The sequence below is a fragment of the Exiguobacterium qingdaonense genome (assembly GCF_018617855.1).
In the GTDB taxonomy this organism is placed as follows: Bacteria; Bacillota; Bacilli; order Exiguobacteriales; family Exiguobacteriaceae; genus Exiguobacterium; species Exiguobacterium qingdaonense.
This window is the reverse complement of sequence record NZ_JACSKY010000016.1, coordinates 1-41,042: the sequence shown is the minus strand read 5'-3', so window position 1 is coordinate 41,042 and position 41,042 is coordinate 1. Positions and strand designations below refer to the sequence as shown.

Below are 41,042 nucleotides of genomic sequence, written 5' to 3'. Positions count from 1 at the left end.
AGGGTCTCGATGCCGATGACGTCGTGGTTTTTGACGATCTCGGTCGACACCTTGTGCAGGAAGTCGGTGCGTCTGTTGGCGATCTTCTCATGGATGCGGGCGACCTTCCGCTTCTGCTTCTGGTAGTTCTTCGCCTCGGAGAGTCTCACCCTCTTGTTCAGGGCGATGCGCTGGCGACGGGACAACTTGCGTTGCTCCCGCGCCAGCTTCTTCTCGAGCATACGGAAATAACGGTCGTTTTGGTACACCGTGCCGTTCGACAGGGTGGCGAAGTGCTTCAGCCCGACGTCGACGCCGACGGATGAACCCGTCCTCGGCAGCTCACCGATCTCCTGCTCTACGAGAAGGGAGACGAAATATTTGCCCGAAGCCGTGCGTCGGATCGTGGCGCTCAGGATGCGACCCTCGACCTGTCTCGAGTGGGCGAACCGCACCCATTTCAGCTTGGGTAACTTGAGTCGATTCCCGACAATCGAGACCTCGGGGAGCTGGGACTTCCCCTGGATGTTCGCCGTATAGGATTGGACAGGGTTACGCTTCGACTTGAAACGGGGATGATTCCCCTTTTTCCTGAAGAACTTCTTGTACGCGTCGGCCAGGTGTTTGACACTGTTCTGGACGGCCGTGCTGTCCACTTCCGTCAACCAGCTGAACTCCTGCTTGAGCGTGGGAAGTGCTTTCGAGCATGCATCATACGACAGTCCCTTGCCGGTCGCTTCATGGGCCGCGCCCCATTTCGACAGGAAATGGTTGAACACGAACCGCGAACAGCCGATCGTCTTGGCGATCAGGACCTCCTGTTCCTTCGTCGGGTAGATCTGGAACTTGTAGCCCTTGTGCTTCACCATGTGACGGTCACCCCCTTTGAAGATATTTTACCCGAAAGAGCGGCTCGCGGTTCATCGCCCACTTTCACGCAAGCCCTGTCCTTAAAGTTTAGAAGTGGGCGTATTCTCGCTTAATTTTGATAAAGACAGGTCAACTGTTGACCTGTCATGAAGATTATTTGATATGTTCTTTTACCATGTCTTGCATTTGGTCAAACTCTCGTCGAATGACCTCATCTGGTGGAGGTGACATCAAACTCACGATATAGATGGCAAGCGCCGACAAGAAGAACGCGGGGATCATCTCATACAATGTCCCAACCGTTCCGAAGAGAGAAGTGGCATAGTTCTTCCAAAAAATAACGACAAACGCTCCAATCAACATTCCCGCAAGCGCGCCTTGACGTGTCGTCCGCTTCCAAAACAGGCTGAACAAGATGAGTGGCCCGAATGAAGAGCCAAACCCTGCCCAAGCATATCCGACAAGATTTAAAATGGTATCGTCTGCATCGAGCGCAAGAACAATCGATACGACAGAGACGAGGATGACCGTGATCCGACCGACCATGACGAGTTCACGGTCTCCTGCTCCTTTTCGGAAAAACTTCTGATAGAAATCCGTTGTCGCGGCACTCGACGAGACGAGTAACTGTGAGGAGATGGTCGACATGATGGCAGCGAGAAGAGCAGCCAACAATACACCCGTCACCAGGTCAGGGAATAGCAAATCGGACAAGTTGATAAAGACGTTTTCGGGATTATCAATCGTGAGTCCTTGTTGCGTGTAATAGGCAAGACCGAACAATCCGGTCGCCATCGCCCCGACGACGGTAAAGACCATCCATGAGATCCCGATTCGGCGTGCCGTCTTAATGTCCTCGAGCTTTCCGATTGCCATGAAACGAACGATGATATGCGGTTGGCCGAAATACCCGAGACCCCACGCAAATAATGAGATGATCCCGATGAGCGATTGGCCTGTCCACGGGTCAAGTAATGCTTCGTCGATGTTTCGTACCGTATCTAATGCGCTTGAGACACCATCGGTTGCCATGATGGCGATGGCAGGTACAAAAATAAGGGCGAACAGCATGATCAAACCTTGTACAAAGTCTGTCCAGCTTACGGCTAAAAACCCTCCAATGAATGTGTACAAAATGATAATGGAAGCGAGAATAATGACACCCGTCACAAACTCGATATCAAAGACGGCATTGAATAGGCGACCGCCGGCGACAAAACCGCTCGTCGCATATAAAGTGAAAAAGATGAGCGTGACGGCTGCTGAAAACGAGCGTAACACACCTTTTGAGTCTTTGAAACGCTTCTCAAAGAAATCTGGAATTGTGATTGCATCATCCGATATGTATGAATAAATACGCAATCTTGGTGCGACGAGTAGCCAGTTCAAGTATGCACCAATCGTCAACCCGATGACGATCCAGCCACTTGAGACACCTGTTGCATACATCGCACCAGGCAACCCCATCAAGAGCCACCCACTCATGTCCGAGGCACCGGCTGATAGGGCCGCGACGCCAGGACCTAATGCCCGTCCCCCCAACATGTAATCTCCGATACTGCTTGTTCTTCGATACGCGATAATCCCAAGTGAGACCATCAGTGCCATGTACACGACAATGGACACTAAAATTCCGTTCATGAACATTCCCCCCGAAAGATAATTTATGAAAACGCTTTCAGTGATAAATCATCACTTTGTCAAAATATTGTCACAAATTGAGAGGGGAGTAAAGAAAATAATTATAGCAGATCTCACATTATCGGAAAGAGCAAGAGGCGAGATGGTCATTGACGATACCGGTTGCTTGTAGGTGAGCATAAACCGTTGTCGGTCCTAAAAACTTAAACCCGCGGCGTTTCAAGTCTTTACTCAATCGTTCCGAAAGTGGTGTGGTGGCCGGCACATCTTCTACTCGAGACCATGCGTTTACAATCGGTTTATCATCGACGAATGACCAGATATAGGAATCAAAAGAACCAAATTCCTGTTGTATCTTGATGAACTGCTTTGCGTTATTGATGGACGCGTCGATTTTCCGGCGGTTCCGGACGATCCCGCTGTCGGACATAAGTCTTTCAACGTCTTCATCAGTAAATTGTGCAACTTCTGTGACGTGGAAGTTCCGATAGGCGACCCGATAATTCTCACGCTTTCTTAAGATGGTGATCCAACTGAGTCCTGCCTGAGCACTCTCTAGCGTCAAACACTCAAAATGTTTCCTGTCATCGTGGACGGGCTTTCCCCATTCCTCGTCATGATAGCGTACATACAGCGGATCGGACCCACACCATGGACAACGTGTTTCTTCAATCATTCCAAACACCTCCTTATTTGAAGTGTAGCACGAGTTGGTTTTGCACTGGAACGGAAGGGTATAGAGGGGAGATGGAGGTATCGATATGAACGATTGGATGATTTCGATAATCGAACAATACGGGTATATAGGGATCGCGTTTATGATCTTCATTGAGAACGTATTCCCGCCGATCCCGTCTGAAGTCGTTTTGCTCTTCGGTGGTTTCTTTGCTGTGAAGACGAACTTGTCTATCACGCTCGTCATCGTCGCCTCAACCGCAGGAGCTATACTTGGGGCAATCCTCTTGTATGGGGTCGGCCTGTTGTTTGACGTCGAGCAAATTGAGAAATGGACAAAAAAGTATGGAAAATGGCTCCGACTCGACATGAAAGACGTCAGAAAGGCGGATGCCTGGTTCGAGCGGTATGGTGTTTGGATGGTCTTCTTTGGACGATTGATGCCGGTCGTTCGAAGTCTCATTTCGATTCCTGCGGGGATGTCGAACATGCCGTTCTTAAAATTTTTACTGCTTAGTACCGCGGGGACGGCCATATGGAACACGATTCTCGTCTTAGTCGGGATGGCAGTCGGCGAAAATTGGCAAGATATATTGTCTTATTTGGACGCCTACTCGTATGGGATTTATGGAATGATCATCATCGGCGCGATCGGGTATTTCATTTGGCGAAAAAAACGTCAAAACAAGACGACGGAAGACGGAATGAAAAACAGGCGGACCGAATAAGGTTCGCCTGTTTTTCATTCATCTTTTTTCTTGTCAGGCAACACTTTTGTGAGTTTCTGCTCCGTCATTTCTGCCAAGTATTCCGAAAAGCGGAATAAGATGATTCCAATAATGGCTGAGACGAAAATGTAGAGACCGACGAACAAGTTGATTGCCCCGTTCGAGAGGGCGGTGAACAAAATCGAGAACTCACCGCGGGGAGCGAGCGAGAACCCGGCCTCGTTCGCCTGAATGGGCGTCAACCCATATATTCTTCCACCGACGCGACCGACAATCCACTTCGACAAGACACCCCACACGATGAGGACGAAAAAGAGCGCATTGACAATGACGCCTTGTTCGAGATTGATTGAAATACCGAATGAGATAAAGAAAATAGGTAAAAAGAGGTCACGAACCGGAACCGTCAATCGCTTGAGAGGGCTGACATCATGAATGTCAGCGAGCATGATTCCGGCAATGAACGCCCCTAAAATCTCAGAAAGACCGAAGACCATCCCGATTCCCGCGAAGAAGAGAATCAGCCCGATCACCCCGATACTCGCATCGTCCTGTCGTAGTAAGTGTTTTGAGAATTTCTGTTGCCGTAACACAAAATTTGAACCGGCGAATAAGAGGACACCGAACAAGAGAAACCCTGCAAACACCATCCCAACGTCCGATATGACGATCGGTTCCTTTTGAATGATGAATGGTGCGATCGTCAATAACAGCGGTGCGAAGATGTCTTCGAATATAAGTAAGGCGAGAACAAATTCTTTAATATCTTCGTGTTTTTCGGAATGGCGCTCAAGCAGCTTAGCCGATATCGAGGAGCTTGTCGCATATAGCACGGCTCCAATCAAAAAGGCACGCGAGAAGTCAAGACCAAACAGTAAGGCGACCCCTAACGAGACTCCGAACGAGAGAATGATATCAAGGACTCCTGCTTTCCATACTTTGCGCATTCGTTTCCAAAGCTCACGCAATGGAAACTTGAGACCGAGTAAGAAAAACAAAAGGATGATTCCAATTTCGCCTGCGACCTTGAACACGTCGTTTCCGTCCCAGAAAAATCCAACGCCGACCCCGATGGCGATAAAAGCTAAAATACTCGGGAAGTATAGACGTTCGATAAAGAGACTGAAAACAGAGATGAGCGTGAGCGACAATCCGAGCAACACGATGATGTTTAACCCATCCATAAGTCATCTCCTTTGCCGATAGGATTTAGCTGTCTGTTTGATTCCACTGATATTCCATTCCGACTGATTCTGGTCGAGAATAATCGAATCCATATTGTCTGTACAAGCCGTCGGCCGGGATGTCGGCAATCAGACTGATGATGGCCGTCTCATCCGCTTCACTCAAAATCCAATCCATTAAATGGTCCATGATCAACTTTCCGAGTCCGAGTCCTTGACAATCAGGATCTACCACGATGTCGACCAGATGGAATACCATCCCACCGTCCCCGACGACTCTCCCCATCCCAACGATCTCTTGATCTAAGTATAAACAGACACCAAATAACGTATTTTTCAAACCTTTGACTGTACTTTCGTCAGACCGTCGAGGCATCCCTGCTTTCACACGAAGCGATTGATGTTCTTCGACAGTAGGTGTCTCAATTTTGACAGTGACTTCATTGACCATTCTAGAAATCCCCCTCTACACAAGATAATTTTACTTTCCCGATATATTGAATGGATAAACCTTGATTTCTGAATTTGCTCCTCTGCATAATAAGGTCAAAGATAGGGGGAATTGGGGATGTTTCACGGTCAATCAATCTTGCCAGCGATTCGGGATATGCGCGATTTGGAACGATTTTTAGTAAGTGATCTTGAACTAGGTGTTTTACTTGAAATACATATGAGTCGATTGGAGTCCATCTTTTCATTGTTAGGAAAGCATCAGAAAAAAGTGTTCGTTCATATGGATTTGATACAAGGTATGAAAGCAGATGAGTTTGCGACCGAATATGTATGTCAGACGTTCAAACCGTTCGGGGTCATCTCAACGAAAGGAAGTGTGATTGTAAAAGCGAAACAAAATGGCGTGGTGACGGTTCAACGACTCTTCTTAATTGATTCGATATCGCTTGAGAAGAGCCTAAAACATATCGAGCGTTCGAAACCAGACTATATCGAAGTGTTGCCCGGGATCGTACCGAAGTATATTCAAAAAATTAAAGAGCGTACTGGTATTCCAGTGTTCGCGGGAGGGCTCATTGAAACAATGGAGGAAGTCGATTCGGCTCTAAAAGCGGGTGCAGAAGTCGTGACGACATCAAAGCGGTTATGGTCAGAGTGAGAGCTGATCGGGTATACATACAATTTGGGAGGGATGAATCATGAAAGACGTTATGATCGTAACAGGAGTCAGTCAAGGAATCGGGAACGCAATTGCTCAAGCTTTCGCGGATCAATATGAAGTGATCGGGTTAGATGTTGGAGATGACCCGAATGTGAAAGGATTGCATTTCTATCAGGTTGACCTTGGTGATGCGACAGAGGTCAAGCGTGTCTTTGAAGACATTCAAAATCGATTCGGTCACGCCCACGTATTGATTAACAACGGAGGGATTGCCTCACTAGTAAAGCCGATTGATGAGCTCGAAATCGATACGTTTAAACGGGTGATTGATGTCAACTTGGTCGGGACGTTTAGTTGCTCAAAATATTTTCTTGAGTTAAATCAAAACCAGTCATACGGTCGTATTGTCAACATGGCTTCAACGCGGGCACATCAAAACGATCCTCATTGGGATGCATATGGTGCCTCAAAAGGTGGGATCATCGGATTGACACAATCGCTAGCCATATCCTTGAGCGACCGGCCGGTAACCGTCAATGCGATCAGTCCGGGTTGGATTCATACATCAGATGAGGAGTTGCGTAAGATTGATCACGCGCAACATCCATCCGGACGTGTCGGTGCGCCTCGGGACATCGTTCACGCCGTGCGCTACTTAATCGATACGCGAAATGATTTCCTGAACGGTCACAATCTCGTGATCGATGGTGGAATGACCAAAAAAATGATATATGAAGAATGATGCAACTATATACCTAATTTTGGATAGATTTCAGGTTATTTATGCCTAATTTGGGGTAAGAACTAATAGAGTTTTCATCCAAAAGAAGGGGGAGGGCGATATGAACCCGCTCATCGAAGAGGCGTTACGTTTTTCAGCTACACGTCACAAAGGTCATACGAGAAATGGCTCTCCAATGCCGTGTCTGTCACACTCATTCGCTGTCGCCATGCTATTAGAAAGTGATCATCAACCACCATCGGTCGTTGCTGCAGGTCTGCTTCATGATTTGATTGATGATTCAAAAGCAGAGCCGCAAGAAATCTTGACGAAATTCGGTCCCCACGTTTTCCGTCTCGTGCTTGCCGCATCAGAGTTCAATCGTAGCGAGACATGGGAAGAGCAAAAACGGAACTCACTTCGACGGATTTCCACGTTACAATTCGATGAAGTCGCACTCCTTGTGGCAGACAAGCTACACGAACTACGGTCCATGCGTTATGACCTTGAGGTGGATGGAATGGCGATGTGGCAACGCTTCAATCGACCGATGCGTGACCAGTCTTGGTATTATCATCAATTGTTGGTTGCATTCGAACCTTTCAGCAGCTCGACCGACCTGATCGGATTGTATGAACAAGAACTGCATTTATTGTTTTATGGTGATAAACATGTGAAAGACGAAAAAGTGACGAGATTACTAGATTCCATACTTACCCGTTTTGTAGAAGATGAATGGTTGCAAGAAGCGGCACCGCTTTGTCAAACCGCATATGAGCTGAGGGAAATGGTAGCAAACAATATGATTGACGAGGAAATCATACACGATCGACACCTACTAGACTTAGCAGGTTCGACCGATTCACTCTCACCCTCGGTAATTGCCGCCATCCAGGAACTAGGTTATCGAACAGCGCTTGACGCAGAGGATTTGATCAAACTCCTACACCGCTCGATTGTCAACTGAGTACATTCATGCTATAGTCAAGTGGGAAATGAAAAGGGGAGTAGCGACCACGATTGTGGTCGATGGGTCGTCATTACAGTGCGCAAGCACTCGGTCCATCGAGCTTTTACAAGTACGCAAGACCTTTTTATGGGCGTTTTTGTCGTCCATAAAAAGGTCTTTTTGTTTATCTTAAGGAGGAGAAAAGATGGTATTTGTTTATTTCTTATTGGCTGCGGCCCTCACAGTCTACGCGGCAATCAAGTTGTCGACGTACGCTGATGTGATGAGTGAAAAGTCTAAAATGGGAGGCATGCTCGTCGGTACGATTCTTCTAGCAGGAGCCACTTCGTTGCCAGAAGTGACGACAAGTATCTCGGCAGTCATGATTGACAACCCGGATATCGCCATCGGCAATATGCTCGGTTCGAACTTGTTCAATATCTTTATCTTGGCGATGTTTGATCTTTATTTCAGACAAAAGCAACTGTTCAATTATGCGAGTCGTGACCATTTATACACGGCCGGACTCGGGTTGTTACTGACCGTCACGACATTGATTGCCTTAATCGTCCGCGTTGACATGACATTCATCGGAATCGGTGTCGATGCGTTGTTGATTGCGATATTGTATGGGGTTGGGATTTACTATATCGGGAAACAACCGAAAGACCCGGTCGCAGAACAGGAAGCGGAAGAGGAGGTCGTCGTCAGCAAATATGAAGATATCACACTGAGACGAGCCGGTCTAGGTTTCCTCATCGCGGCTGTCGTCATCATGGGTGCAGGTACGGCCCTCTCTGTCACGGGGGACCAGATCGCCGTCGTCACCGGACTCGGTTCGAGTTTCGTCGGAAGTTTTCTCATCGCAGCCTCGACGTCATTACCGGAAGCGGTCGCCGTGTTCATGGCGCTCAAACTTCGGAACGTCAACTTGGCGTTCGGTTCGATTCTCGGTTCGAACATCTTCAACATGTTGATTATTGCTCTATCGGATGTCTTCTATCGAGGCGGCTCGATCTTGGCGGACGTATCGACGTCACACCTCGTGTCCGCGGTCGGTATCACCATCTTGTCGATTCTCGTCATGTATAGTGTGCTCAGACAACAGGTAACATCGAAAGTACGTTATGTGATCCCGTCACTTCTCGTATTAGTCGTTTACTTTGTTTCTTCTTACTTGATCTTTATCGGATGATTTCAAGCATCAGCCTTAGCGCTGATGCTTTTTTTACTGGGAATGTGAATCCGTTGCTTAGGGTATAAAGGAAATGAAGGAGGGGTGGCGATGCAAATGCAAGAAGTGGAGACACGCCAAGCGTATACGATTTTGATTCCGGCCTATAACCCTGACGATGCGCTCAACACACTCGTGGAGAAGTTGAGGGCGAGCGGGTTTTCGACTATTATCGTTGTCAATGATGGAAGTAGTCCGTCATCCGAAACCATTTTTGATACAGTTGGGCCTTTAGTCGATCAAGTATTGGTCCATGAGCAGAACAAAGGAAAAGGAGCTGCACTCAAGACGGGATTACAGTACGTGATTGATACGTATCCAAACAGATTAGGCGTGATCACCGTCGATGCCGACGGGCAACATTTACCGGAAGATGTTGTCAATGTGTATGAGGAAGGTGTGAACAAGCCACATCATCTCATCATGGGCTGCCGAGATTTTAGCGGGGATGAGATTCCATTTCGAAGTCGGTTCGGGAATCAGGCGACGCGGCTCGTCATGCTTGTCGGGAGCGGATTAAAACTGAAAGATACACAGACCGGGTTACGTGCCATCCCGATGCGGTATGCGAGACAACTGCTCGATGTCCCCGGAAATCGATACGAGTTTGAAATGAACATGCTCACGTTCACGAAGCGTCTACAGGTCCCGATTCAACAGACGACCATCCAAACCATATATGAAAATGAAAACGATTCATCTCATTTTAGACCAGTGCTCGACTCGATCATGATTTATCGAATGTTCCTGTTGTATTCGTTATCGTCTGTCGCCTCATTTCTTGTCGACGTCGGAATGTATGCAATTTTCATATATATGTTATCTCCATATTTCGATACGACCCATGTCATCACCGCGACCGTACTTGCCCGAATCATCTCATCTTTGTTCAATTACATGGTGAATCGAAAAGTGGTCTTCCATTCGGACGCTCGTCGGTCACTTCCTAAATACTTTGGGCTCGTCGTTCTTCAAATGGCCGTCTCGGCTTTTTTCGTGTATCTCTTGTTCCTTCTTTTCAGACAAGGGGAGGTCGTTATAAAAGTCATCGTCGATAGCGTTCTATTTTTTGTCAGTTATTATATTCAAAAGCGTTGGGTGTTCAAAAAATAACCGGCCACAATTTAGCGGCCGGTTTAGTATGCGAGCGTGCCCGTTTTGACGGACGTATAACGGTGTAACTCTTTTGCGTCTGTAATGCCCGTCTTCTGCATCATATCACGCATGAGTAACGCACATACGCGTGCGTCCTCGGCAGCATCATGGTGGATAAACGGCACGTTCAAGTACTCCGCCATCGTGTTTAACTTATGGTTCGGCAGCCCGGGATATAGTTTTCGTGACAGTTTGACCGTACACCCGTATTCGATTGTCGGAAAATCGAATAGGTCGTACTTGACGATCGCTTTCTTCAAGGCACCCATGTCGAATGAGGCGTTATGTGCGATGACGAGGTCGACTTCCCGTAACATCGGGTAAAGAGAGTCAAGTACTTCCGGTAATGCCGGTGCATCCCATACATCACTCGGACGAATGCCATGAACGCGAACGTTGCCCATATCAAAATCTTCCTCCGGATTGACGAGGCGCTGGTCGGTCTCGACCACATTCCCGTCTTGGAGGATGCTCCATCCGACAGAACAGATGCTTCTACTGTCACGGTTTGCCGTCTCCACGTCGAGTGCGAAAATAGTATGATTCATCATTAACCTTCTTTCGTTTGCCGTTTGCAATAAAAAAAGTCTAACAGAAAGTTAGACAAATGTCGTGCTTAAGCGGCGACGAGCGTACGACATGCTTCTGCACAACGCTCACAAGCTTTCGCGCAAGCTTGGCAATGGTCGTGCAAATGACGTCCACATTCGACGGCACATGTATCGCATATTTGGGCACATAGCGAGAGGATTGGTTTAGAAAAAGCGGAGTCTGACTCTAAGGCGTTTAAAGCTAGCGTGCAGATGTCTGAGCATTCCCGAGTCAGTCGGATGCATTCGGTGAACATGTGCAAATCTTCTTCTTGTAAACTTTTAGAGAAACAGTGATTGCAAGCGCGCAAGCATTCGACCACGCTCGTCAATGTCTCCTCGACAGATGTGCGTTCCATCATAATTCCCCCTTGTATGAAAAAGTCTATCTTTCATTACCCGTTCACCAAGGGGTTGAATCGCACCAGGTCAATAAAAAAGTCACACCTCATCCGAGATGTGACAAATTAATGGAGCATAGGGGGCTCGAACCCCTGACCTCTACGCTGCCAGCGTAGCGCTCTCCCAGCTGAGCTAATGCCCCGTTCGAAATCATTATATCATCGTAGTATTCAATATGGCAATTCCCTTTTTCAATTTAGGTTTATAAAATGAAAAGCTTGGGAAATTCAAGTTAGACGTTATATTAAGAAAGCAGGTGTGCTTCATGGAAATGATTTTGTTGGCACTCTTACCGGCACTCATGTGGGGGAGTATCCCGCTCATCGTGTCGAAAGTAGGCGGGAAACCGATTCAGCAGTTGATCGGAACGACGATCGGGGCGATGGTTATGGCGACGGTGATCGCCCTCGTCTTCCGACCGGAGTTCACGACACTCGCCATCGTGACCGGGTTTATCTCAGGGGCGTTCTGGGCGCTCGGACAATATTTGCAGTTCCAGTCGTTCCAAATCTTAAGTGTCTCGAAGGCGATGCCGATCAGTACAGGGATGCAGCTCGTCGGGACGTCTCTATTTGGCGTCATCGTTCTCGGGGACTGGCAGACGACGACCGAGCTATGGTTAGGGTTCTCGGCGCTCGTCTTGATCATCATCGGGGCGACCATGACCTCATACCAACAGAAGAAAGATCAAGACAGTGCCGGTGCCTTGAAGAAGGGACTACTCGTCCTATTCGTCTCGAGTATCGGTTACGTCACGTATGCCGTCTTGACGAATTACTTTGAAGTAGAAGGGATCACCGCGATTCTCCCACAATCCGTCGGGATGTTCATCGCAGCACTCCTCTTCAGTCTTCGGGAGAAGGACGTGAAGAAAATTGACCCGCGTACGTTCAAGAACATCTTGGCCGGGATTGCGTGGGGAATCGGGAACTTTGGACTTTTCGTCTCAAGCGGAGAAGTCGGGATCGCGACCTCGTTCGCCTTATCCCAGTTGAATGTCGTCGTGGCGACACTCGGTGGAATCTATCTATTGAAAGAAGAGAAGACGACGAAAGAACGTGTCTATGTCTTTATGGGAATCGGTTTGATTGTCTCCGCCGGATTTATGCTTGGGATTGCCAAGAGTTAATTTTCAATTATGAACTGAAAAGAACCTTGAATGCGCACTCGTGAGAGAGTGCCATTCAGGGTTTTTGTTTTGAGGATGTTTCGATCGTTGGAGGGAGAGCAGGAGATGGCGTAATCAATAATGAAATTAATGTTTCAACTTGAACTGTCTAATCCGCCACATGATTGAAACAATAAGAGCTGCCAAGCCTCCAAAGACGATGATGTAAAATAGTATGAAGAATAAAAATGCTCCATAGTCTTCGAGTTCCTCAAATGGATTCTGAATGATCATCGGTTCGGATAATATACCGACCACCATCAATGGAATGAAGAATAGAAAGAAACGTTTCCAAAAGTAGTATTTGTATGGTTGTGACACAATCTGCTCCATAATCGTATCTCTTCAATTGAATTACACTTATTTACATATAGGATAGCATGTTCTCAATTGTTGTTGGATGTCTTTACAGCCAATTTTAAATAAAACAGGGTGGCTGATTCAGTCAGCCACCCTTCAGTCATTTCATTCACTTGTAACAGTCAGTTCTCCCGTCCCGAACGTCGCGCTGAATGCACGGCACCAGATGACGACGGTGTTGTACTCTTCTAGATTCACATCCGCCGGGACCAAGTAGTTTTGATTCCCGATGTTTCCTTTTAACGCCCCTAGACTGACGCCTTCGGTCGTCTCTTGACCTGGTTTCGTCAAATAGACGAATAAGTCCGGACCGTTCGTCGTTTCGAACTCTTCAAATCGGAGGTACGTCCCGTCTTCTGCCTCGACCGAGCGGATCGTGCCGGTCGTCTCATAATTTTTCTCCCCGTCCATGAACACACCCGCTACTTCGGTTTGACTCGGTTGTGCTTCTGGTGTCTCAGCTGTCTCTTCCTCTGTCCCTTCTTCTGGAGCAGGCGTCTCAACTGCTGTCGGCGGCAATCCTTCGTCGACCGTCTCGGTTAAAAATAGTGGGGAGATGAGCCACCAGGCAACAGCGATTACGGCTACGCCGATCACACCGATGATGAGTTTCGTACTTGTCTTCATATATGAATCCTCCTTTTCGGATGTATGAACCATTAATAGCCTTTTCCCGATTATTGGTCTTATGAAAAGACGAGAATGCTAAAATTCGCGTCTGATGACCGTTATACGGTTTCCGTCCAGTTCTCTTCGATGAACTCGTCGCGTCCCGAGATGGCCCGGTCTTCCTTGTAGTGCTTCGGATTCTTTTTATGATAATCCTGATGGTAGTCTTCTGCAGCGAAGAACGTCGTCGCCGGAATGATTTTCGTGACAATCGGAGCCGTGAAGCGTCCGCTCGCCGCCAACACATCGCGACTCGCCTCAGCGGAGATTCGTTGTTCTTCTGTGTGGTAGAAGATGGCCGGGGCATACTGAGGTCCCCGGTCTTGGAATTGACCACCGTCATCGGTCGGATCGGTCTGGATCCAATACAGTTCAAGAAGACGTTCATACGAGAATAATGCTGGGTCATATGTGATTTGAACGACCTCGAGGTGCCCCGTCGTCCCGGATTTCACTTGTTCATATGTCGGATTGGCAATCTGTCCGCCCATATAGCCGGATACGATGCCTTCAATCCCTGGTAGTTCTTCAAATGGTGTCACCATGCACCAAAAACAGCCGCCTGCGAATGTTGCTTGTTCCATACTGTCGTTCCCTCCAAATCGTCATTCAACAAAAAAAGCGCTCACGTCGGATGACATGAGCGCTTTCGTCATATCGTCCAAGGTTTCCCTTGCTGGTCGTAGCACCTTGCGATAGGCAGGTTGCTGTGAAGTCGCGGAGCCAGATCTCTCGTTCACTCTTGATATCGATATGTAGTTGGTGAGAGCATCATACCACCCTCAAAATACATTCGTCAATGATTCGGTTTTCGTTTCAACTGAAAAACCGTCAAGACGATGATGAATCCGATCAACCCGATGGAAATGAATGTACCATACGGCACATTTTCACCGTATAACTGTAAGAAAAATAGACCGAATACGGCAAGTAGCACGAATACGTAGGAGCGTGTCATTGGGACCTCCTGTTTTTTCTTAAGTGTATCAAGAACACATCGACTTGGCGATACGAAAAGGAAATCAGACGTAGAGCACGAATAAAGGGGGAGAGATAAAGGAGGAATGCATGATGGAACAAATCCAATTACATGAACTGACGATTGAACGTGCGCATCGTGGTTATAAAGAAGGACAATTCACGGCGAGAGACGTGACCGCCTATTATTTAGGACGGATTGCAACGTATAATGAACGGCTTCACGCCGTCATTCAAGTCAATCCGGACGCCCTGTTCGAGGCAGAGGCAGCAGACCGGGCCTACCAAAAAGGAGTACGCAAACCGCTACTCGGCATTCCCGTCTTAATCAAGGACAATATCGAGACGAACGGTCTGATGCGAACGACAGCGGGCGCTGCCGCGATGCGACATCATTTCGCCGCTCGAGATGCCGAGCTCGTCAAACGGTTGCGAGCTGACGGGGCCATCATCTTGGGGAAAGCGAACCTGTCCGAGTGGGCGAACTTTTTAACGGAAGATATGCCGAACGGCTGGAGTGCCGTCGGTGGACAGACGATGAACCCATATGGCGACAAGTTAGATGTAGGGGGATCAAGCTCAGGGTCGGCTTCTGCGGTCGCGGCAAACCTCACACTTCTCGCAGTCGGGTCTGAGACGAGCGGTTCAATCATCCATCCGAGTGTCCATAACAGCATCGTCGGGATCAAGCCGACGGTCGGATTGATCAGTCGCTCCGGGATCATCCCGATTTCACGTTCTCAAGATACGGCGGGACCGATGGCGCGTACGCTTCGTGATGCGGTCATCGCCTTACAATCGATGTGCGGTGAGGATGAATCGGATCCCGCGACTCTCGAGACACCGGTCGGTCCCCCATACGTGACATGTCTCGATGTGAGGCAGGCGGTCGGGATGCGCGTCGGGTTCGTCAAACCGAACATTTCTGAAGAAGAAGTCGGATTGTATGAAGGGGCGCTCCGATTGCTCCGGCAAGCCGAGGTCGAACTCGTCGAGGTCACGCTACCGAAGCATGAGGCGCTAAATCAGGCGGACATCCTGTTCGACGAATTCAAGCTCGGGGTCGAGGCGTATCTTGCCAACACGACCGTGCCGTTTAAGACGCTTTCCGATTTGATCGAGTGGAACGCGGAACATCCCGAGTCGATTCCGCACGGCCAGACCATCTTTGAAGCGGCGAACGCTCGATCTGGAAAACTGACTGAAGCGAGCTATCTCGACCGTCGCATCGAGGACGTCCGTCTTTCGAAAACAGAAGGGATTGACGCATTGCTTGCGTCAAATAAACTAGATGCACTCGTCCTGCCGCATGACATGAACTATGACATGGCTGCGAAAGCAGGGCATCCGACGATTACGATCCCTTATCAACGAAAAGAGAGCGGTGCCCCATTCGGTCTATCGTTCACGGGAACGACCTACGCGGAGCGTGATTTGATCCGAGTCGCTTATGCGTTCGAACAGTTCATCACACGACCGACGCCTCCAGATTATTCGTAAGTTGCACCCGTCTCTCACGTCCGCTACAATGGTACGTATGCGGATTAGAGAAAGGACAGATTGCAATGAAATCATCTATATACGGGTTGACGTTCGATCAGCTCACAAACGAGTGTACGGAAGCCGGATACGGAGCCTTCCACGCACGTCAAGTTTGGGACTCGCTCTACATCGACCGGGTCAAATCGATGGACGACCTCAACGTACGTGATGAGGTGCGTGATTACTTAACAGAGAAATACGTCATCTCGACACAAGAACTGTTCGTCAAACAAGAAGCGGGCGACGGGACGGTCAAGTTCTTACTTAAATTACATGACGGGCATTACATCGAGACGGTGCTCATGCGTCACAAATACGGACGTTCGGTCTGTGTGACGACTCAGGTCGGTTGTAACATCGGCTGTAGCTTCTGTGCGAGCGGCTTGTTGAAAAAGACGCGTGACTTGACGGCGGGTGAGGTCGTCGAGCAGATCATGACCGTTCAACACTTCCTCGATGAAGAGGGCGAAGGGGACCGCGTCAGCCATATCGTCGTCATGGGTATCGGCGAACCGTTCGATAACTTCGACAACTTGGTCGACTTCTTGCGTGTCGTCAAAGATGAGCGTGGCCTTGCGATCGCTCCGCGTAAGATCAACGTGTCGACGAGTGGTCTCGCGGATAAGATCTACAAGTTCGCTGACCTCGACTTACGGATCAACTTGGCGCTCTCTCTACATGCGCCGAATGATGAGCTTCGGACACGCATCATGAAAATCAACCGCGCGTTCCCCCTTGATAAACTCATGCCATCGATTCGTTACTACGTTGAGAAGACGAACAAACGGATCACGTTCGAGTACATCCTGCTCTCGAAAGTGAACGATTTGCCGGAACATGCGGAAGAACTCGCCGACTTGATCGAAGACATTAAAGACAAGTCGTACGTCAACTTGATTCCATATAACCCGGTCAACGAGCACATCCAATATGAGCGAAGCACGCCTGAGGACATCATGGCGTTCTACGACATCTTGAAAAAGCGTGGCGTCAACACTGGTGTCCGTCTCGAGCACGGGACAGACATCGATGCGGCATGTGGACAACTCCGCAGTAAGCATATGAACGTCGAAGGCGCGAAGTAAACGAATGGCCTCTCCGAATCTCGGGGAGGCCATTTGTTTACCGTTTTTGCCCGACATATTGAATCAAAGCCGATTCGCCTTGATGGAGTGTCCCTTCTTCTCGCCATACGATCTTCTCGTTTAGGACGAGAGGGGCGAAATTGTCATTGAGTTGATGGAACATCCCTTCGGTGTAGAGAAGGGAGGCGTCGTTCGGTCCCCCTGTCCCGTAAGCGAGTTGGTTTGTAGAGTAAACTTCAGTCAGGAATACACCACCAGGACGAAGCGTTTTTTGGATACCGGCGAACACCTTTTCTCTGACATGCGGAGGAAAGTGGCCAAAGATACAGATGACCATGACATACGCCTCTTTTTGCCAGCAGGCTTCATTCAAGTCGATCTGTTTCATCTGAAGGGACACGTTTCGTGAAGCCGCCAAGCGCTTCGCTTTTTCGAGTCCTACTTTCGAAGCGTCCCACATCTCGACTTCGAAGCCGAGCTTGGCGAGCCATACCGCGTTTCGACCTTCCCCCTCCGCGATGGCCAGTACACGTTTTCCTTCAATCTGATGAGACGTGACCCATTCGCGCAAAAACTCGTTTGGCTCTGTCCCATACACATAACCTTCCGAGCTAAATCGTTCATCCCATTTAGACAACCCTTTCACATCCTCTCTGCTTTTCTTTGACTATAGCAAACTGAACGGACGACAATCAAAATCCGCCACGATTTTCTAGATTCATGCATAGTCCCGATGCGAGAGGGGAATAGATTTCTGAACTAACGGATAGAGTGGAGGATATGTCATGGAGAAAGTAGATGCGTCGTTATGGATTCGAGTACGAAATACGCTTGGCGAAGGACCGTGTTGGGATGCCGAGCTGAAGCGGTTTTATTGGGTGGATATCGAAGGTCATACGTTGTGGTGGTATGACGAGCGGGAAGACGAGATCTCTTCATTCGAGGTCGGGAAGCAAGTTGGCTTCGTCATTCCAAAAGTGACCGATGGCGTCGTCCTCGGGTTGAGGGACGGCATTTATGAATGGGATGAAATCAATCGTGATTTAGATAAGATTGTCGAGTTAAACGACCCAGACGGTCGCTTACGGTTCAATGACGGGAAAGCCGACCCGTATGGGCGAATCTTTGCCGGGACGCTTCATCTCGAGGACGAAGAAAATCAAGCGACATTGTATCGCGTCGATCGGGATGGTACGACGACGACACTCATGGATGGGTTAACGCTTTCAAACGGATTGACATGGTCTCCCGACCATTCGATTTTTTATCATATCGACACACCGACTGAAACGATTCGGAAATATGATTTTGATTTGAAAACGGGTACGCTCTCGAACGGAGAGACCGTCATCGATTTCTCAGAAGAGGACGGGTTCCCAGACGGCATGACATCGGATACGGAAGGTTGCTTATGGGTCGCGCATTTTGCAGGCGGTAAAGTGTCTCGTTGGAATCCATCCACGGGTGAAAAGTTGTTAGAAGTTCACGTTCCTGCCCCGAACGTCACTTCATGTGCCTTCATCGGAGATGGGCTTAATCGATTGGCGATCACGACGGCTCGTGAAGGGATGGATGAGGAGGCGCTAGCCGAACATCCAGATGCCGGATCGGTATTTATCATCGATACAGAAGTGAAAGGGATGCCGCTTTATCGCTTTGGACGCTAAGGAGGACAAACGATGGTGAAACGACTGTTGGTTCGGGCTGGTATTGGGTTGGCAGTTGCGGCAGCGGTCAAAATCGGGATTCAAATGATTGAAGAAGAGCGAGCACGCAAAAGGGACCGTTCGTATCTTGATCCGAAATGGGATGAGGTGCCGAGTGTCGATTCTGACAAGGATGAGAGTGAGGTCGGGCTGACTCAGCTCGACTCGATTTATCGGTCCGAGTGGCAAGCGAACGCCTATCCACGCTCAGACGCAGAGCGGAAAGCGTTAGAGGAGTAATCTAATTATTATGGACACGTCGACATGGCGTGTTTTTTTATTGACAAAATGAAAAGTGCATGGGCATCATATAAAAAGTAATCATTACTATTTAAATTGATGGAGGTTCAATCATGAAACGCATACCAATCACCGTTTTATCGGGGTATTTAGGCAGTGGTAAGACAACATTGCTCAATCATATTTTACACAATCGTGACAACAAGAAGTACGCGGTCATCGTGAATGACATGAGTGAACTGAATATCGATGAGAAGTTGATTGAACAAGGTGGGTTCTCGCGGACGGATGAAAAGCTTGTCGAGCTCTCGAACGGATGCATCTGCTGTACGCTACGCGAAGATTTACTTGAAGCCGTCTATGAATTGACGAAAGACCGTGAGCTGGATGGTATCATCATCGAGTCTTCTGGCATCTCCGAGCCGATTCCCGTCGCGCAGACGTTCACGTATGCGGATGACGCGCTCGGGATTGACTTGACGAGCCGGGTATATATCGATGCGATGGTCACCGTCGTCGATGCATACCGCTTCTTCAAAGATTTCAATTCCGGTGAGTCGCTCATGGAACGTCAACAAGCCGTCGATACAGGTGACATACGTGAAGTCGTCGACCTGCTCGTCGACCAAGTCGAGTTTGCGGACATCATCGTATTGAATAAGGCGGACCGGGTGTCTGAAGAAGAACTGCAGGAGATGAAGGGACTTCTAAGAACGCTTAACCCGAGTGCCAAACTTTTGGCATCCACGTATTCGAACGTTTCTCTGGAAGAACTGTTGGACGTAAAATTGTTTGATTTCGAACAGGCGATGCATGCGGCAGGGTGGATTCAAGAGCTCGAGGCAGAAGAACATACGCCGGAGACGGAAGAGTATGGCATCAGTTCGTTCGTCTACCGCCGCCGCCGTCCGTTTCATCCCGAACGGTTGATGAACTGGATGGAACACTACCCAGAAGAGGTTGTCCGAGCGAAAGGGTTTATGTGGATTGCGTCTCGTCACGATGTCGCTTGTCTGTTCTCACAGGCAGGATACGCGTCCACGCTTGAACATGCGGGTCGTTGGATGGCGACACTTCCCGCAAGTGAGCGAGAAGAGATGTTTATGTCAGACCCTGAACTGCGTGAGGATTACATCGAGCCGTATGGAGACCGTCAAAACGAGTTGGTCCTCATCGGTCAACGGATGGACCGGCAGAAGGTCGAACGGTCCCTTGATGCCTGTTTATTGACGGATGAAGAGATGATGGAGGCGTGGGATACGTTCCACGATCCACTCCCTGGGGCGGGTCAGCTCATCACCTATTCAGATTGACCATTTACAAAAGTTTGAAACATCGCTATACTGTGACTGCATAAGTAACCGCATAATGACTGCACTAGGGGTGCTTCGGCTGAGATGTGAGCATGGCTCCGATCCCTTATAACTCGATCCAGATAATACTGGCGTGAGGAAGTGCGGCACTTTCTCTATGCAAGTTTGTATAGATTTTGTTGCTGCATTCTCATGAATGCGGCTTTTTTTGTGCAAACACATTTAGAGGGGGAAACAGTATGAATGAATCATGTGGTACGAGCCCGATTGTCGGGTTTCGATTCACACTAAGCCCGATGACAGATGATTTCGTCGGGACAATCAAAGGTGCACTAAAACGGACGGACATGACAGGTGTGTGGCGACATACGGACGACGTGTCGACGGTCATTCGCGGACGGGTCGAGCATGTGTTCGACGTCGCGAGAACGGTTTTGAGTCTCGCTTCGGAAGAAGGGCGGCATGTCTCGATGAGCGGGACGTTCTCTGTCGGCTGTCCAGGAGATTCGGCTGGTGATGAGGCACTCGAGGCTCCGACCGAACCATCGAACGGTGCATCAAGAGACCAGTATGTGTCTTCGCAGTTCGCGCTCTATCCGATGGGCGCAGAGAACTACATGGATCTCATCTATGAGGAAATTGAGCAAGCGAAACAAGCTGGTGTCTATAACGAGTCGATGCATTATGCATCAGGCGTCCACGGAAACATAGATGACGTGTTCTCCTATTACGAGGCAGCCTTTAAGCGGACGCGTGAAAAGAACCGACACGTCGTCATGACGGTGACTTGCAGCGTGAACAGCCCGTCACATGGAGGTCGCCATGCTTAAATCGTGGAAACTAAAAGAAGTTGTCCTCGTCTCCGTGTTGTCGGTCGTCTTTGCGGTCGTCTACTTGCTGTTCGTCCATATCGGTAACTTGTGGGCAGGTTTGATTGGACCGATCGCCTATGAATGGATTTTCGGAATCTGGTTCATCGTATCGATTATCGCCGCGTACATCATTCGCAAACCGGGTGCGGCATTCATCTCTGAAGTGATGGCTGCGACGATTGAGATGTTAATCGGAAATGCCATCGGGCCGCGGATTATCTTGGTCGGAATCGTGCAAGGGCTAGGGGCGGAGGCCGTCTTTGCGATGACAGGATATCGACGCTATGAACTATGGGTGCTCATGCTCGCCGGGTTTGGTTCGGCCGTGACGAGTTTCGTCTATACATATTTCATGAGTGGATTTGCGATGCTCGAACCGGGGTATGTGGCGACGATGTTCGGACTCCGTACGGTCAGTGGGATGGTCATCGCCGGAATCGGTGGGAAGCTGCTCAGTGACCTATTACTCAAGACGGGGGCGCTTCGAGGATATGCGATTTCACGGAGTGGGCACGTTCATGGTTGAAGCGAAATCGCTAACCTTTCGTTTCCCCGAGAGTAGCGATGCGATTTTAGAGGATGTGACGATATCCATTCGACCGGGCCGCACGATTTTGAGCGGGGCGAGCGGAAGTGGCAAATCCTCGCTTCTCGCATTAATCAATCGCCTCTATCCGGAGAATTGTGATGGCATCCTCCAAGGACGACTCACACTTCTCGGACGTTCCCACGATGAATACAAGCCAGGCGAGATCAACCAGCAGGTCGGGACCGTCTTCCAAGACCCGGATACACAGTTTGTAATGGGACGGGTGGAAGAGGAACTCATTTTCACGCTCGAGAATTTAGCGACGCCTGTCGAGCAGGTCGATCAGCGCGTGACGGATATCCTCGAATCACTACAACTGAACGATTATCGACATCGTGAGATTGATTCATTGTCAGGCGGAGAAAAACAACGAATCGCCGTCGCTTGTGCCTTGGTCGGAAAACCAGAGTGGCTCCTCCTCGATGAGCCGCTGACACATCTTGACCCGGTGACCGCGTATCGATTCGTCGAATGGCTCGACAAGGTGAACGGTTTGAACGTCATCGTCGTCGATCACCGTCCGCATATATGGGGTGACTTTTTCGATTGGCAGATCGGACTAGAGCAAGGTCGCATCGTCCAGAATGAGCCTTTTCAATCGGTCGATGACTTTACGTTCACCCGATCGATTGCACGACAAGAAGGCGAAGAGCGTTACATGGTTGAAGAAGTGGTGCGCGACTCGTTTCAGTTAAAGAGTACGACGCTTCAAGTGAGGCAGGGAGAAGTGATCGCCATACTCGGACCGAACGGGAGCGGGAAGTCGACGTTTCTAAGGAGTTTGACGAACGGCGACCCTCGAGTCGGGCTCGTACCACAGTCTCCGGAACATTTATTCTTTATGGATTCTGTCGAGCGTGAGTTACAGTTCGGTCATGAGGAGGCGATCGAGACGGTGTTAGTTGACATGGCGCTCCATGAACAGCGCCACATGCACCCGCTATCTCTCAGTCATGGACAAAAACGTCGACTTGCGGTCGGGATTCAGTCACTCTCGAACAAGAGTCTGCTCGCCTTCGATGAACCGACTGCCGGGCAGGATGAGCCGTCTCTTCATGCGCTAGAGGCGTTGATGAAACGGCATGCGGAAAGGGGTCAGACGATCTTGTTCGTGACCCATGACTTGTCGTTCGCAAACATCGCCAATACGTTCTATTTGATGAAGGACGGGGAACTCTCTGGACCGTACGGAGATGACCTTTGGCAGGACGCTAAGAAACTTCGTCACTATCGACTCCTAGGAGGACCTGATGTCACTACATGATATGAATCCGACGATCAAGTTTGCGACGTTCACGCTAATCATGTTCGGTCTGGCGCTGTTTTATAATCCGTGGACCCCGCTCATCATCATTGTCGGCACGTTAATGATTCAATTGATGGCGACCGATGTATCATGGAAGAAGTGGTCACTGTTCACCATTCCATTTTTGATCACGGCGCTCGGTACGTTTTGGACGACGCTCGTATTCGGGAAAGATCTCGGGGGAGAAACATGGGTTAGCATTCTCGGTCAGAGTATCTCTAAACAAGAGTTTGCTGTCGCCGTCTCTCTTAGTATGCGTGTTTTGGCGTTCACGGTGCTTTCACTCCTCTTCATGTTGACGACCGATTCAAAGCGATTCGTGATGAGTCTGATGCAACAGGCAAGGCTCTCTCCGACGATTGCATATAGTGCGCTCGTCGGGTTCCGCTTCCTCCCATTGATGCAACAGGAACTACATCAACTTCAATATGCGCATCGTCTGAGGGGGGTGCCGCTCAATACGAGGTGGGAGCGCATTCGTCATGTGCCGAAGTTGCTTCTGCCCCTTCTAGCAGGGTCTATTCGGCGGGCAGAACGGATCGCCTTTTCGATGGAGGCGAGAGGATTTACGGGTGGGAAGCGGACCGTCTATGAACGGATTGACATCAAGCCGACCGATTACGTTTGGTCATGTGTCTTTTTCTTACTATTTGGTCTTTCCATCTGGGCAGGGATATGAAAAGACGACTCATTCGGAGTCGTCTTTTTTCGTCTCTTTCACAATTCGAAACTTAGGCTTCACGGATTCATTGTTGAACGGCTCGAGGACAGTGTTCTCATTGGCCATTCGAATCTGTTGGGGCTCACCTTTGGATGTCGTGCCGATACAATACATGTTCGCCTCGTAATCGGCAAAAAGCGATTTGTAGGATGTCGAATGATGCATCAATCGACCAGGGGAACCCCAACCGACGATGATCATGCCGCCGCTCGCTTTCACTTCCTGTAACGTCTCCTCGACATAGTGGTAATTCGTCTCATCGAGCTGAGATTCCACGTAGGGAAGGTTGTCATTGATTGCGAGCGTTGGGACGAGACTGATGACGCGCATCTCTCGAATCGGTTGCGACAAATGATTTTGCATCAACATATAAGCACGTTGTGTCGTCGTACCGGATAAAAAGGCATCGCTCATGCGCGGTGAGTAAATGATGACGGCACACGTGACCCCATCTTCTACACCGGTGAACTCATACGTTCGCATATAGCGTTTCGTTTTATCTTCATTGAAGGTTGACTTTACGCGAATAGTTACTTCTTCTACATGCGTGTTCATTTCCATTCCTCACTTTTTCATGTACGCATCAGCCGAGTTCTTTGAACCACTCGACATATCGGATCGTGTAATAGGCGACTTGTTGACTGAACGTGTCACGCTCATCAGGCATGTAAATCACATTTGTCTCGTAACTCTCAAAAAACGCCATGACGTCGTTGACATACTGTTCGCTTCGATTGTATTCGAAGATGGCGTTTCGGATGGATGTGACCGAATCAGATTTCTTCCCACCATGTTCACTTAAATAATACGCCGCCGTATGCGCAGAATCAACTAGGCTGTGTGGGTCTGCTTTCCCATCCCCGTCCCCATCGCGACCGAGACCGCCGTACTGTTTAATCAAGGCAAGGTCTGTCAAATCTACTTCGTCCTCCGGCACATCGCCTTTTTGGTCATCGGTGTCATACTCCCAGCCGAGCCAAGTGCGAGGCATGAACTGAAAGGGTCCGATGGCACCGACTGAAGAACGCATCGAGGAACTGTGAGAAAAGATGGTCTCCACACGATGAACGGCGGCAAGGAGACGCCAGTCGACATCGTACGTCTCGGCTGCGTCTTCATAGACGGCGATATGCGTGTTCGGGATGCCGTTGTCACCGAAATAGGTGCGATACAAACCATTGTTAACTTTATCATGTTGACCGAGCCAGCCGACTGCCCCGAGCAATAGCACGAGCACAATGATGAAACCGGTCAGTCGCAGCATCATACGTTTCAAGATACCGCCTCCTAGCTTTTAGACAATACCCGAATAGTGTAGCATATAGATATGCGGAAGGACAGGAGTGGATTTATTTGCTTGAACGTTTAATATTTACCGCCATCATCGGATATATGCTGATCGTTCAAATCTTCAACGCCAAACTAGTTCGACCATTGATTGAGACGAAAGGGCGGGCATGGGTTTATGAGCAGACCGTGAAATCGTCGTGGGGACTGACTTTGTTAATCGTCGCTCTTATTTTTTTATTTCAAGTACCGCCACGTGAAGTAGGGTTGAGAATTATACCTGAAACCGGAGACGACGCGGCATGGCAAGTATTTTTACTAGCATGCATTCTCGTTGCGTCAACGCTCATCTTTTATGTGTTGGTCAAAACGTCATCGCGACTTAGAAACGCGTTGCGCCCTTACTATGAACTAGATTTAGAGAAGCTGCTACTCCCACGTACTAAGGCGGAAGAGCAGTCATGGAGCGCCGTCTCGGTCACGGCCGGTGTGACGGAAGAGTTCATCTTTAGAGGAGTCTTACTATATACAGTCACCCTCTATATCGATGGGTCGAACGTCACCCTTGCACTAATCGGTGGTGTCCTTTTCGGGATAGCACATGCGTATCAAGGGATAAAAGGGGTCATCACAACTGGAATCGTCGGTTTTGGTCTTGGCATCCTTTATTTAGGGATGGGCGTACTATGGCCGGTCATGGTGTTACATGTATTGCTCGATTTGATTGCTGGTCCAATCCATGTCGCTGAAAAAAGCGATTGACCGCCTCTTCATACGCAGAGGCATCCTTGACCATGCAATCGGTATGTTCTGCTCCATCAATTAATACCAAGTCGTTCTTCCGGTTCAATGCATTCATTTCGACCGACATCCAAGTCGGGACGAAGTCATCTTTTGAGCCGTGCACGAACAGGATTGGGGTCGTCGTTTCGGTGACGGCCTTTTTAGGTTGAACCTGTTTCATCGTGAAGCCTGCACGTGACCAAAGGAAATAGTTGATCCCGGGTAAAATGAACTCGGCTGGGATGTGATGTAACTCCTTTAATTGATAGAGCATCAGTTGTCTCATGTCATCAAACGGGCATTCTGCGATGACGAAATCGACATCTGTGAGCGGTGTCGTCTGTAAAACCGTCGCCGCTCCCATGGAGACGCCATGAAGCCCGAGCTGATCGACCGTTTCATTCGATTTCAACCAATCTATCCAGTCAATCATATCGATTTTTTCATGATAGCCGTATGAGGCGTAAACTCCTTCAGACTCCCCATGTGAGCGCAAATCGACGGCGAGCAGGTTATAGCCGAGTCGATGGAACATGGCGAGATGAGGGGCCATGAAGCTATGCGACGCGGTATATCCATGGACAAATACAATCCACTTCGTCGATGAACCGTTTCGGTAAATGCGTCCGTACAGACGATAGTCATCTCTTGATTGAATCGAGACGTGCTCAAACGGTACGTCATGATAAAAAGCACGATCCTTTTCCGTGTAAGGTGCGAGTAACATTTCGGGTGTCTTCCGTTTACCTCGCGTCATCCGCTTAAAGGCATAGTAACTGACCGCATAATACCCCGTGACGAAAGATGCCAATCCAATTTGCCATTTTTTTTGCATTCATACCGACTCCTTTCACCGTTATTGTACCCGAAACGAATCGATGTGGTCCTTTTTTATTACATAAGCAGGACATATACGTGTCATAACAGTCTGGATTGAAGAAGTCATGACCAATCGCAGCAGATTGTCTTTCAGGATATGATGGAGTGACAATCAGTAGGGAAGTGGGGAATGTTAATGGAACGAACAGGCATTTACCGAATGATTCAACTCGTGTTGAGCAACCGTCAAGGGACGCTCGAACGTGGAGTGACGTTCTCATGGACGAGTGACGGTGACAAACGGATGGTCGGACTCGTCTTTGACCTGTTGCTTGACCAGTATTTTATGCATAACAAAACGAGTCTTCTCACCGAGGTTCAAGAGATTGCACGTCTGATCGGGTGTCGACCGGAAGAAATCATACGCGCATTCGCTTGTCTGTCGGGGATCCAACTCGAATCGAATCACATATTGGAACGATTGATGACGATTGAAGAAGCAACCATTTCCGAAAGCGGGGACATCGGTGTCACCATCCGCTTCGGAGGTTGGCTGACGCACCAGCTTCATCAGATCTGTCTCCGTGACCCTCTGATCAGTTGTTGACTTCTGTCAACGCCCCATCAAGGATGCGAAGTACACGGTCACATACGTCGAGCATACGCTCGTCATGCGTGATGACAACGACGCTTCGACCTGCTCGGTGGGCCTCGTCGGCCAAGAGTTCCATGACACGTCGTCCGTTCTCATAGTCGAGACTCGCCGTCGGTTCGTCTGCCAAAATGAGTCTCGGGGAATTGATGAGAGCCCGTGCGACGGCGACGCGTTGCTTCTCACCTCCTGACAAGGTCGTCGGGAGGTGGTGCAGACGGTGTCCTAAGCCGAGGTCGGTCAATCGTTGCTTCGCATCGACCTCTTCTGTCTCTTGAATCAGCTCAAGTTGTTCGAGCACGGTCAAATACGGGATCAGGTGGGCCTGCTGAAACACGAACCCGACTTCAAGCAGGCGTAACAGACGGCGCTGTTCCTCGTCTAGTTCGAACACGTCGCGTCCGTCCATCATGAATGCTCCTTGATCCGGTTTTCGCAATAGACCGAGGATGTAAAGCAATGTGCTCTTCCCGCTACCACTCGGACCGACGATGGCGACGCATTCTCCTGGTGATACATGTAACTCGATGTCATTCAATACGAGATGACCGTCAAACTGGTGTGATACATGGCTTAACCTCATGATGCTTTCCCTCCTATAATCTCAATCGCGTCGACTTGACGTAGTTTCCATAATGGTAACAACGCGCCAAGAACAGATAAGAAGATGAACATGGACCCAAACAGCGCGACATGGCCGAAGTCGACTAGAAACGGTAACGATGATGGAATCAACGCATCGACTACGTACGTGACCCCGATTGATGTGACGACTGCGGTCGTGACGATGACGATGACCTGAAACAAGAGGGCCCGTCCGATGATGCGAGGAGCGAGACCGATTGCCTTCAGAATTCCGAGTTCAGGTAATTTTTGAAGCGTGAACAAATAAAAGAATGCGGTCAAAATAAACGTTCCGATCACGAGCAGAAAGGCACGCATCATCGTGAACGTACTTTGTTCCGCGCTATATCCTGGAACCGACTCAATCAAATCTTGTTGGCTCATGACGAGTGAATCGGACATCATGGATTCGGATCCAATCTCGGCAGATACATACGGACGTTGTTCGGAATGATTCAAATAATCGAACCACGTCTCGTTCGTCGTGTACATGACCGGCCCATGACTGTAGCGTCCAGGCGTCTCCCCGGCCATCGTAAAACGGTAGTTAGACGCAAAGTCGATCAAGATGTCACCTGTTTCAAGCTGCTCTGAAAGACTTGGGTCAAACAGGACTTCACCTGTTTCAAGATTAGTACCGGGGTCGATATTACTTGCGCTCGGAAGGGCAAACAGTGTAACTTCTTCCTTTTTTCCATCAATCGTGACCGTGAGCGGTCGAACGCTCATCGTTTCCGTTGATGTATCCGCCGTCACGTCTATAAACGATCGCGTCAATTGACCTTCTGAGTCTGGGTCTAGTCGATATGTTGAAGCATTCAGTTCGTGCAAGGCAGAACCGTTATCATATGCGAGGCCGTCTGCTAGCCCCGTGATGAGTGTCGTCAACATGACGATCAAAAATGTGATCACGAACAACATGGAAAATTTTCTTTTCTGTCTTGACATCTCTTTCCAACCTAACTTCATAAAAAAACCTCCTTCAAGTGCTGATGAAGGAAGTGTACGTAATCAATATGAACAGAATATGAACGACATCAAAAATGTAGATAAATCGTGGTACCGATTCCCATGTGTGATTCGACGGTGATGTTTCCACCATGTAGGTCAATGATATCTGAGGTGATGGCGAGACCGAGACCTGTCCCTTGACTTGTTCGAGCCGTGTCCCCGCGATAGAAGCGGTCGAAGAGGTGCTCTTTTGTCTCGACATTCATCCCGGTTCCTTCGTCCTTAAACGAGATGACGATATTCGGTTCGATGATACATGTGATGTGGATCGTGCCTCCATCTTGTGAAGCATTTATGGCGTTCACGAGTACGTTGTTCCATACTTGAGCTAGCAGAACCGGATCACTCTTTAAGACCACGTCTTGTGGAATGTCGGTAACGACGGCAATTCCTTTTTGATCTAGCAAGAAGGCGTTCATCTGAATGACTTCGGATATCGATTGAAGCACATTCACGTCCGTCTCGAGGGTTGGTGGATTTTCATCCAATCGTGATAAAAGCAGGAGTTGCTTTGTCAATTGGGACAGACGTTTCGTCTCCTGTTCGATGACGCGCGCATATTCTTTTTGTTCTCCGACCGTTCCATCAGCCAATTTCTCGGCATAGCCAACTAAGGAAGTCAACGGAGATTGGAACTCATGGGAGACATTCGAAACGAACCGTCGCTGTCTCGCTTCGGTCCGATCGATCTCGTTTGACATGTTTTGAAATTGTCGTGCCAACGTCCCGATTTCATCTTGACGCTCGACGGGGAGATGTTCCGGAACTTTGCGCATGGCGACGGATGTGGTCGCGTGCGTTAGCGTCTGTAACGGGCGGACGAGGGATCGTGTCGAGATGGCGATCAAGCCAAATGCCAAGAGGGTGACGAGTGCGAAAAATAGACCGACGAACAGATGTAACTCGCGGATTTGGGCACTCAAATCCGGACGGATGAATATTACGTCCCCATTTTCAAGTGTAAATCCATATGTGTTTGTCAATTCGTTATCGAACAATCCGAGCAAGAAGAGGTGAAACGGGAAGTCACGCATTCCCTCGTACGGGTTCCCGTTCCGTACGGATTGGATCACCGTGTCAGAGATAGCCTCATCCCGAAATGCACCGCCAAAGCGTCGACGATCGTCTGTCGCATCTATGACGACCAATTGATATCCGGTCGCAGCTAAGAAAGTATAGAAGGCATCATAGTCTAAATCGGTATGGTTCTCGACATACGACTCCGCCATTTTGGCGACCTGTTCCGTCTTCTCGCTATAGGAAGGTTGCCACCACGTGTAATAAGCCACATTGCTGATCAACAGGGAGATGGCTCCGGATAGAAGTAAAATCAAGAACATCGTGACGATGATTCGCGTGTAAAGTGTCTTCATCCGTTCACCTCGAGCGAGTAACCGACTCCACGCACCGTTCGGATTGAAATGGCGGGATGGTTGAACCGGTGACGAAGACGCTTGATATGCACATCAACGGTCCGTTCATCCCCCTCGAAATCAAACCCCCATACCAAATCGATCAGTTCCTCACGACGATATACCCTGCCCGGAAATGAGGCGAGCTGAAACAGTAGCTCGAACTCTTTTTTAGGGAGATAGAATAGCTGACCATCAAGCGTCACCTCATATTCTCTTAAATCGAGTTGAAGGGGGCCGGCTTGAATGTGTGAAGCGGCCGAACGGCGATAACGTCGTGAGACGGCTTGCAACCGGAATAGTATTTCCTCCGGGATGAACGGCTTTGTCATATAATCATCCGCACCATGTTCGAAGCCTTGACGCTTATCCCCCCATTCATCGAGAGCCGTCAAAAGGATGACCGGAACATCGATTGTCGATTTGATCCGTCGACAAAGTTCACGACCGTCGAGTCCGGGTAACATGATATCAATGATTGCGGCATCAATCGGAACAGTTGTGTATAGTTGCTCTCCAGACTTTCCGTCTGTCGCGGTCAGAACGTCATGTCCTGCATCTTCAAACGTCTCTTTCACGAGACGTGATATGGAAGGGTCGTCTTCCACGATGAGTATACGCATATTCGGTCGGTTCCTTTCCTGAATGGGTTCGACACGAAACGAGGTGACCCTTTTGGAGTCACCTCGAGTCGAATCAACTCGACTGCTTTGTCATTTCTTGATGTAACGAGCGTAATGCCCGAATGAACGCATCCTTAAAGTATTTGTCTTCTTGTGTCTCTAATGTTTGGATGGCCTTTTGGTCACCGTTACTCGCCTTGACGAGAAGATTGACAACAGTTCCCCACCGTTTCACATGTTCTGGACGAGGGTGGTTCAATGCGGTCATCAACGTGAACCAATACGGCTGATCGCGTCGCTGAAGCGTTGCAATCATTCGTTTTGCAAGGAGCGCTTCTTCTTCAGATGGGATGGTCGCCGTGGCGAACCAACCGAGCATCGATGCGCTCATCGATTCGAGTTCCTGCTTCATCGACTGTTCGAGCGGTAAGCGTCCAAAGTCTGTGACGTTGACGAACACTAAACGGTCTTTCGGGTCGATATGTGTGACCCAGCCGGACACTGATTTTTGTTTCTCGCGTACTTTCGACTGGGCCTTACATGTATAGCCTTGAAGCTTCCCGATATAGATTCGGAACTGTCCTCGGTCGACGTGTTTGTCCACCTTGAACTCAATGTCTTGACCGACTTGAAACGGTTGATTCCGCTTGTTCAACGTCTGTCCTTTTTTCAACTCCGGTCGCTTTGAAATATGACGAAGTGCCTCCTGTTCCGTCCGGTCATCTAACGTCCACAGGTTATGAGGGGTCACATTTTTGAAACGATGACGCCGGACGTAGATGTATTGGTCGAGGGCGTCGATCGCACCTTTTGAAGTGAGCGTCCCGTTCAAGTACTCATCAGCGATGTCGCGTAATGTGAGGGATTCGAGACGGTCGATATAGCCGGCGTAAGGAATTGTCTCGACCACATACAATGCAGTCGCAATCAACTCGCTTTCGCGAGGGGTCAACGGTCGTTTGGCCATGGTGCACTTCCTCTCTAGATTCATAAGGTTAGTATATCAAAAACAGCATAAACGATGCGAATGCAGCTTGAATTTGGAAAAAATTGAGGAATGGACAGGATTCCCACCGTTCATACCGAATACTAACGTGTAAAGAATCGGATGTAGGAATGAAAAGTGAGGTGAGGCGATGAAGCTCTCCATCGAGCCGGGGGATTATGTAGTATTGATTGAAATCAATAAAGAAGTATTGAAGTGTGCTTCCCTTGATGAAGCCGAGCAAGCAGAGCGCTTAAGATACGAACTTGTCGGTCGGATGAGTGAACGTCTACCAGCCGAGGTGGTCGTCCCGTCCGTCATCGATTACATTCGCTTCGGAAGTGGGTACATCGGAGACCAAATCGTTTGGGATGCCGAAACAGAGTCTTTTTTTTGTCAGCAGTTTGAGACCATTGACGGGTCTCCACTTGGAGAAGATTTAGAAGGGTTCCGTCCCGACCCGAATCGGGTGGAGCTGGCACGTTATTATACGTACTTGACCATCGGAAGGATTATCGAGTTTGAGATGTTGCATCCGGATGAACCGAGCTATTGGTAAATTTATCGTCAGCTTTTTATTTGAAAAAAAGGGGAATCCAATCCAAAGTTTGAGATAATAAGCTTACTTTAATAGTTTGGGATGGAGCGGAAAGAATGAAAAAAATTGCCCTTTTAACAGCGATTGCGCTGCTATTACCTGCGGGAGTGGACGCAGCAAAGCCTGTCGTCCTCGAAAAACACGGTTATGTCGTCTCGGAACCTCGAGTCACGAGTCAATATTACGTGAATCAAATCGGAACAGACTTGGCTTGGAGTAAGACGAGAGGCGCCTCCGATATCGTCGTGGCGCTCATTGATTCATCTGCCGACCGGAACCATACAGATTTAAAGAACGTGCCTCGTGTCGTCAATTCGATGAAGGGGCCGTACAGTGCGGACTTTCATGGTACACACACTGCCGGGATCATGGCCGGGAAACATAACCGATTCGGCATCGCCGGACTCGCGCCGAATGTTCGCTATCATTTTTACAATGTATTTTATGGACAGAATTCAAAGTATACCGACTCATGGACTGTCGCGAAGGCTGTCGATACGGCAGTTGCCAAAGGGGCAAACATTATCAATCTGTCGCTTGGTGGGAAAGATTATGACGATCGGTTGGCCAAGTCGGTCAAAGAGGCAAGAGCGAAAGGGGTCGTCGTTGTCGCATCATCGGGAAATAACGGGAAAAGCACAACATCGTTCCCGGCAAACATGAAAGAAGTGATCGCAGTCGGTGCGATTGACTCCCGGCAACGTGTAGCGAGCTTTAGCAATATGGACGAAAACGTAAAAATCGTTGCGCCCGGAGTGAATATTTTGTCACTAGGTGTGAATAACCGCTTTGTCTATATGGACGGCACATCGATGGCGGCACCGATGGTCACGGCGAGTCTCGCGCTCGTCAAATCGATCAACCCTTACTTGTCACCCCGTGAGATTGATGAATTGATTTCAACGATGCCACGGAAGTCCGGTAAAACGTATACGGAATTGAATGTGATGAGTTTGCTAAATGCGACCGCCCGCCCGATTCACATCTCTTCCCCATCGGTATGGGAAAGTCGATACGTCAAAGATGTGAAGCTGAGTGTCATGAATCATCCGAACCTAAAAGCATCGTTCGCACTCTATCAAGGGAACAAAAAAATCAAGACGCTGTCGCCGAGTCGGCTGTTCACGATGTACTCGAACGGGGACTGGTTGCCGAGCGGACAGTATCGGATTATCGGTCAAGTGACGGACGGGAAACATAAGCGTTATACGAGTCGGACGATTGAATATGTCAATACGTTGAAGACGAGTGTATCCGTCGAGCCGAAAGACGAAGGGACGTTCTCGATTCGTACGACCCGAAAAGGAACCGTCACGGTACTCGATTCGGAAGGGAAAGTCATGTATGAGGCTCTTCACATCGCAGGGACATTCCCGGTAAGAGGGGACACGTCACAAAAGCTGACCGTCATGCTAAAACCGACGGACCTTCATGAAAAAGTGGTGACGACATCGTTTGAACCGCCAGTCGTCGAAGAAGAGCAGCCGGACACTGAAAAATTGTAATCTAAAAGCCGTCTACTCCGGGTGGAGAGACGGCTAGTTTTATTCAATCGATGGTGATGGCTTCACCGCACCAGCGAATACTCGCTTCTAATACGTTGCCTTGATCGTCAATATGCTCAAAACTAAGTTTCCCATCTCGGATGATCTCACACAAACCGACACGTACACGGTCGCTCCATGCGCGACGCGTTTCGACTGTATCGTTAAACGCTGGAATCGCATCCGGGAAGCGCTCTTCGAGATGAGCTAAATTATGATGGTCAAAATGATATGATCGCTTAGAGAGTTCGTTCGGTCCTTTAATATCGAACGGTTCAAACCCACGGACGAGACGATTATTTCGGTAGAAGGCGAACACGCCGTTGTTCGGGTGGAGCACTTTAATGTCATCGATTTCTATTACATAGGTCAGGCGTTGAATCCAACCGTTTTTTGCATCCTGATGCATCAAAATCCCTCCTTATTCATTGAACACGCCTTATTTTAGCGCTGACTGTACATAAAATCAAGTTTCGAAATTCAGTTGTCAACGATTGAAAATTCCGCTACAATAGTTGAAGTGACTATGAGGTCTGGACAATCGCGGGGCGTAAGCTTTGAGGAAAGTCCATGCTCGCACAGCCTGTGATGGCTGTAGTGATCGTGCTACACGAAACGATAAGTGTAGGCAACGCAAGTTGACGGCAGAAGAAACACCTAAGTCCTCGGATATGGTGTACGCTTCTTGAAAGTGCCACAGTGACGGAGTCTGATCGGAAACGTTCAGAGTGGAACGAGGTAAACCCCACGAGCGAGAAACCCAAACTATGGTAGGGGAACTTCCGAACCGGAATCGAACGGGACGGAGGGCGCCGATGTGCGCAGATAGATGATTGTCACTCCATCGTGCCAGGGAGACCGCTATGAGCACCGGAGTACAGAACATGGCTTACAGGACAACATAGTCTCAACTGACAACGACAAGGAGTTCAAGCACATATACTTGAACTCCTTTTTTCATGAACTTTTTAGAACCTACACAAATGAAAGAATACACGTAGAAGGAAGGCGATGATCAAATGGCAAAACGTAAACTGATTGCGACGGCTGCGATGGGAATCGAGGCGCTCGTGGCAAAGGAAGTCAGAGATTTAGGTTACACGTGTGAGGTTGAGAACGGACGGATTTATATCGATGCGGAAATGGAGGACATTCCGCGTCTGAACATGTGGTTACGGACAGCGGATCGGGTGAAGCTTGTCGTTGCCGAGTTCAAGGCGACGACGTTCACAGAACTATTTGACGGTGTGGTCGCGTTGCCATGGACGGAACTCATGCCGTGGGACGCGGCGTTCACAGTCGACGGTCGCTCGGTCAAATCAAAACTGTTCTCGATTCGCGACTGTCAGAAAATCACGGAAAAAGCGATCGTCGAAGCGATGCAACGCGGCTATCATAAAGGAGGGGAATGGTTGCCGAAGTCAGGCGCCAAGTTCCCGATCGAAGTCGCGCTCTTGAAAGATGTGGCGACCATCACCATCGACACGTCAGGACCGCTCCATCGTCGAGGGTACCGTGAACTTCATTCACAGGCACCGCTCAAGGAGACGATGGCAGCAGCGATGATTCAGTTGACGAATTGGCGCCCGGACATGCCGTTTTATGATGTGTTCACGGGTTCTGGGACGCTCGCAATCGAGGCGGCGATGATCGGACGGAATATCGCACCGGGAATAAACCGTGAGTACTTCGCTCAGGAATGGACGTGCATCCCGAAGAAAGCCTGGTATGCGGCAATGAATGAAGCGAACGAGAAGGCGGAGTGGGATAAACCGCTAAAAATATACGGGATCGACCTCGACCCACGTATGGTGAAGCTCGCTAAGGATAATGCGGAGCTCGCCGATGTGCGCGATGCGATCACATTCGTGCATAGTGACGCGGCCGCGTTGAAGCCGAAGGAAGAGTACGGGGTCATCATCGGGAACCCTCCTTACGGGGAACGTCTTCAATCAGAAGAAGAAATCATCGACTTATACGAGCGGATCGGGGCGCAATATGCGAAATATCCAGGATATAGCGTTTACATGCTGACGAGCTATGAAGAGTTTGAGAAGGCATATGGTCGTCCGGCGACGAAACGTCGGAAGCTGTACAATGGAAACATTGAGACACAATATTATCAATACTTCGGTAAACGTCGTCCACGACCAGATCGTGAAGCGACACAAAAACCTGAATAACACACGATGACCGTTCAAGCGAGCGGTCATTTTTTAGCTAGCATATACGTTTGCAATGGTTTCGATCTGGATTGAACAGGTTATACTTAACATATGTAAAAGCAGAGGGGGGACATAGATGGAGAAGTATACCGTCGAATATCAATTACATGCGAAAGAACAGAACACCCGGACGGTCGAGGTGGAGATGGACCGGGTACCGAACCTAGACAATCAAGAAGAGTTGAACGCGGCCTATCAAATTGTATCAGACGCGATCCGTGAGCCGATCACAAGTTTTGAGATTGTATCCATTACGTGAGCCCGAGGCAGTCGCTTCGGGTTTTCTACATATGACTGGAGGAGTGGACAAGTTGAATATTTTAGTAGTAGGCATCGGTGACGTCGCCAAAAAAGCGTATCTCCCGGTTTACTCCGGATTGAAAGACGTGAACGTATACCTCGTCTCGAGCGACGAGCAGAAGTTGGATGATATGGTGACGACATATCGTTTCCATGGAGGTTACAGGAATATTGACGATGTGCCGATGACAGGAATTGATGCCGTCATGATCCATTCGACGACATCAGCTCACTTTGAGCAAGCCGAGTATTGTCTACGGCAAGGCAAACATGTCTTCATCGACAAACCGATCACGTTCACCCTCGATGAGACGGAACGACTCGTTACACTCGCTAAAGAGAAAGGCGTCCATCTCGTCACCGGGTTCAATCGACGATTCGCCACTGCGACACAGGCTCTTAAACAGGTCGAGCAGAAGAATATGGTGTTCATCCAAAAAAACAGAACATATAAACCGGCGACGCTTCGCGAGTTCGTCATCGAAGATTTCGTGCATGTCGTCGATACGCTTCGTTATTTGACCGACCTTCAGCCTGTCGACCGGTTACGCGTTACACCGCGATTTGAGGGGGATGTGCTGAAACAAGTGATGATTCATTTCACTGCAGGTGGAATCGAAGCGGTCGGGTGGATGAACCGTGATAACGGTTGTACCGAAGAGGTGATGGAAGTCATGTCCCCGACCTTGAAACGGGTCACCCGGGACGTCGAACGAATCATTGACTATGGACGAGACGGGATGAAGGAATGGTCGCTTGACCCGTGGGAGTCGAACTTGAAACGGCGAGGATTCATCGATATGGTGGACGAGTTCGTGCGGTTGCTTCGCGGGGAGCGAAGCGATTCGATCACGGCTGAAGACAGTCTCGAGACGCATCGCCTCTGTGAAGAAATTCTGAAGAACGTGTAGGAAAGACGCAGTTTCCGTCAAAATGAGAGTGGGTAAAAACCGTTAAAAGGAGGCGTTTACTATGGATGCGCGTGAATGGATTATGCAAATCAACGACTATTTATGGTCCTATCTTCTCATCTTCGTATTGATCGCAGGAGGACTCTTTTTTACAATCCGAATGGGCTTCGTCCAATTTCGCTTTCTACCTGAAATGTTCAAACTCTTGTTTGTGAAAGGGCTCAAACATGAAAAGGGACAAGTTTCTTCATTTCAGGCATTTGCAATCGGTACGGCGGCTCGGGTCGGTACCGGGAACATCGCCGGCGTATCGACGGCGATCGCATTAGGCGGTCCGGGTGCCGTCTTTTGGATGTGGCTCATCGCATTGATTGGAGCAGCATCGGCATTCGTCGAAAGCACGCTCGCCCAAGTGTATAAAGTACATGACGGCAAAGCGTGGCGGGGAGGGCCGGCTTACTATATTGAACGGGCGCTCGGCGAACGATGGCTTGGGATCGTGTTCGCGATTTTGATCACTTTCGCCTTCGGTTTTGCCTTTAACTCGGTACAGGCGAACACGATTGCGCTGTCTGTCAACAATGTGTTCGAGGTCAACACGGTTTGGGTCGGCTTAATCCTCTCTATCGTAACGGCGATCGTCATCTTTGGAGGGATTCGTTCTATCTCGACTTTGTCAGGAATCATTGTACCGGTCATGGCCGGAGGATATATTTTATTAGCGATCTGGGTCGTCATCACAAATCTCGATGTCGTGCCACAAGTCTTCTCGGCCATTTTTTCAGAGGGAGTCCTTAGTTTCCAGCAATTGTTCGGAGGTGCAGTCGGGGCAGCCGTTCTTCAAGGTATTCGGAGAGGGTTGTTCTCGAACGAAGCGGGGATGGGCTCGGCGCCGAATGCGGCCGCTACGGCTGAAGTGAGCCACCCTGTCAAACAAGGTTTGATTCAATCGCTCAGTGTGTTTGTCGATACGCTGTTCATCTGCACGGCGACGGCGATGATCGTCTTGATTTCAGGCGTGGAGGGCTCTGATTCGTTCCAAGGGATCGAGCTTGCCCAAGAGGCGCTTCTCGTCGGAATCGGTCCGATTGCGACGACACTTATGACCGTTGCGATTCTTCTTTTCGCCTTTAGTTCGATTTTGGCCAATTACTATTATGGAGAGACGAATATCGAGTTCATCTCGGAAAAGAAGAGATATTTAATCATCTATCGAATCGCGGTCGTCGCGATGGTCATGTTCGGTTCAGTGCGCTCGGCAGGACTCGTCTGGTCAATCGCTGATATTTTTATGGGGCTGATGGCACTGGTTAACATGTATGCCATCTTCCGTTTGAGTAAGGTCGCCAAAATACTGCTTGACGATTATGTGTCTCAAAAAAGAGACGGAAAAGATCCGACGTTTTATAAAGAAGGTGTCGACCTCCCTGGGAAAGAACATATCGAAGCGTGGGAGTCTAAGAAAGAAGACATCAGTTGATTTTATAAGAGAGATCCTCGAGATTCGGGGATTTCTTTCTCATTTTCTATAATATATTTCAAATACCGTATTTACTTTATAAAAAGAAGGTAGCGAATAACCATGAAACAAGTTCTTGTTACAACCGTCAAGCGTTTTTTCTCAGAACGTTTTTTTGACCAGGCGGCCATGTTAGCTTATTACTTTATCTTATCGACGTTCCCATTTTTATTATTTGTGTTAGGGATTGTTGGCTTCTTACCGTTTACGAGCGGGGATGTGATTCAGGCGTTGTCACTCATCATGCCCGAGGCGAGTTATCGACTGTTAGAAGGAAACATCGAGGCGATCTTTGACAACTCAACATTGAAATTGGCATCATTCAGTATCATACCGGCACTCTGGATTTCTTCTATTGCTGTACAGTCATTGGTTCGGGCTTTAAACGATGCATACCGAGCTGTCCGAAACAAAGCATTTTGGAGAGGGGTGTTGCAGGATATTGCGATCACGTTGGCGCTTATGTTCGTTCTTCCGTTCTCCTTACTCGTACCTGTGATCGAGACGGCACTTCGCGAAGTGTCTTCGTATATCCTCTTTATCGATGAAATCGTCACAACCTACGCCCAGATTTGGTTTTACTTCAGATGGATTGTAGGGTCGATCATTCTATTCACTGTGTTCGTCTTCGTGTATAAGTGGCTCCCGAGCTCACCCGGCACTTTCAATAATAGTTGGTCTGGTGCGGCATTCGCGACAATCGGTATTTTAGTCGTATCTAATGTATTCAGTTACTACTCCCAGTTTGCAAACTATGAACAGTTTTATGGACAACTCGGTGCATTTATCGTCCTGTTGATCTGGTTTTATTTGGCGGCCTCTGTCATCTTGCTCGGGGGACTCTTAAATGCGACTTTGATTGAGATGAAACAGAAAAATACTCTAGACGTGTAAATGCTCGTTATCATTTATAAGAATAGGGAATGGTAACATAAGGTCACATCATCTTAGCGGAGGTGGGAAACATGGATATGCAACGGCTCGTTCACAATCGTCGTTTCATCGATCAAACATTGTTTTACCTCGCCTTACATTTGTGGAAACTGGTTCTTCTATTACCTTTTTTGTTTTATATGGACGTATCACTTCGACAATCACCGCTCACTGACTATTTAATCTCAAGCGTCATGTTGTATCTCATGTTTCGTGTAATCCAATACGTGATTGCTAGCCGTGCTTCTCTCATGGAATTAGTAGAGTTCGGCTATGCAGTCTTATCACTTGTTCTCGTCTTCTCCTTTTTGATTGAAATCGGGGCACCCCCGGTCGCAATCGCGATTATGAGTGTGGCATACTTGAGTCACCCATTAGTTGCTCTCCATCATTATCAAAACTTCTCAGAACGAAAATGGTTGAACAAGCAGTTTCAACTATTTAGTCCGATGTTACGTCAAGGTGAGGTGCCGGTTCACGTCCTCGTATTGACGGAAGATGAGATTGTGATTACTGTAGAGAGTGGAAAAGAGTTTACGTACCGTCATATTTATTGGGGCGGTTTTTATGTAGAAAATGCTTCTTAAAAGGTGGTTACACAGTTGTTTAGTTTTGATCTGGTGATTGTCATCGTATTTTGGATCGCGACATTTATTGCCTTCTTCAAGGGGGCGTATGACATGTGGCGTGAATATCGGACGTCAAAAGAAAGGTCTGTGCTTTACTTTTTGATCGTGCTCGTCATTACTTGGTTTTGGTTCAATCCGTACGAGCTGGTCGCACTCCATCCATTCGTATTGATGGCGTATTATTGGAATCGAAACAGGTGGATGCGAAATGCGATGTTTGTCCTGGTTCTAGTCCCATTCATCGTACGTGTATGGTTAATCGCAGCATCGATGTAAAAAAAACTCGGTCCCCTCAAAGGGACCGAGTTTTCAGGCTGTTGACTAACATGAATCATATCGCTCGCCTTTCCGGCGCCCACGCTTTCCGCAGGCAATCCCGGAGCCGCATCGCGACCT

The 41,042-nt window shown here is 48.8% G+C and carries 48 protein-coding genes, 1 tRNA gene, 1 other RNA gene and 2 riboswitches; of the genes, 28 read left to right on the top strand and 22 right to left on the bottom strand.

Annotated features, from left to right (window positions below; translation table 11 throughout):
* The 3 genes from KNP00_RS13165 to KNP00_RS13155 form a co-directional block, all read right to left on the bottom strand.
* Positions 1-848, bottom strand: an 848-nt coding sequence (locus KNP00_RS13165) for an RNA-guided endonuclease TnpB family protein (RefSeq protein ID WP_215146023.1), incomplete at its 3' end; no start/stop codon positions are given.
* Between the two features lie 154 nt (positions 849-1,002).
* Positions 1,003-2,490 (bottom strand): sodium/proline symporter PutP, encoded by a 1,488-nt coding sequence (gene putP, locus KNP00_RS13160; protein WP_215146021.1) that lies wholly within the window; start codon positions 2,488-2,490, stop codon positions 1,003-1,005.
* Between the two features lie 118 nt (positions 2,491-2,608).
* Positions 2,609-3,166 (bottom strand): DNA-3-methyladenine glycosylase I, encoded by a 558-nt coding sequence (locus tag KNP00_RS13155; protein ID WP_215146013.1) that lies wholly within the window; start codon positions 3,164-3,166, stop codon positions 2,609-2,611.
* Positions 3,167-3,251: 85 nt separating this feature from the next.
* Here KNP00_RS13155 and KNP00_RS13150 point away from each other — a divergent pair, with 85 nt between their 5' ends.
* Positions 3,252-3,893: a DedA family protein gene (locus KNP00_RS13150; protein WP_215146011.1), complete on the top strand. Its 642-nt coding sequence runs from the start codon at positions 3,252-3,254 to the stop codon at positions 3,891-3,893.
* A 14-nt stretch (positions 3,894-3,907) separates the two neighbouring features.
* Here the strand turns inward: KNP00_RS13150 and KNP00_RS13145 are convergent, their stop codons facing one another.
* Both KNP00_RS13145 and KNP00_RS13140 read right to left on the bottom strand, forming a co-directional pair.
* The gene (locus KNP00_RS13145) at positions 3,908-5,077 is read right to left on the bottom strand and encodes a cation:proton antiporter (protein WP_215146009.1); all 1,170 of its coding nucleotides are present in this window, start codon (positions 5,075-5,077) and stop codon (positions 3,908-3,910) included.
* Positions 5,078-5,102: 25 nt separating this feature from the next.
* A complete protein-coding gene (locus KNP00_RS13140; RefSeq protein ID WP_215146007.1) occupies positions 5,103-5,528 on the bottom strand; it encodes a GNAT family N-acetyltransferase in 426 nt (141 codons plus the stop codon).
* 117 nt (positions 5,529-5,645) lie between these two features.
* Here KNP00_RS13140 and KNP00_RS13135 point away from each other — a divergent pair, with 117 nt between their 5' ends.
* The 5 genes from KNP00_RS13135 to KNP00_RS13115 all read left to right on the top strand — a co-directional run bounded on the left by KNP00_RS13135 (position 5,646) and on the right by KNP00_RS13115 (position 10,208).
* Positions 5,646-6,188 (top strand): glycerol-3-phosphate responsive antiterminator, encoded by a 543-nt coding sequence (locus tag KNP00_RS13135; protein ID WP_215146005.1) that lies wholly within the window; start codon positions 5,646-5,648, stop codon positions 6,186-6,188.
* A gap of 40 nt (positions 6,189-6,228) precedes the next feature.
* On the top strand, positions 6,229-6,933 hold the full coding sequence (locus tag KNP00_RS13130) for an SDR family NAD(P)-dependent oxidoreductase (RefSeq protein WP_215146003.1): 705 nt from the start codon (positions 6,229-6,231) through the stop codon (positions 6,931-6,933).
* 100 nt (positions 6,934-7,033) lie between these two features.
* Positions 7,034-7,879: an HD domain-containing protein gene (locus KNP00_RS13125; protein WP_215146001.1), complete on the top strand. Its 846-nt coding sequence runs from the start codon at positions 7,034-7,036 to the stop codon at positions 7,877-7,879.
* A 187-nt stretch (positions 7,880-8,066) separates the two neighbouring features.
* Complete coding sequence (locus KNP00_RS13120; RefSeq protein ID WP_215145999.1) at positions 8,067-9,056, top strand: sodium:calcium antiporter; 990 nt, start codon at positions 8,067-8,069, stop codon at positions 9,054-9,056.
* 90 nt (positions 9,057-9,146) lie between these two features.
* Positions 9,147-10,208 (top strand): glycosyltransferase, encoded by a 1,062-nt coding sequence (locus KNP00_RS13115; RefSeq protein WP_215145997.1) that lies wholly within the window; start codon positions 9,147-9,149, stop codon positions 10,206-10,208.
* 23 nt (positions 10,209-10,231) lie between these two features.
* On the opposite strand, the gene KNP00_RS13110 is transcribed toward KNP00_RS13115, so the two are convergent.
* The 3 genes from KNP00_RS13110 to KNP00_RS13100 all read right to left on the bottom strand — a co-directional run bounded on the left by KNP00_RS13110 (position 10,232) and on the right by KNP00_RS13100 (position 11,384).
* Complete coding sequence (locus KNP00_RS13110) at positions 10,232-10,798, bottom strand: 3'-5' exonuclease (protein ID WP_215145995.1); 567 nt, start codon at positions 10,796-10,798, stop codon at positions 10,232-10,234.
* A gap of 68 nt (positions 10,799-10,866) precedes the next feature.
* Positions 10,867-11,199 (bottom strand): four-helix bundle copper-binding protein, encoded by a 333-nt coding sequence (locus tag KNP00_RS13105; protein ID WP_215145993.1) that lies wholly within the window; start codon positions 11,197-11,199, stop codon positions 10,867-10,869.
* Positions 11,200-11,311: 112 nt separating this feature from the next.
* Positions 11,312-11,384 (bottom strand) — tRNA-Ala (locus tag KNP00_RS13100).
* Positions 11,385-11,507: 123 nt separating this feature from the next.
* Here KNP00_RS13100 and KNP00_RS13095 point away from each other — a divergent pair.
* Positions 11,508-12,371: a GRP family sugar transporter gene (locus KNP00_RS13095; RefSeq protein WP_215145991.1), complete on the top strand. Its 864-nt coding sequence runs from the start codon at positions 11,508-11,510 to the stop codon at positions 12,369-12,371.
* Between the two features lie 126 nt (positions 12,372-12,497).
* Here the strand turns inward: KNP00_RS13095 and KNP00_RS13090 are convergent, their stop codons facing one another.
* From KNP00_RS13090 to KNP00_RS13075, 4 genes are all read right to left on the bottom strand, one after another.
* Entirely contained in the window at positions 12,498-12,743 is a 246-nt protein-coding gene (locus KNP00_RS13090) for a hypothetical protein (protein WP_215145989.1), read from the bottom strand.
* Between the two features lie 132 nt (positions 12,744-12,875).
* Entirely contained in the window at positions 12,876-13,397 is a 522-nt protein-coding gene (locus KNP00_RS13085; RefSeq protein ID WP_215145987.1) for a DM13 domain-containing protein, read from the bottom strand.
* Between the two features lie 101 nt (positions 13,398-13,498).
* Positions 13,499-14,023: a peptide-methionine (S)-S-oxide reductase MsrA gene (gene msrA / locus KNP00_RS13080; protein WP_215145985.1), complete on the bottom strand. Its 525-nt coding sequence runs from the start codon at positions 14,021-14,023 to the stop codon at positions 13,499-13,501.
* A gap of 68 nt (positions 14,024-14,091) precedes the next feature.
* Positions 14,092-14,191, bottom strand: a riboswitch (SAM riboswitch).
* Positions 14,192-14,235: 44 nt separating this feature from the next.
* A complete protein-coding gene (locus tag KNP00_RS13075; RefSeq protein ID WP_215145984.1) occupies positions 14,236-14,397 on the bottom strand; it encodes a hypothetical protein in 162 nt (53 codons plus the stop codon).
* A gap of 113 nt (positions 14,398-14,510) precedes the next feature.
* On the opposite strand from KNP00_RS13075, the gene KNP00_RS13070 reads away from it, so the two are divergent.
* Positions 14,511-15,917, top strand: coding sequence for an amidase family protein (locus tag KNP00_RS13070; protein WP_240542890.1), 1,407 nt, complete (start codon positions 14,511-14,513; stop codon positions 15,915-15,917).
* Between the two features lie 65 nt (positions 15,918-15,982).
* Positions 15,983-17,044 carry a dual-specificity RNA methyltransferase RlmN gene (gene rlmN / locus KNP00_RS13065; RefSeq protein ID WP_031423599.1) on the top strand — a complete coding sequence of 354 codons (1,062 nt, stop codon included), beginning with the start codon at positions 15,983-15,985 and terminating at the stop codon, positions 17,042-17,044.
* A 37-nt stretch (positions 17,045-17,081) separates the two neighbouring features.
* Here the strand turns inward: rlmN and KNP00_RS13060 are convergent, their stop codons facing one another.
* Positions 17,082-17,690 carry a class I SAM-dependent methyltransferase gene (locus tag KNP00_RS13060; RefSeq protein WP_338082286.1) on the bottom strand — a complete coding sequence of 203 codons (609 nt, stop codon included), beginning with the start codon at positions 17,688-17,690 and terminating at the stop codon, positions 17,082-17,084.
* 139 nt (positions 17,691-17,829) lie between these two features.
* Between KNP00_RS13060 and KNP00_RS13055 the strand changes: the two genes are divergently transcribed.
* The 7 genes from KNP00_RS13055 to KNP00_RS13025 all read left to right on the top strand — a co-directional run bounded on the left by KNP00_RS13055 (position 17,830) and on the right by KNP00_RS13025 (position 23,749).
* The gene (locus KNP00_RS13055) at positions 17,830-18,711 is read left to right on the top strand and encodes an SMP-30/gluconolactonase/LRE family protein (protein ID WP_215145981.1); all 882 of its coding nucleotides are present in this window, start codon (positions 17,830-17,832) and stop codon (positions 18,709-18,711) included.
* A gap of 12 nt (positions 18,712-18,723) precedes the next feature.
* Positions 18,724-18,990: a hypothetical protein gene (locus KNP00_RS13050; protein ID WP_215145980.1), complete on the top strand. Its 267-nt coding sequence runs from the start codon at positions 18,724-18,726 to the stop codon at positions 18,988-18,990.
* A gap of 113 nt (positions 18,991-19,103) precedes the next feature.
* Positions 19,104-20,303 carry a GTP-binding protein gene (locus KNP00_RS13045; RefSeq protein ID WP_215145979.1) on the top strand — a complete coding sequence of 400 codons (1,200 nt, stop codon included), beginning with the start codon at positions 19,104-19,106 and terminating at the stop codon, positions 20,301-20,303.
* 56 nt (positions 20,304-20,359) lie between these two features.
* Positions 20,360-20,460: riboswitch (TPP riboswitch) on the top strand.
* A gap of 82 nt (positions 20,461-20,542) precedes the next feature.
* Positions 20,543-21,133 (top strand): Ykof family thiamine-binding protein, encoded by a 591-nt coding sequence (locus KNP00_RS13040; protein ID WP_215145977.1) that lies wholly within the window; start codon positions 20,543-20,545, stop codon positions 21,131-21,133.
* A complete protein-coding gene (locus tag KNP00_RS13035; protein WP_215145975.1) occupies positions 21,126-21,701 on the top strand; it encodes an ECF transporter S component in 576 nt (191 codons plus the stop codon). The genes KNP00_RS13040 and KNP00_RS13035 overlap by 8 nt, the downstream gene beginning before the upstream one ends.
* Positions 21,694-23,028 (top strand): ATP-binding cassette domain-containing protein, encoded by a 1,335-nt coding sequence (locus tag KNP00_RS13030; RefSeq protein WP_215145972.1) that lies wholly within the window; start codon positions 21,694-21,696, stop codon positions 23,026-23,028. The genes KNP00_RS13035 and KNP00_RS13030 overlap by 8 nt, the downstream gene beginning before the upstream one ends.
* Complete coding sequence (locus KNP00_RS13025) at positions 23,015-23,749, top strand: energy-coupling factor transporter transmembrane component T family protein (RefSeq protein WP_215145970.1); 735 nt, start codon at positions 23,015-23,017, stop codon at positions 23,747-23,749. The genes KNP00_RS13030 and KNP00_RS13025 overlap by 14 nt, the downstream gene beginning before the upstream one ends.
* A 9-nt stretch (positions 23,750-23,758) precedes the next feature.
* Here the strand turns inward: KNP00_RS13025 and KNP00_RS13020 are convergent, their stop codons facing one another.
* The gene (locus KNP00_RS13020; protein ID WP_215145968.1) at positions 23,759-24,346 is read right to left on the bottom strand and encodes a DUF1643 domain-containing protein; all 588 of its coding nucleotides are present in this window, start codon (positions 24,344-24,346) and stop codon (positions 23,759-23,761) included.
* Between the two features lie 28 nt (positions 24,347-24,374).
* Complete coding sequence (locus tag KNP00_RS13015) at positions 24,375-25,058, bottom strand: lysozyme family protein (RefSeq protein ID WP_240542891.1); 684 nt, start codon at positions 25,056-25,058, stop codon at positions 24,375-24,377.
* Between the two features lie 86 nt (positions 25,059-25,144).
* Between KNP00_RS13015 and KNP00_RS13010 the strand changes: the two genes are divergently transcribed.
* Positions 25,145-25,840 (top strand): CPBP family intramembrane glutamic endopeptidase, encoded by a 696-nt coding sequence (locus KNP00_RS13010; protein WP_215145965.1) that lies wholly within the window; start codon positions 25,145-25,147, stop codon positions 25,838-25,840.
* Here KNP00_RS13010 and KNP00_RS13005 read toward each other — a convergent pair.
* Complete coding sequence (locus KNP00_RS13005) at positions 25,773-26,696, bottom strand: alpha/beta hydrolase (protein WP_215145963.1); 924 nt, start codon at positions 26,694-26,696, stop codon at positions 25,773-25,775. The genes KNP00_RS13010 and KNP00_RS13005 overlap by 68 nt on opposite strands.
* Before the next feature lie 180 nt (positions 26,697-26,876).
* Here KNP00_RS13005 and KNP00_RS13000 point away from each other — a divergent pair, with 180 nt between their 5' ends.
* Positions 26,877-27,287, top strand: a complete 411-nt coding sequence (locus KNP00_RS13000) for a hypothetical protein (protein WP_215145961.1) — start codon at positions 26,877-26,879, stop codon at positions 27,285-27,287.
* On the opposite strand, the gene KNP00_RS12995 is transcribed toward KNP00_RS13000, so the two are convergent.
* From KNP00_RS12995 to KNP00_RS12975, 5 genes are all read right to left on the bottom strand, one after another.
* On the bottom strand, positions 27,277-27,915 hold the full coding sequence (locus KNP00_RS12995) for an ABC transporter ATP-binding protein (RefSeq protein ID WP_215145959.1): 639 nt from the start codon (positions 27,913-27,915) through the stop codon (positions 27,277-27,279). The genes KNP00_RS13000 and KNP00_RS12995 overlap by 11 nt on opposite strands.
* Positions 27,912-28,925, bottom strand: coding sequence for an FtsX-like permease family protein (locus KNP00_RS12990; protein WP_215145957.1), 1,014 nt, complete (start codon positions 28,923-28,925; stop codon positions 27,912-27,914). The genes KNP00_RS12995 and KNP00_RS12990 overlap by 4 nt, the downstream gene beginning before the upstream one ends.
* A 68-nt stretch (positions 28,926-28,993) precedes the next feature.
* A complete protein-coding gene (locus KNP00_RS12985; protein WP_215145955.1) occupies positions 28,994-30,340 on the bottom strand; it encodes a sensor histidine kinase in 1,347 nt (448 codons plus the stop codon).
* On the bottom strand, positions 30,337-31,002 hold the full coding sequence (locus KNP00_RS12980) for a response regulator transcription factor (RefSeq protein ID WP_215145953.1): 666 nt from the start codon (positions 31,000-31,002) through the stop codon (positions 30,337-30,339). The genes KNP00_RS12985 and KNP00_RS12980 overlap by 4 nt, the downstream gene beginning before the upstream one ends.
* A 73-nt stretch (positions 31,003-31,075) precedes the next feature.
* Positions 31,076-31,969, bottom strand: coding sequence for a hypothetical protein (locus KNP00_RS12975; RefSeq protein WP_215145945.1), 894 nt, complete (start codon positions 31,967-31,969; stop codon positions 31,076-31,078).
* A 169-nt stretch (positions 31,970-32,138) separates the two neighbouring features.
* Here KNP00_RS12975 and KNP00_RS12970 point away from each other — a divergent pair, with 169 nt between their 5' ends.
* Together KNP00_RS12970 and KNP00_RS12965 are read left to right on the top strand one after the other, a co-directional pair.
* Entirely contained in the window at positions 32,139-32,546 is a 408-nt protein-coding gene (locus KNP00_RS12970; protein ID WP_215145943.1) for a hypothetical protein, read from the top strand.
* A 95-nt stretch (positions 32,547-32,641) separates the two neighbouring features.
* Positions 32,642-34,090: a S8 family peptidase gene (locus KNP00_RS12965; RefSeq protein WP_215145941.1), complete on the top strand. Its 1,449-nt coding sequence runs from the start codon at positions 32,642-32,644 to the stop codon at positions 34,088-34,090.
* Positions 34,091-34,133: 43 nt separating this feature from the next.
* On the opposite strand, the gene KNP00_RS12960 is transcribed toward KNP00_RS12965, so the two are convergent.
* Positions 34,134-34,538 (bottom strand): hypothetical protein, encoded by a 405-nt coding sequence (locus KNP00_RS12960; protein ID WP_215145940.1) that lies wholly within the window; start codon positions 34,536-34,538, stop codon positions 34,134-34,136.
* Positions 34,539-34,658: 120 nt separating this feature from the next.
* Between KNP00_RS12960 and rnpB the strand changes: the two genes are divergently transcribed.
* The 8 genes from rnpB to KNP00_RS12920 all read left to right on the top strand — a co-directional run bounded on the left by rnpB (position 34,659) and on the right by KNP00_RS12920 (position 40,922).
* An RNA gene (rnpB, locus tag KNP00_RS12955) (RNase P RNA component class B) lies at positions 34,659-35,026 on the top strand.
* Positions 35,027-35,148: 122 nt separating this feature from the next.
* A complete protein-coding gene (locus tag KNP00_RS12950) occupies positions 35,149-36,312 on the top strand; it encodes a THUMP domain-containing class I SAM-dependent RNA methyltransferase (RefSeq protein WP_215145938.1) in 1,164 nt (387 codons plus the stop codon).
* Between the two features lie 118 nt (positions 36,313-36,430).
* Positions 36,431-36,613, top strand: coding sequence for a hypothetical protein (locus KNP00_RS12945; RefSeq protein WP_215145936.1), 183 nt, complete (start codon positions 36,431-36,433; stop codon positions 36,611-36,613).
* A 43-nt stretch (positions 36,614-36,656) separates the two neighbouring features.
* The gene (locus KNP00_RS12940; protein WP_338082287.1) at positions 36,657-37,565 is read left to right on the top strand and encodes a Gfo/Idh/MocA family protein; all 909 of its coding nucleotides are present in this window, start codon (positions 36,657-36,659) and stop codon (positions 37,563-37,565) included.
* Positions 37,566-37,626: 61 nt separating this feature from the next.
* Positions 37,627-39,045 (top strand): alanine/glycine:cation symporter family protein, encoded by a 1,419-nt coding sequence (locus tag KNP00_RS12935; protein ID WP_215145932.1) that lies wholly within the window; start codon positions 37,627-37,629, stop codon positions 39,043-39,045.
* Positions 39,046-39,147: 102 nt separating this feature from the next.
* Positions 39,148-39,978: a YihY/virulence factor BrkB family protein gene (locus KNP00_RS12930; protein WP_215145931.1), complete on the top strand. Its 831-nt coding sequence runs from the start codon at positions 39,148-39,150 to the stop codon at positions 39,976-39,978.
* 71 nt (positions 39,979-40,049) lie between these two features.
* The gene (locus KNP00_RS12925) at positions 40,050-40,604 is read left to right on the top strand and encodes a hypothetical protein (protein WP_215145929.1); all 555 of its coding nucleotides are present in this window, start codon (positions 40,050-40,052) and stop codon (positions 40,602-40,604) included.
* A 15-nt stretch (positions 40,605-40,619) separates the two neighbouring features.
* Positions 40,620-40,922 carry a hypothetical protein gene (locus KNP00_RS12920; protein WP_215145927.1) on the top strand — a complete coding sequence of 101 codons (303 nt, stop codon included), beginning with the start codon at positions 40,620-40,622 and terminating at the stop codon, positions 40,920-40,922.
* Positions 40,923-41,042: the final 120 nt, after the last annotated feature.

Excerpts from the sequence above, each read along its gene's own strand:
- KNP00_RS13005 (WP_215145963.1), bottom strand. The coding sequence starts at position 26,696 with ATGCAAAAAAAATGGCAAATTGGATTGGCATCTTTCGTCACGGGGTAT.
- KNP00_RS13040 (WP_215145977.1), top strand. The coding sequence starts at position 20,543 with ATGAATGAATCATGTGGTACGAGCCCGATTGTCGGGTTTCGATTCACA.
- KNP00_RS13125 (WP_215146001.1), top strand. The coding sequence starts at position 7,034 with ATGAACCCGCTCATCGAAGAGGCGTTACGTTTTTCAGCTACACGTCAC.
- KNP00_RS13045 (WP_215145979.1), top strand. The coding sequence starts at position 19,104 with ATGAAACGCATACCAATCACCGTTTTATCGGGGTATTTAGGCAGTGGT.
- rlmN (WP_031423599.1), top strand. The coding sequence starts at position 15,983 with ATGAAATCATCTATATACGGGTTGACGTTCGATCAGCTCACAAACGAG.
- KNP00_RS13120 (WP_215145999.1), top strand. The coding sequence starts at position 8,067 with ATGGTATTTGTTTATTTCTTATTGGCTGCGGCCCTCACAGTCTACGCG.
- KNP00_RS13030 (WP_215145972.1), top strand. The coding sequence starts at position 21,694 with ATGGTTGAAGCGAAATCGCTAACCTTTCGTTTCCCCGAGAGTAGCGAT.
- KNP00_RS13000 (WP_215145961.1), top strand. The coding sequence starts at position 26,877 with ATGGAACGAACAGGCATTTACCGAATGATTCAACTCGTGTTGAGCAAC.
- KNP00_RS13050 (WP_215145980.1), top strand. The coding sequence starts at position 18,724 with ATGGTGAAACGACTGTTGGTTCGGGCTGGTATTGGGTTGGCAGTTGCG.
- KNP00_RS13070 (WP_240542890.1), top strand. The coding sequence starts at position 14,511 with ATGGAACAAATCCAATTACATGAACTGACGATTGAACGTGCGCATCGT.
- KNP00_RS13085 (WP_215145987.1), bottom strand. The coding sequence starts at position 13,397 with ATGAAGACAAGTACGAAACTCATCATCGGTGTGATCGGCGTAGCCGTA.
- msrA (WP_215145985.1), bottom strand. The coding sequence starts at position 14,023 with ATGGAACAAGCAACATTCGCAGGCGGCTGTTTTTGGTGCATGGTGACA.
- KNP00_RS13155 (WP_215146013.1), bottom strand. The coding sequence starts at position 3,166 with ATGATTGAAGAAACACGTTGTCCATGGTGTGGGTCCGATCCGCTGTAT.
- putP (WP_215146021.1), bottom strand. The coding sequence starts at position 2,490 with ATGAACGGAATTTTAGTGTCCATTGTCGTGTACATGGCACTGATGGTC.
- KNP00_RS13025 (WP_215145970.1), top strand. The coding sequence starts at position 23,015 with ATGTCACTACATGATATGAATCCGACGATCAAGTTTGCGACGTTCACG.
- KNP00_RS12930 (WP_215145931.1), top strand. The coding sequence starts at position 39,148 with ATGAAACAAGTTCTTGTTACAACCGTCAAGCGTTTTTTCTCAGAACGT.
- KNP00_RS13145 (WP_215146009.1), bottom strand. The coding sequence starts at position 5,077 with ATGGATGGGTTAAACATCATCGTGTTGCTCGGATTGTCGCTCACGCTC.
- KNP00_RS12995 (WP_215145959.1), bottom strand. The coding sequence starts at position 27,915 with ATGAGGTTAAGCCATGTATCACACCAGTTTGACGGTCATCTCGTATTG.
- KNP00_RS12990 (WP_215145957.1), bottom strand. The coding sequence starts at position 28,925 with ATGAAGTTAGGTTGGAAAGAGATGTCAAGACAGAAAAGAAAATTTTCC.
- KNP00_RS13015 (WP_240542891.1), bottom strand. The coding sequence starts at position 25,058 with ATGATGCTGCGACTGACCGGTTTCATCATTGTGCTCGTGCTATTGCTC.
- KNP00_RS12965 (WP_215145941.1), top strand. The coding sequence starts at position 32,642 with ATGAAAAAAATTGCCCTTTTAACAGCGATTGCGCTGCTATTACCTGCG.
- KNP00_RS13075 (WP_215145984.1), bottom strand. The coding sequence starts at position 14,397 with ATGACACGCTCCTACGTATTCGTGCTACTTGCCGTATTCGGTCTATTT.
- KNP00_RS13115 (WP_215145997.1), top strand. The coding sequence starts at position 9,147 with ATGCAAATGCAAGAAGTGGAGACACGCCAAGCGTATACGATTTTGATT.
- KNP00_RS12945 (WP_215145936.1), top strand. The coding sequence starts at position 36,431 with ATGGAGAAGTATACCGTCGAATATCAATTACATGCGAAAGAACAGAAC.
- KNP00_RS13130 (WP_215146003.1), top strand. The coding sequence starts at position 6,229 with ATGAAAGACGTTATGATCGTAACAGGAGTCAGTCAAGGAATCGGGAAC.
- KNP00_RS12925 (WP_215145929.1), top strand. The coding sequence starts at position 40,050 with ATGGATATGCAACGGCTCGTTCACAATCGTCGTTTCATCGATCAAACA.
- KNP00_RS13135 (WP_215146005.1), top strand. The coding sequence starts at position 5,646 with ATGTTTCACGGTCAATCAATCTTGCCAGCGATTCGGGATATGCGCGAT.
- KNP00_RS12960 (WP_215145940.1), bottom strand. The coding sequence starts at position 34,538 with ATGCATCAGGATGCAAAAAACGGTTGGATTCAACGCCTGACCTATGTA.
- KNP00_RS12935 (WP_215145932.1), top strand. The coding sequence starts at position 37,627 with ATGGATGCGCGTGAATGGATTATGCAAATCAACGACTATTTATGGTCC.
- KNP00_RS13150 (WP_215146011.1), top strand. The coding sequence starts at position 3,252 with ATGAACGATTGGATGATTTCGATAATCGAACAATACGGGTATATAGGG.
- KNP00_RS12975 (WP_215145945.1), bottom strand. The coding sequence starts at position 31,969 with ATGGCCAAACGACCGTTGACCCCTCGCGAAAGCGAGTTGATTGCGACT.
- KNP00_RS13110 (WP_215145995.1), bottom strand. The coding sequence starts at position 10,798 with ATGAATCATACTATTTTCGCACTCGACGTGGAGACGGCAAACCGTGAC.
- KNP00_RS13095 (WP_215145991.1), top strand. The coding sequence starts at position 11,508 with ATGGAAATGATTTTGTTGGCACTCTTACCGGCACTCATGTGGGGGAGT.
- KNP00_RS12970 (WP_215145943.1), top strand. The coding sequence starts at position 32,139 with ATGAAGCTCTCCATCGAGCCGGGGGATTATGTAGTATTGATTGAAATC.
- KNP00_RS13090 (WP_215145989.1), bottom strand. The coding sequence starts at position 12,743 with ATGGAGCAGATTGTGTCACAACCATACAAATACTACTTTTGGAAACGT.
- KNP00_RS12950 (WP_215145938.1), top strand. The coding sequence starts at position 35,149 with ATGGCAAAACGTAAACTGATTGCGACGGCTGCGATGGGAATCGAGGCG.
- KNP00_RS13035 (WP_215145975.1), top strand. The coding sequence starts at position 21,126 with ATGCTTAAATCGTGGAAACTAAAAGAAGTTGTCCTCGTCTCCGTGTTG.
- KNP00_RS12985 (WP_215145955.1), bottom strand. The coding sequence starts at position 30,340 with ATGAAGACACTTTACACGCGAATCATCGTCACGATGTTCTTGATTTTA.
- KNP00_RS13105 (WP_215145993.1), bottom strand. The coding sequence starts at position 11,199 with ATGGAACGCACATCTGTCGAGGAGACATTGACGAGCGTGGTCGAATGC.
- KNP00_RS13055 (WP_215145981.1), top strand. The coding sequence starts at position 17,830 with ATGGAGAAAGTAGATGCGTCGTTATGGATTCGAGTACGAAATACGCTT.
- KNP00_RS13020 (WP_215145968.1), bottom strand. The coding sequence starts at position 24,346 with ATGAACACGCATGTAGAAGAAGTAACTATTCGCGTAAAGTCAACCTTC.
- KNP00_RS13140 (WP_215146007.1), bottom strand. The coding sequence starts at position 5,528 with ATGGTCAATGAAGTCACTGTCAAAATTGAGACACCTACTGTCGAAGAA.
- KNP00_RS12980 (WP_215145953.1), bottom strand. The coding sequence starts at position 31,002 with ATGCGTATACTCATCGTGGAAGACGACCCTTCCATATCACGTCTCGTG.